This is a genomic window from Agrobacterium tumefaciens (assembly GCA_025560025.1).
Classification (GTDB): domain Bacteria; phylum Pseudomonadota; class Alphaproteobacteria; order Rhizobiales; family Rhizobiaceae; genus Agrobacterium.
On sequence record CP048485.1, the window covers coordinates 856,884 to 911,697 of the forward strand.

The following is a 54,814-nucleotide window of genomic DNA, read 5'->3' on the forward strand; positions in this document are numbered from 1 at the left end:
TGGACGACGCATCCGGCCGGTGATGTAGCCGCCAAGCATGTAAGAACCGACCATGGAAATAATAACAAACAGGCCGGTTATGATCAGCCAGATCGAACTGACCTCGCCGCCATCATCCACCGAGATCGAACTCAGGCCCAATCCGCCGGCAAAGGTGGTGAGTACCGCCATGGCCCCAGATGCAATGACCGCCCCGGCGAAAATGGCAGGCCAGTCGACGTAGCTGCGATTGGTTTCAGTAACGATTGAATCGACCATTAGCGTAACCCCAGCAGTGAAAGAATGAACAAGACGATTACGACAAGCCCGACGAGATAGATGATAGAGTTCATAGGGTATCCCCTCCGAAAGGACGATAAATCCTCCGCGTAGCGGTTGATTATGTGCTGGTGACAGGTGCGAGCTAATTGCCCTGCACATCAAACTCGTCGCGCCTCAAAAAGTTTCACGATCGGTGATTTTCGCGACAAGGATGTTGAGGCATCATCGGGGAACCGATAACCCCGAAAAGAAAAAACCCCGCCGAAGCGGGGTCTCTGGTTACCAACCCTGACGACCGTACCAGTCGTCAATATCCTTCTTAGTCCGGTCTTTTTCGTAACCGTAACGCTCCTGGATTTTGCCTTCGAGCTGCTCTCGCTTGCCGTTGATGACGTCAAGGTCGTCGTCTGTGAGTTTGCCCCACTGCTCTTTGACCTTACCTTTCATCTGCTTCCAGTTGCCTTCGACACGATTCCAGTCCATTTGGGCCTCCCTTTGGTTATCGTTCCAATGGTAAATAACCCCACGTCAACAAGGTTCCGAAATGGTCGTAAAATCGCTTTTGATCGGCCTCATCTTTCTGAATTTGGTAGCCTTAGTGCTTGGCATCGCAAACATTGCCGGGTTGATGTCGCATTAACCTGAGCGTTAGTCGCCGGAGGGCGTCTCAGCGCTGGAGTAGACTAGCATGGGCTTTGATCTAGGCGACTCGTCGTAAATCTGTTTTGCTTCTGATCGAACCATATCCAGCAGGTAGGTGAGGAACATTACTCTGTCGCTCGGCTGGCAAAAATTGACGAGAGAGATCAACTCGTCCGTTTGTTCAGCAATATATCGCGCAATAGCTTGTTCGGTTAACTGCTCATGCATAGGACACCTGCGCAATCGGCTCTCTATGCGCCCGATCAACAAAAGCAATCAGGGTTTTCCCGGTTATAGGATTCAAGGCACCAGCGGCCAGTTCTAAAACGCTGCCATTGATGCCTGCGCCACGGTGATGAGACGCCAGAGCGGCGGAAGAGGGGGAGGCGTGGATTGGGACAACAAGGGACCCGTCATACACCATCGGCGCAGCAAGCGGCGTTACCTCCCAGAGATTGGACACGAGTAGGTTCACCAGCTTCGGATGCGTCTCGACTATGAGAGCTTCAATGCCGGCACTCAGGCAGAATTCGGCAACCCCGGTTAGTAGCATGTGAGAGGCTTCGACACCGCGGAGCGTCGCACCCGGTTCAGCAACGCATCGCGTCCATTCATAAACACTCTTCTCGCGTGGATAGTCGCGGCCACCCATGATTTCTGGATAGACGTCGGAGAGCAGATGCGCTGCGTTTGTGGCAAGAAGTCGAGAGTAGCCTAAGATGACACCTTCATCATCTAGGACGAGGTGAATGGCCTCGTCAGTATCGAAGATATCCATTTCCCGGCCGTCCGGCTTACGAAGCGCTTCCCACCCGAAACGCTCTACAAAATGCCGGTGCCTGAATTGCCAAACTCGCTCGGCAAAACCGGAAGCTTGGAGCGATGAACCCTTGAAATATCGAAGCATTAAAACCCCCACAGATTTGCAGGGGTAGGGATAATGCAGCGCGCTTTTGGGTAAATAGGCCGTTCTGCCTATTGTCAGCGAATGATACCTATGCGGATGGCTTCGGCTATGAGCTGCGCTCGATTGACGCAATTCATCTTCCGTTGGGCATTGTGAAGCTCATGCTGGACGGTTTTCTCAGAGCGCCCGAGAATTTGCCCAATCTCCCAATTGGTCTTGCCTTCCGCACACCAGCGAATTACGTCGCGTTCGTGCTGGGTGATATAGGGCGCGTCTTTCCTACCAGCGCCGCTTTGTTGCTCAAGAAGCGCCCTGAGGCGATTGTGGGCATAAATGGCAACGATGTGCAGAATACCTTTCGCCTCGGTCGAGAGGTCAATTTTCTCGGCACCGAATGTGACGATGGCCTGAAGCGCACCCGGCATGTGTAGTGGCACGCTATAGCCATCGATCATCCGAAATTCGGACGCCTCGTTCATTAGTTTTCTGGCTTCACGACGGATAGGCTTGCCGGCCAACTCCTCTGACCAGACAAAAGCACCGTCTGAAATTTTGCTTTGATAAATAACGGGATCGATGTGGACATAGTTTTCGGCCACATAGCGCTCAAACCAACCTTCCGGCCAGGCACTCAGTAGAACGTATCGATCGATCTTTTCCCCAGGTAGCGGGATTCCGGAAATAGCAAAACAATCGAGGCCAAAGCCCTTGGAGACCTTCGACAGGTCATGGATGATTGCATCCGTTGTATTCGCAGTGGTCATCGCGGTGATAAAATCAAACATGACGTTAGCGGCATGCTGTCTGCTCTGTGGATCCATAATGCACTCGCTGCAAAACAGTCTTACGGAATGAACAATGATGTACGACAAAGCAATTATAAAAATATTGCTTCAAAGAACCCGATCCGAATTCTGTAAAGGTACAAACGCTCAAGCTGCGCTGGAGATAGTGCGATTGATGGCCGAAAATAACGAGTTGGCGGGCAATTCAGTTACGACGATGTCTCCGAAGCAATGAATGTTTAAACCTATTAGCAAACGGGCACTCCTTTTTACGGCTTCCGAAAATTCGGGGTTATCGCTTACCATCCCTTACCTGGGTTTGCGTCACGGTGGCGCACCCCCCCGTCATTCGGAGTTTTCGCCAAATCCGGCGCCAATCACTTTCCATCGCTGCGATGCAAAGCCGGTTTGATTTCCTTTGATTAAATTCAAAGCCTGGGCGTTACCGGTTTAAGGTTTTACTGTATCGCCCACCCCAAAAGCCACCGACAGCGCAGACCTCATGAAGACTGTCAAACAAACCAGAACATACCAAGCGATTAGCAAAAGTATGATCGACGCAGGCCGTGACGCTGCGCTATAGTTCTTTGTCAAGAGCACCTTGTGGATTTTCACTGGAAGGTACACTATGTACGGGAACATAGGGCGTAGTGGCATGAGTCGCTGCGCTTATCGTGTCGGTAGCTTCGATCCCGACAAGCGAGGTCAGATGGCGTCAATTTATAAAGACCCGATACCAACGAGAGCATCGAAAGCCAGCGTCGCAGCTTTTGCGGAAAGCGTAGCTGCAGAATTGTCCTTCAATGCGGGTGAGCCAATCGAAGATGTTGTGTCGTCTCTTGGTGGCGCTATTTCTTATAGAAACCCTGTAGGTGAAGCTATACCTGAATCAATTCGTGTAGAGCCGTCCTGTAAATTCAAAATATTTTTATCGAGCTTGACATCTGTAAGTCGCGACCGTTTCACTTTGGCTCATGAACTTGGCCATTTTTTCCTTCATTTCCCCCTCGTTAGCCAAGCCTTTCCGGGATTTGGTATGAGAGCAACAAGATGGGTAGATGAGAGCAATCCCGACCTACAGCGCTGTGAGTGGGAGGCAAACTGGTTTGCTGCCTCATTCGTCATGCCAGAAGCTCCCTTCCGTGAAGTTTTCCCCCAAGGCATCGCCTCGGCATCTTCGTTTTTTGGCGTTAGCGAAAAAGCTGTAGTCGTGCGTGCAAAAAGTCTGGACTTACCTGTCTGATTATGGCGACCTGTCCTGACTACCGCGTTCGCCTTTTCTTATCCGTCGACTTGGTTGGCTCAACCGCCTTCAAGGGAAATTCCGAACCTGACGCGGATGTGCTCTACCCAGAGTGGGTGGAGAGCTTTAGGCAATTCTATAATGCGTTCCCGGCCCGCGTTGACGCAATATACAACGAATCAAAGCTGGCCGCGGCTGACGGTGAGAAGTTCCTCAACGGGGGTCCGAAGGTATGGAAAACAATAGGGGACGAAATTCTCTTTTGCGCGAGAGTAAATAGTATAAGGCATCTCGCTTGTTGTATCACTTCATTTCTGGGAGCGCTCGATGCCTACGGCAAGTTGCTGGAAAACTCCGGCGTACCACTCGATGTGAAAGGATCGGGCTGGTTAGCAACTTTCCCTGCGCATAACATATCGATATCTGTGCAGAGCAACACCGAAAGCGCCGGATCTAGCGTGAGCCACGACGCAACAGAAGAGTTCGAACAGCAGGTTGATGCTTCTCCATTGCTTTTCGATTTTTTGGGCAAGGATATTGACGCTGGCTTTAGGATTGCAAAGAACGCGTCTACCGATAGATTTACATCCTCCCTTGAACTCAGTTTTCTTCTGGCGCAGGCCAGCCTACAAGATATGTTCTCAGGCAGGTTCACATACCACGGCAAGGAAACATTTAAAGGTGTTATTCGAAATCAGCCTTATCCCGTGATATCAATTGATACCGAGCGCGATTTTGCGAAGCGCAACCTAAGATACAGGGAACGTCTTCTCACGAAAGAAGTCGACGCGCCCCCCCAAGCTTTGCAGGACTTTCTCTCAGCATTTATGAACTACGAAGGTATCGAAATCCCGGTGCTACCTGTCGAGACCGGGTCCCATCCCCCACCCAAACCGGCCTCTTATGAAAGGTTCAAAAGCGCTTGGAGTTTAAGTTTCAAGGAGACAGAGGAGCGGGATGAAAGCATCGAGGCATCTGAAGCTGTCGCAAATCAATCTGGGTTGGCCCGTTTAGATGATGTGATAACGGATTTCGCCAAGCAAGTCAGAAGCGAAAGTTTCAAGTCATCACTCAATCACGTACGGGATAATTTCCAGCAATATTCGGAAGCTATAGCGGAATTTAACAAACACTTTGGAGCTTCCGGGAGCGCAAAAAAAAACGAAAACGACCAGAAATAGCGACCAGATTCTCCGATTAGCGTAGAACTTGCTGGCCTATTTCTCTCTGCGCTAGTTCATCCGTAGACGCAGGCAACTCATAACCTAAATCGATCGATCTTATCAACCCCATCACAGACTTTGATGCGCTCTGTTTTCGCTCTGTATTATCAGGCGGAGCTGCCTTTTTACGGCTTCCGAAAATTCGATCTCTTTTAGGGAGTGACAAAATTCCTTCATCTGCCGTGCGGCCAGCGTGGAAGCAGCCCGTTCCCCTATTTCGGCCTATTTTACGCTCTAATCAGTATTTCCCACCGTTTTTAGTCGCTCATGGGGTGAGTGAAAAAAAGCGGGAACGTGGGTTTCAGGCTTGTTTCCCTCCCCGTTGTTGCCCGCAAATTCAGGGCGTCCATGCTCCTGCCAGAGCATCCCGAAAGATTCGGGACACCTATTCGCCTTTGTCGAAGAGCTTCCGGAACGGTGCTGTGACTAGGTGCGCGGGAAGTTCCGCGATATATGTGCCGATGCACATCAACATGTCCCAAATAAGCATTCGCTTAATTTTTTTAGATTCTGCCTCGTCGCCATCTTTCAGCGCTTCATAATACTCCTCTCGGGCGTCTGCGACCATTTGGCCGAAGGTGCGCTGATAGGCGGATTTCGGCAAAAACATCTGGAGCACCCTAATCAGGTGATGTCCAGGCGGGCGCTCGATTACGGAGGTTTTCCGAGCACGAACCTCGCCGCCGGCCTGCTCGACGATGGAAAGCAAGGATTTATCCGCTTTTTCCGCTTGCTCGTATAGGTGAATGATATGCAGGGGCGTGACGGGTGTTTCCGAAGAGTTCAAGTGCGCCTCTACTCTCTCCGTTATCAATTTGCGCAAATCAGCCTGAAGCTTCGAATCTTTTCGAAGGCTCTTCAGCTCAAAAAGCCTTATCTGATTGTCATGCCTATATGAGAAATCGCAATACCACTTCTTGTCGTCATCGCTGCTCATACCGCCAAACCCTCACTCAAGGCATTGAACTGCCTGCGAATTTCGTTAGCGCGGTCAAACACACGCTGGCCTTTGCCAGTGATCCAATAACGCCTGCGCGGCAGACCGGGCACGGATGCCTCTTTCTCGGCTTCTGACTTGACCCATTCTTTGTCTTCCATCCTGCCAAGGTAGACGTAAATCGTTCCTCGTTTCAATTTTTCCGACTCCTTCACCATCTCCAGTCCATAGAGGCGGCGACCGCTCGTCAGGAGCCGCAGAATCTCCATTTCCAAGTCCGTGGCACCAAACATAATCAATCCAATCAAACGTAAACCATAGACACCAACGAGTCTTACAATAGGTAAGAATTTTGAGTCTTACAAGATTTAATAGTTAGAATTGTCGAGGTGTATGATCTAGCATCAGAGGGCTGTCTGCCGTTCGGGCTATCTGCGTGAAAATGGCGTGTACGGCGCTCTCATCGCAATAGAAGTACGCCTGGCAATCGTTCAAGCGGGCGTGAACCCATTGTGTGAGGGTCAGCACATCATCCAGCGTTGAAAGCTGGTAGGCAAAGATTGTCGCCTCCATTCGTTCCACAACGGTCTTTGCATCCTGGCACCGTGCCTCTTGCGTGAGATATTCAGGCGACGGGTCTACCCGAAGGCCGGAAGGGTCGAGGTCAAACAGCCTGCCCCATTCCGCGCTATCTGCCTCATAGGCAAACGTGTGAAGCTCGATGAGGTGAGAGAGCGTCACATGGTCCGCTGTATCGGCAAGGGCGGTGACGGTCGGCGTGGCGGCTGCGATGACTGCGGCCTTCATGAAGGTTCTGCGGTTCACTTGGATTTACCTTTCGGACGATAGGCAAGCGCGCAGTGCGCGGCGCAATAAGGTTTGCCGTCGATTGATGGGGAACCGCAAAACATATGCGGATCATGACGTTCGGGAGAGGTGAGCGGAAAGCGGCAATCGCTATTCTTCAGCAGATGCAGCGGCCTTCCTTCGGCAAGGGCTTCCGTCATACCTTTGGCTCGCTCGGCTTGTAGAGTCCGACGATAGCGCCAACGAACTTGCTTTCCAGATGGTCGAAGCTGAAAGGGCCTTCAGCCCATCCGCCGCACCACTGAGGCACCATGCCCTTGCGGTTGGCTTCTGCGGCATCGGCAAGCCAGTCTTCGAGCGGCGGCAGGGTGCGATAGACGTTCAACGTGATGTGCTGTTGCGGACGATGCGCTGGCAAAGATGATATCTGTTCAGCCATCACGCATACCTCCCATCGCCGGGCGCCACGCGGGTGGCATCAAGAGCCTTGGCGAGCTTGCGCTGGTCCTTCACATGCTCACGAAGAAGCTTGCGTCCGATGTGGTGGCCGTCGCCGTCAAACTTCGTTCCAGCGGAGACCGGGCCGAACTCGTCGTGCGTGGGATTTGGGTTGCAGTTGTGCAGGGATTCGTGTTCGGACCATCCGAGAAAGGGCTCAGCGTCTGCCGTGTCCTCTTCGAGGTCGTATTCGAGCCTACCGCGTTTGTACTGCGCCACTCCGAAAGATGGCTCAAGGTCGCCGGTTTCTTCAAGATTCTCGTCGCCGTCGACTTGATCGAGCAGGTGGATCAGTTCCTCAATCTTGGCTTCGAGGCGGGCGCGGGTGATTTCGATGGGGGGAGGCTGTTTCATACTGCGCCCCCTTTCTTCGGATTAATTGGGTCGTTGTCGCGGGCGCGGTTGACGATCAGGATGAAGTGATGCTCATGGGAAACATCAATCTTCCACTTTCCGCCATGAATGCGGGCCATTGCATCCGCGAGATATTCGGCGGCTGCCTGGACATCCATTTCCGCCGCATTGGCGGCAAGGGTGGCCTTGACGAGAGAGGGGTGAAGGGCTGGCGTGGTTTTCATGCCTTTGCCCTCAGATCAAACACACCGACCTTGGCAAGCATGACCGTGTGGCCGGCCGACGAAGAAGGCAGAACAACAGCCTGAAACGCGCCGTTCTGATACCGGCTCAAAGCGTCCGAAAGCTCCCACGACAGGCGCTCGACATGGTCAAACGGCAATTCGTCGGGCTTCTGGCCCATAGGATAGGCCGCGAACCCGTTGAACACGGGCGGCACCGGCGGCATGACGCAAGCGGACCATTTCCCGCCGTTGCAGTCGGCAAGCGTGGCCGAAAGCTCATCCATCAATCGGCGTGCCTTGACCCAAGGTGTTTCGCTCTTCTGCGCTTCAAAGAATGACAACGCTGCGGAAATCATTCGTTCTCCCGCATCGCAATGGTAGAAGCCGCCGGCCTCATGTACGGTCTTGAGGGCTTCCACAGCTTCTTCGAACGTGGCGGCGGGCTGGTCCCATGCATCAAGCCGCCGCATCATGGGCACATAGGTTTTTTCTCCGTATGAAGAATAGGCTGCGTCATCGTCGGCAGGCGCATTTGCAGTGAAATCGGCAAAGGCTTCCCGGTAGGCCTGAATGGTTTCAAGTAGTGTTTCGGTTTTCGGCATAGCTTCGCCAGCGGCCGGATTCATCTTCGGCATGGTGGTGTCTCCTCTTTGTCGGTCTGGCTGGTTCAGTGCGCCGTGATGGCGGCGATTTCGGATTTGATGGCAGCCCGGCGAGCGGCGGCGCGGTAGCGGAATGAAAGCGTGTCTGTATCGGCCAGAGCGGCACGGAGAGCGTGGAGGCGTTCACCGGAAGGGGTTCCGGCCAGCGTAGCAACTTTGGCAGCTACCGCGGCTTTGGTCCGGTTCTGCTTTGCAACGCGCCACGCAGTCTTGAGGCAGGCGGAGAACGAGGCGTCCACAATGCCGCGCTCAATCTGCCGTGCCGAGTACTGGCGGCGGATGTAACGATAGCGCTCCCATGCATCCGACATGATTGCAGCCATGTCGAATTTGGGCATGCCTTCGGCGGTGGCCGGAACGGTGGTGTTCGGCATTGCTTTGTCCCTTTGAATTAATTATGTTGTACTTTAGGTATAATAAACGTATTGCAGGGTGTCAACCGTCAGGATACGTTTATTGTACGAAAAGTGACATTCAGGAGTTCCGCATGATAACCGCCGCCCAGATCAAGGCAGCACGCGCCCTAGTTGGGCTCACACAAGACGACATCGCGAAGGCCACGGAGCTTTCCGTTCAGACGATCAAAAGAATGGAAAGTGTTGGCACCGAGCGCAGCACTGCCGGCAACGTAGATGCCGTGAAGAAAGCATTGCAGACGGCTGGAGTGATGTTCTTAGAAGACGGTGAAGCAACGAGCGGCGGTCCCGGCGTCCGCCTCGCAAAGAAGGATACTTGATGCCTCCAGTCTTTGACCCGCGAGACAAAAGCCGAACTTCTGCCGGCAAGACCTACAACCTGGTCAAGAAGAATACGCAGCCGCCCGCCGATCAAGGCGGTTGGATGGCGCTAACCCGTGAACTGCTGGAGTGCGCTGCTTATCGCTCGCTTTCTGTGAATGGTCGCAAGGCGCTGGACCGGCTCATTATCGAGCACATCTCACATGGCCGCTCCGAGAACGGTAAGCTCGTAGTTACACACGACCAGTTTTACGCTTATGGGGTGACCTTCAGCAGCATAGCCGATGCTCTGGACGAACTCGCGTACAAAGGTCTTGTAAAAATGTCGAAAGGCAGGGCGGGCAATGGGACAGCCCACCCTACAATTTACACTCTTACCTTTGACGGCACCCACGACGGCGCGGCAGCAACAAACGAGTGGAGGCGCTTCACAATGGCGGAAGCCCGCTTGTGGTCTGAGGTGGTGAGAAAGCAACTGGCCGATGCTCGTTCAAAACCGGGCAGGAAGAAAAAAAGCCCGCTACGGGATTCCGTAGTCCCCCCGCTACGGGTTCCCGTAGTCCGTCGCCAAAACGGGGAGTGACAGGTGGAAAATTGTCTTTTGTTTTCAATGCACCAACCGACTACGGGTTTCCGTAGTGCTATATATACTCTGGTGAGGGAGTGCAGCGCATGAGCAACGACGCCGACGAGCTACTGCTGTTCGCATGGAAGCAGCCAGAATGCAGGCTGATACCCTTTCCAATGGTCAACCGGGTAGGGCGCATTCGCGACACTGCAACCAAGATGCTCGACAAACCCACGGAAAAGAGCGCGGAGCATTACCGCCGTCAGGTGGACGAGGCACTGACCGGGCAGCTTTCAAAAATAGCGCTATCGAGTGAAGTTATCGAAACGGAGCGTGCGGCATTCTGGAATGCGGTTGAGGCAGAAATGACGCGGCAGGCTTACGGTAGGCGCTACGAGCCGGATGGAGCGGCTTGAGTTAAAGTACTCCGAACCAGTTCCGCAATCGAATGGGCGCTCAAGGTCACATCAACTCGCCCGTAACAGCTGCGTCCCTGTGACCCCCACCGACTAAACGCAATGGGGGCCAGAGGTAATTTGAATCAGGCAGCCTTCGCCTTGGAAGACGCCTTGTTAATCGAAGTAACTGCCAAGTTGGTGAGCTTGTTGTTCGTCGCCTTTTCTTGGTCGAGAATTTCACTGAGAAGCGTGTGTGCTTCCTCATGACCCAAATCCTTCGCCCATTCGCGCAGTGACCCGTAGCGGGCGATTTCATAATGCTCAACTGCTTGGCAGGCAGCCAAAAGCCCTGCATCAAGTGCTGTGCCTTCAGCCTCTTTCATCAGTCCGTCAGCTTCTTTGATCAGGCCTTCGATGGCGTCGCACTTTTCACCCGACGCCTTTTTGCCGATTGATTTAAAGACCTGATCGAGCTTCTTTATCTGCTCCCTCGTTTCCGCAAGATGGCTCTCGGCGGCCTGCTTCAGTTCAGGGCTGGTGGCCGCTTTGGCTACCTTTGGCAGAGCCTTCGTTATCGCCGTTTCGGCGTAATAGATGTCCTGCAGGGTATGTTCGAAAATATCAGCTAGTGATTTCATGGTCTCTCTCCCTATTGTTTGCACCAGACAAACGAGAGACACCGGCAAACGTTCCCGGGCAGCGAAAGTTAGCCGTCAGCCGCTCGGAGAATGCCAAGGAATGTGTGCTTGCAAACCGCAGCTTCAATGATCAACACTGAAATCTGTCGCCAGATTTAAGCATGGTATCACTAGCCGCATGGAGCACCCTAATTCGACTGGATACTGTCCGCAGATTGCGTCATAAGCCAGGTTGCAACTTTGGGGGACGCTATGTTTTTTTCACACCTTTCTCGGATTTTTGCAGCGCTGGCCTTTATCGCGGGCGTGTACAAAATGGGGCTGGGGATATCGATCGCACAAGAGTGGCTTCTTCCATACGAGGAAGCCTTGGCGCGTTACGCACCTAGGGCGAAAAGCTCAGGCGAACTTATAGACCGTGGCTTCTATACCGTCGTCGTAGCGGTCGTCTTGGGGACGCTGGCTGAGGTCAGCTTTCGCTTGCGGCAGATGCAGCGAGACCGGTGACATGAACAGAGTTCTTTTCTCAATCGCCGCGATTGCTACGCTTACGCTGTCTCCCGTTATATCAACATCTGGGCAAGGTGTGGCGTGCGCGTCCCTGGTGGTTATCGACGGTGATACGATCAAGTGCGACGGGCAGAACATGCGTCTGCTCGGGGGAGGGGTCCCATTCAAGTCTGGCGTGGATGCCCCTGAGATGGGGAGCCGCGCCAAATGCGAGTTTGAGCGGGATCTAGCCTTGAAGGCAAAGGCGCGCTTGAAAGAACTGCTGCTGGCTGGCGTCCCCCGCATTGAGGACAGCGGCGCGAGGGACCGGACGCAAAGCCGCCGGCCGCTCGTCAAAATCTATCTCCCCGATGGCCAAGAAGTTGGGCGGGTGCTTATGTCAGAAAGGCTAGCGAAGCCGTGGCATCCGAAGAGACGAATTGATTGGTGCCATACGTCAGGCGTATGAAGACCGGATGGAGAAAAAACTATATGCCCGCATTCGCCTATACGAACTTCTTGAAGGAGGCGAACTAGTCTCACTTCTCGATTATCCACTTGACCATTTTGGTACCTGCCCCAACGTGGGTGACACTCTTATTCTTGAGTTTGCAGATCATTCGTTTCTGTCAGTCGTACGACGGTATTACATAGAAATGCGAGGATGGGCCGTCGTTGTCAGGAAACTCGAACGGTCTGCCCAAATAGATTCGTTGCTCCGCGCTTGGCAGGAAGATGATGCTTTCGACGCTGCATTAGACGCCGAAGAGGAAGAAGAAAAGCGGCAGATTTCGCGCCGCGAGGAAGAAAAACGAGAATTTATCTACGGTAAGCCGCCGAAAGAGTTTGCATTGGATCATTGGGAAGAGCCGACCATGGAACGTTTAGTTAAGCGGGGTGTTGGCAAACATGTTCTTTTCAGCAGTCTCATAGGCTGCGGACGAAGCACCCGCGATAAGCTTAAGCGACGCGGCTTCATCAACGTTCAGTCAGATGGAAGTGGAAAGAAAAACAATCTGATTTCTCTCACATCAGAGGGCGCCAAAGCTTGGAGAAATCTAATGAATCACCGGAAGAAGGTTGAGGCGGCGAGAAAGGGCTTTTGACACGGCCAGTAGATTCGTTTTTGGCAACAAGCATGGCTTAAGCAATTTGGGACAACGAGATTAAATTGTCCTCATATATCCAATGATTTAGTCTCCGCTTAAGCCATGACTGGTTGAGACTGCATTGACTCCCTTGATGTTGAGAACATAATAAGAACTCGCTTGGCACGGCGGCGTGTGCCTTTCGGAAAATCAGGGACGATTTGAACTCTTGAACCGGAGAATGAGAACGTGCGCCCAGAAAAACGAGAACCGGAAGCCGATCCTGTGGATCATATCATTGCATGGCATGACGGAGACAGCCGCGCCGCGATCGAAACCTTGATGGAAGACATCCAGCATTTGCGGATGCAGCTTGCTTTAGCAACCGCCGCAATGGGCACGGGATTTACGAGGGGGTGGAAACCGGAGGCAGATCGGACGTGACATGCACCATCGTCGCGGGATCGATCTTACCGGCGGCAACAACGACAATCAGCCGCCAAAGCCCACGGGCATCTTCGTCCCCCAGCGCGACCACTCCGCCACCTTGGCCGATCTGCCACAATGGTATGTTCTCGGTGCTCAGTGTTGGCGGTGCAAGCGGGTCGGCATGCTGGATAGGTGGGCAATCCAGCGCAGGCATGGAAAGTTCAGGCCGATCATTTCCATGGAACCGCTGCTGCGTTGTCTCGGCTGCCAGAACCGCGAGAAAAACAGTTTTGTTCTCTCAAGGGCGAAAAGAGATTGGCCATGATTATGCCAAGACCTTTACCCACGCCGCCGGATGTTGCCTCTAGCTCCGCTAATAAAAATTCTGGTTGAGTAGACTCGACTCCAATCTCTCTGCGTGTTTGTTTTGCTGCTTGGGATTGGGGAATCCAATGAAGTATCGAAATTTTGCGATCGGCATTTTGCCTTTGGTTCTATCTGCATGTGGGTCGGTAACTTTGCCGGCAGCAGTGAAACTCGATAGCGGCGAAGTGCTCATAGGTACAACAACTGCTGCTGTGAGCGGCGGAACATTCCAAGTTGCCAATCCAACGGCGTCAACGAGTTGTACAGGAAACTACGACGCCCTCGACACGAGGCCGATCATTTCAGCCCCGTTCACTTGCACAGACGGAAGGTATGGCACAGTTACCGTCTACAGGTCTCCTAATGGCATGGACGGTACCGGATTGGTAAATCTAGCTGACGGAGACATGGGGCGGGTCGCATTTGGGAAATCAGCTGCTCGCGTTTTAGGCGAACCATCAGTGACGCCTGTTAACGTCAGTACGGCGGCGGGTGCCTCCATTCCGAGGGTAAATGACACTGGTAATTGTCCCGCGCCTGGCAGCATCGCGGCAGACGGTAAACGCTGCGGTGCGCGCGCCTCAGGCGGCGGATACATCACGCCCAGCAAACCCCGGCGCCCTTCCGGCTTCCGGCAATACCATACCGGCTCTCGTGGCGGTTGCTACTATCTGACCGCCAGCGGAAACAAGAGCTACGTTGACCGTAGCATGTGCAGATGAACTTGGGCTGTTGAAAGAGTTAGGCTGTGAAGATTGCATTCGAAACCGACGGAATTTTCTTACTAGATCTAGTTAGGGCGCTGCAGGAAATTGGCCACGAGAAAGGCCGGGAATATAGAGTGATTGGGAAAGTCGGTAATTCTCATCATATTGAGTTCGAAGACGAATGCACGGGTGGTTTGGCGCCTGCGTCTTTTGCTGTCTTCATATCCTTCATGATGCAAGGAGCTTGGCATTCCAAGGTTCGGCCAGTACCTTAAACGGGTGGAACGGGTCGGGGTGAAGAAGCAGTGGGTAACGGACCGTAAATGATGAAACTTGCGCGGTTCATCTGCGGGCTGTTCGCAATTGTGGCCATTGTGGTCTTCGTAGGCCTGCTGACTATCGATCATTGGTTTTCAATCGGTGAGCGGGCGCAGGGAGGATATCCCGCACAGACGCCAGCGGAACAAGCAGAGGCGGAGGCTGGAGCGAGCGCAGCGGCCGACGCAGCCAGCGATGCGGCTAACGAGGCTTTGAAGGCTGCTCAGGACAGAGCCTCCGTTAAAAGTAACAATGTGGGGAAACCGTGAGCACCGAAGGGGATGAAAGGCCGATTGAATCACACGCTCCAGCCCGCGAGCCTAGTTTGGGGATCCACGTTACGCTGGTCGTCGTTGTTTTGGTCACTTTCTCGACGTTTGCCTGGGAGGTTTACCATGGGGAACTGGGGCGCTTACACAGTTCAGGTTGGCTTCTCAAGGAGGACGATCCGGCTGATTTCTGGATAAGCACCGGAATTTGGACCGCGATATTTATCCCCGTTTGTTGGCAGGCATTTAAGAGTTCGCGTGCCATCTTGCGTATTGCGTACGTGAAATTTCGCGGTCCTCAAGACCCGCGACGGGACGAGGTGACGAAGCAGTGAGCCTGACAACAGATAAGTATGTAAAGTTTCTCACCCATTTCAAGGCCGACGGGGAGTGCCCAGTATGCCGCACTGATATGTGGTCTATCTCAACTGCAGAAGATGGAGACAAGGTCAGAAAAGTAACTATGCCTGACGTCGACTTAAACCACTATCAAGCATTCTACACGCTATCTTGCAGCAATTGTGGTTACACAAAAATGTTCAGTTCAAGCCAAGTGGAAGCGAGGGTCGAAGAAATTGAGTAACGTTCGTTTTTCGATCACTGCCGCGAACGATACATTCCCAGAAGAAGCCCGCTATCGAAGAATTGACAATGGAGACGGAGGGGGCAAAGGTGGGGGGATGGACACCGTTGACGCCAAAATCGCCGCATCCGAAGCGCGGACTGATACAAAATTCGCTCAGTTGATGGGTGAATTATCCACAATGCGTGCCGAAATAAATGGCCGTCTCGACGTTCTCGGGACCAGGGTCGGGCACGTTGAGACATCAACCGCCGGCATGAAAACAACCGTCATCGTAACTGCAATCGCAGCGCTTGGTTTGACAGTGGCAGTGATGGCTTACGGTTCTCAGTGGTTCGGACTGGGTATGGATGCTCAACAGGTGGCTGATCGCGCAGCTCAAACGTCTATGCAGAACCTTCAGCCTCAAGTAGACGCACTGAACGTCAAGATGGATACGCTTATTCGCGGCTTGAACGAACGGATGATGGGAAGCGGAGAAATGCCGGCGCCGTACAAGCCGCAACAACCCAACAATTGAGCCCCGCTCCGGCGGGTTTCTTTTTGATCTGCAGCTCGGGTAACTCGACAGTTTCTCCGGGTAATCGTCCACTCTGCTACATGGACGCAAGTTCTACTATCAGACGTCGAATCTCGCTCTCGCTTAGCTCAAACTCCGGGCCCTCTTCCATCGACATCAATGTGAGGATTATCCGGTCCATCTCTGGCGTGAGATCCAAGCCATACTGCTGATAAACTCCGTAAGCTAAGCGTGACAGCTTGGTCGTATCGAGGCCGCCAATGAGAGCCTTCTCCAGCAGCATGGCCAATTCGTTAGGCCCTAGCGCCACTTCCGTCATTTTCAGTTCTTCCCCTGTGAGGCTGGTGAAACCGCTCGACCCAGTCGCTCCAACATTCCCCGTATTAACGCCTATTTTAGGCTCTGACATAGCTATACCGACTGAAAAAAAGCGGTGCACGTCAAGTTTAGTCAGGTTCGAATCTGATCGGGAATAGCCTGAAGCTCGTTATTTTCCGTTTTTTTAACCGCATATACCGACTAAAAAACGGGAGTGCGGGTTCCAAGCATACCGCCATCTTAGTTTCAATGTAAACGTTTGTTAACAGGCGCGAATTTTCATCGCCGCCTGTGTGGCCACTATTTTAAAATCCGTATGCGTCTGAAATATCATCGCCTTCGCCCCAAGGACGGTCAATGAAGCGCATTGTAATATCCGCAAGGAGACAACAGAAAACGCGCTGATGGGCTTGCTGTGGGCGAAATGGATGGAAAAGGGCTCGATCCATCACACGAACAGGACGAACGCCGATAGGAATACGAGTGACAGGCTGCATGCGATGCCGGGAATGCTCATCATGTGCTTTCCTCCTCAAGGCTGCGATGTGACGGCTTTAACAGACTGAGCCTCAAGCCGGTTGCGCAAAACTACCGAGATTCCGGCAGTTTGTTCATAAGTCAGCATTTTTAGAGCTGGGTGGTCTTTGAACCTTCTCTGTTTCTTCGGTGTATTATCAGAGACGCCGGCCCGCTCGACACCGGCGAAAAATAAGGCATAATCCTGCGATGACAGAGCGGACGCGCACACGAAAAGCTATATCCATTGGCCTTGGCTTAGCATTATCTGGGTTTGGCCTGTTGGGCTTCATCTATATGTTCCTTTTCTCTGGCCCTGTGACGCTGTTGGTCTGGGCAGCGCCGATAACTTTGCTAGCCTCTGGTGTGGCCATTCTTTGGGATGATGTAAAACCCTCATGACCCAGCCACAAAAAGACTACGACAAGAGTCTTGACCTGCATGATTCCGAATGGGGCAAAGATGGTAAGAAAGCCCCCATGTTCGGACCGGGCGCTTTCTGGTTCTTTCGCGTAATTCTTCCGACGATTATTACGGGTATCGTCATAGCTTATGGCGTCAGTTGGTTTTTAGTCTCGGTAGTTGGGATGCCGACAGGCCGCTGACGCTTCCGATAAACGGCACGCTCTTGTTCGTGATGTTCTTCAGCGCCGGCGCCGATCCTGTGGCTGCTGCATTCCGCAATGCATTGAAGCCTTGAACCGCTGCACGGTCGGCCACGTTTGCTGCACCGAATCCAATAACACCCGGAGCAGCAGCGCCGATAGCGATTCCAGGAGGGCCAAAGACGCTGCCCAATAGCCCGCCAACGGCAGACCCGGCGCCAGCAGAAACAACGCCGCGCGGGGCAAACTTGCTGAGCCAGTTGACGACGCGCGGCGTCATCTCGCTCTTAGCAAGCTGCCGGATCAAAGCCACTTCCTCACCTGAAAAACCTTTTTCCTTGCCTTTGGCGATCTGCGTGTAAAGCTGAGACGCCTTGTCGCGAATGGCATTCTGCATACCGGACTGAGAATATTTCGCGCTTTTCACGTCAGCGAGGTCGAACAGTTCCTCAATCTTTTGAGCCTTGGCCCGCTTCGCCCAAACCGAGTTTGCCTCCTTGAACAGCTTGAAACCCTGCACGTTGCCGGTCACATCGTTTGCGGTCGCATTATCCGCAGCAGCATCGATGATGGTTTTCATTCGCATCAACGTGCGTTCGTCCTGCGGCTGGGCGTTCTTCATCGCAAGATTGACTTCCTGCCGAAGCTCATGGAACTGCGACAGGGATATTGGCTTGCCCCGCAACGCCTGAATGTCTTCGACAATGCCGAGTGTGTTGGGACGCAGCTTGTCGTTCGGGCGGCCAGCCGCGAACGTCATGTTGTTGATGAGCTTGTCCGTTGTTTGCGGTTTCAGAACGATTTGCGCCTGATCGGCCTGTTGGTACAGGTTTTGTGCCATGCTGGTCAGGACATCGACAGACGGTGCATTTACTATGGAAGCATTGCGGGCCGCTGCTCCAGCATAAATATCCGCAGCCTTAGATACCCCGGCACCGGTTACGCCGCCAACGAGCGCGCCAAATAGCGCTCCTTCTCCTCTGCCGCCCGGCCTTGCCTCTCCCGCTCCTGTCAACGCCCCATATCCAGCCCCTTCGAGCGCTGCGGCTCCTGTCCTGCCGATGACTGGCAAAGAACGACCGGCTAATGTCGCACCAGTGCTGGCAATCGTGCCGCCTGTCGCCAAACCGCCTGCAAGCTCGCCAACGGTGGATGCAACGGGGTTCTGGCTGCGCATCGCTGCCTTTTTGGCGTCTTCCTGCTTTTGGGCTTCGGAATAGCTGGTATTCCCCCCGAGCGAACGGGTCGCAGCTACCGCTTCATCGTCCCAGCCGAACAGCGGAGCACGCTGCGCACCGCTTGAAAATGCATCGATCGATTTTGCGATGGGACCGAGCGGGTTGTAAGCCCCGCTGTAAATGCCACTGGAATAATACTTGTCCCGCTCCACTTCCGCTGACCGTTCGGATGCGCCAGGCAGGCGGCCGGTTTTCGGGGCGGCTTGCTGATCCGGTGTTGCTGGCGCTCTCTGGCCGAGAGCCGCCGCAATCTCGTCCACGGTCTTTTCCTGATCGGCGCGGGACAGAGAGAGGAAAGAATCGTCTACCTCGACATCGCGACCGTTGATTTCAAGCATAGCCATTATTTCACCCGCCATTTCGTGCCACTGGTCGTGCGGCCGGTATCGACCGTCGCCGCGCCGCTGGACGGCACGTATTCGTTGCCAGATGCCTGAGCCTCAAGTTTGCGCACGCCTTCGCTAACGGCGTCGTTGAAGTCATCGAGCGCTATCTTGAAATCCTTCTCGTTCTGAGCCGTGTTAAGCCGGACATAGGCGTCTTCAGCCTTCTTGCCTTCGAAGTCGGTAATCTGACCGCCGCCTTGCAGCAACTGGCGAGCCTGAAGGAATGCGCCGCCCTGAAGCTGATTGATCTTGCCTTGCACGCGATTGGATTCCGGCGACCGATTTGGCATGTCGGACCGGAGCAAAAGGCCACCCGTATTCGGCACGGATCCGAGCATATTCGGCAAGTATGGATCGGTTTTCAAGTCGTTGACCTGTTTGGCCACCATAGCCGCCGTTTGACGAGCGGAACCAAGTTGGCCTGCTGCCTCGCCCCGGCTCTTGCCGGAGAGCTTTTCGCGCTCAGCATCAGCAAGGTTTTTCGGCGTCTCAGAAATTCGCGCGCCGGTCCGGTTGTTAATCGTAAGCGTTCCTGTGCCGGTGTCGATGTTGCTGGTTCCCGGCGTCGGCGTGAAGCCATCCGGCAACTTTGTCTGCTGGAAGGTGCCGTTTTTCGATAGCTGACCGAGAACAGTGCGTCCCTGTGCATCGGTACCGTACACCGGAGCAAGACCGTATTCGGCATCGTCGGCACCACCGACGCCACCCGGCGGCTCAATCCACTGGCGGGTATTGGCATCGTACAGACGTTTTCCAACGGCCATCAGATTGCTTTTCGGCTTCTTAGCTTCCATATCTGCGGCATAGTGCAGCTTGAAAGCATCTCCGCCGCTGAGCATTCCGCTTTCCACGGCTTGCGCCAGTTCTGGATTTGCAGTCTTCAGGAATTCCACGGTGCGGTTCAGCTTTCGCGCATCGGAAAATCCCTTTGCGCCGAGCGCCGCCTGTTCAGTGCCGGTTTTGCCGGACAGCAGCCCAAGGCCAGACTGAAGCAGAGCGTCACCATTATTGTTCAGCCATGATCCGAAGCCCTGATTTTTGAAGGGTGGGACAGGTGCCATGTTCAAGCACTCCTCATGTTTGCGTTACCGAAGTCACCGCTGCTGAACACGCCGGGGAACTCTTGGCCGGAGGCTCGGAGTTTTTCGGCTGCTGCTCGCAACACGAACTCGTTCACGGAAAGCCCCTCGCGCTGCGTTGCGTCGAAAAGGGCTGTTCTGAAACCGGCGGTCACCCGGTTATCTCGCAGCATCAGATTTACAATCTCGGCTTTGGGCTGCCGCTGGCGCTTGGCTTCTTTCATCAGAGCCTCCTTGAAACTCAAATCACGAGAATCATAGGCTATTCTCTACCCCTTGGGGATTTGACATGTGTGGACATTTGGCGGTTTTCTCGGGTTCAAAGGGGAACGCCGATGCGGTCGATATAGCGGCGAACGTCTGGGTGTGACCTGTTGCCGCTCCGAAGCAACTCAAGCGTTGCGTGGTCGCCCTCCATTACCATCTCAAGCGCGACGGCGGAAATCTGCAACGGAGCGCCCGGGGCAGACTGACGCCCAATGCCGTGCTGCCGGTTCCATCGGCGGATAGTTCGGGGGCAGACCGCCGCCCGGTGTGCCGCCTCGTTAATCCTGATTATCTCATCTGGTCGCATCGGAACCGGCGTTCGTGCAGATTCGATCAATGAAAGGCCCTCTTCATCGTGCGATCCACTACCCGGACGCCCAGTCGCTGAGCCCAAGCCTTCGCATGTCGTCGAGCTTCTTCTGCGCATTGGCCCATCCATAATCCTTGCCGCTCTCCGTCATCAAATGACAGCTCTACGAGGCAGAATGTCGGTGCGTTAAAAAACGGAATTATGCCTTGCGGGTCGCTATCGTTATCGCGAAACACGCCGGTTATCTGAGTTTGCACGATTTCGATTTGTTCGAATACGTCACCCACCAACACAAAATTTTCGTTCATGGTGCAGCCCTCCAACCGCGGACGGTACGCACGATCAAGAAATCATTCTCGGAAGCTTTCGACTTGCGAGGGTGTCGTAGGTGAAAAAGAGAGTTTGAGGCTTTCACCCCTTCAAGAGCAAAAACACCTTGCTGCGAATGAGCGGTCGATTTTTTTGTTTTCGCGTAAAAAGTCTTTTTCTTTGTTTTTGTCTTTTTCTCTGTCTTGTTTCCATCTCCCTCTACATCTCTATCTCCATCTCTGTATATCGAAAGGCTTTGGATAGGCTTTGCAAAGGGTATCATCGGAAGCCTCCATTAAGGTATCTGGTTGATGCCAGCCGGTCGGGCATGCCGAGCACGTTCGAGGCTGCTTTGTCAGTCTCCTGCTTGTCCGCAAAGTCACGAGATACTTCAAACTCGAGCTGGGTGGACGCCCGCAAAGCGTCACTTTCAATAGCTGCTATGACACGCTCTATCCCCAGTGCATGCTTTCGGTTGGTAGGCGGATTCGTGTCAAACCAACCACACACGAACACCTCAAAAGTTTCGGGGTCGCCTATAACCAAACCCGAGTTCTTCAGGGCGGCTAAAGCGCTGCGATATTGCTCTCCTTGCCATCCCAAATCATCTACGGCATATCCTTCAGGTAAACGGAAGCAACCTGTGATGTTCTGGTGTTCGCACGTCATGAGATAGAGCATCAACAGCCTCGCCTCATCGGTCGGGAGCGCCTTGAAAGCTTTGTTGCGCCAAATTTTGGGGGAAACCTTTGTGAAATCGCGCATCAGCCGTACACCTTCCGATTAACTCGGAAGTTCTGCGCCAGCTTGCACGCCTCGCATGCTTGAAGGGCAGAAAGACCAAATTCAGCTTTCAGGGTTGGAACCGCCTGGGGCGGCGGCTCCTTTTGTTCGGCAAGCCATTGGGCTGCACGTATAACCTTTGGGTTATTTTTCGGCTCCCTCATGCGGCGGCCCTCCCATCTGTCTCGGAGGCTTCAGCCGGGATTATCTCGACTTCGGTATGCAGCAGGTAGCGCGCGTGCGACCCGGGGAAGGGGCCGTCGTGAGCTTCGTTCACTGTCTCGATAACAAGGCCGAAATCCTTACGCAGCCGATGAATATATGCGGACCAACGCGGGCCGGGATGATCGATCGGAGTGCAGCCGTGCTTGCCGGCGTCAACAAGGTTCTTAAGCGCCCAGCCAAATCGGCCAATGAGCTTGAACGGCTGCCCGTCAGGGAGAACACGGGCGGTTGTGATGATACGTTTCGTCATGCTGCCAGACCTCCAAGGCCGTGAAGCTGGCAAATGGTCTTCGCATGCCAGAAGGACACGCGGCACCGACGCATGACGGACTTGACCGCCAGCAATTCAGATTGATTTTCGGGGGTGGATTCTGTAGGGTTCCAAGCATCAAGCCCAGCCAGAGCATTGATATTGGAACCCGGTTTAGCGCCTGCCAGCGCGGCCGGGTTTTCCGTTTTCATCAGGACACCTCAAGCGGCGCGCTGCTGTTTCGCGGCTTCAATGGCGCCGAGAATTTCAGACTGAGGAAAGCGGCTTGTTCGGCCGAGCTTGACCGGCTTTTGAAGTGTGCCGTCGTTTACTCGGTTCCAAACCGAAGCCCGGGAGATGCCAAGAAGTGCACCCACTTCCTTGTCGGTCAAGAGCCGATCGGCAAAAGGGAGATTGCTATTTGTCGCATCCATGTGATTTACCTCGTTAGGCTGCGCGGTTAACGAGGATTAGACTATGGTAGACGAAATGCGCAGTCTAAACAAACACTTGCGCGCGATTGCGCGCGCTTGCCCGGCTTCTGCGCAGGCCTTGCGCGGCTTCTGCTCGACGGTTGCGCGGATTATTGATCGTATTTCCCAGCGTTCTTTAACTCATATACTCTACGGGATACGCCTGAAGATATGCCCTCAAGAGCGCAAGCTTTCTGGTGAAGATTTCGCGTTATATGGCCGTTCCGTTCAGCTTTGATCTGATCATAAATCGCGGAGGCCTTGTCCTCTATCGCTTTGACAGCATCGCTGTTGGTAGGCTTCGGCGGCGGCGGCAAAAGCGCCTCAAGATCGGCTTCTTTGACGAAAATATGTTCATACCCATTGCCAGCAAAACCAGAGCCATAAGGCGCGGCCGGGTTCATCCGGCACATGGTGAGACGGTTTTCTATGTCGGGTACATTCCACCACTCTTTAGGCCGTAGCGATGAGAATGCGCCCCCATGCGTCGGCAGCGTCACATATCCAAGCTTGCCGTCTCGCAGCGCATCCTTCACAAGACCGACAACACGCGCCCATCGGTCTTTAGCTTTGATCCGTTTTCGGTTCTCTTCGGGTATCAAGCTTCTCCCATATAGTACGGCCTCGTCGCTTAGTACTCGGCGCGTTCCAACACGGTCATCAGGTGAAATGGGGCTTGATCTAGCAGTCTGAAGAGGGAGCAGTAATTCAAACGTTTCGACTTTCCACGAAAGCTTAGAGGGGTCCGTAGAGGCGATTAAAGCGGATAGCTCGCGCAGGTAATCTTCGTAAGCCCGCTGGTAAGCGCCACCAGCGAGCCCGCGCGCAATCAAGTCCTGCGGCGTCTCTATCGGAGGCGCGGTAAAAAGTTCGTTTCCCGCCCATTCGTCTGCATAGGTCGCCTTGCCGATGCGCCGTATGGCGCGGGCTAAGAATACAAACCCATATGCATCATCCGGCCACAAATTCGGTTTTGACCAGAACTGATAACGTTCATTCATTCGCTGCACTCCGCGAAAGCACCAGATACCGCAGGGAAACCAAAGGTGCAGTGGCTTGTCGGATGGCCGTCCTATACCTACGGATTCGAAATCCTCTATCCTTCAGCAACCAGCCGCAGGACTTGCCCGCCCTTACCCGTCACATGCTTTGCCCAGCGCTCAAGAAGCTTGCGGCGCTGCTCTAGGAAATCAGTGCGCCGATAAGCTCGCTCAACTTTACCGCCCACGGTATGCGCAAGCGTTGTTTCCGCGATGTCATGTGGTGTGTCGGTGGTTTCAGCGATCCAATCCCTTAATGACGAGCGGAAGCCGTGGGGGCGATAAGGCATCTTAGCCCGCTCCATCAGCCTGGACATCGTGGCATCAGAAATGACGCCTTTTTTGACGCTGGGGAAAAGAAACCCATCACGAGCCAAAGGTGTGGCGGCTTTCACGACTTCAAGCGCTTCAGGGGGCAGGGGAACGCGAAAGTCGGGCGTCTTGCCTTTCCGGCCCTTCATTGTCTCCCCTGGTATCGTCCACACGTCGTCATCGACCTGGGAAAGATGGAGAAAGCGCAACGGGCGAGAGCGAACGCCTGTCAGGATAAGAAGGCGGAGGGCTAGATGGGTTATCGAGCCATCAGAGAGACGCTCGTAGAAAGCTGGCACATCTTGCCAAGGCATTGCTGGGATATTTGTCGCGTCGTGGCGCTGTTGGCCGAGTAATGCACGCGCTTTTGCCGTCGCTTGCAAATCCACGTCTAGACCAAGAGCTGCTGCATGTCTCATGCAGATATCCAGGCGATTGAGTGCCTTTTGAGCCGTGGCCGCTTTGGTATGCCAGATGGGTGAGAGTGTATCGCGAATTTGCGTCTGTTCGATCTCGGCAACGGGCGTCTTCCCAAGCCTCGGCAGAACATGAATCTCTAGAGGACTGAACCAGCGCCCCGCTTTACCATCATCTTTCAGTTCCGCCTTCCTGCTTTCAAATGCATCCTCGGCAACGTCCTTTAGAAGATGAAGACGTTTGGCGGCTTCTCGCCTCCGTTTCTCGCGTTGGGTAATTGGATCCAAGCCAGAGCGGATAACAGCACGCCAGCGTTCCGCGCCTTCACGCGCCTCTTTCAATGAGACTTCCGCAATAGCGCCTAGACCCATTTCCCGGCGCCGTCCGTGGATAGTGAAACGCAACACCCATTGGCCGCCGCCATCTTCGCGCTTGAAAAGCCAAAGGCCGCCACCGTCTGCGTGCTTTCCGGCCGAAGAGTTCTTTACCGAAAGCGCCGAAAGCCTGTTGAGAGTGCGCACCACCAATCCACCTTTCAATCCACCCAAAGCACCTAGACTTGCGTAGACTTCATTATACGTGGTTGATTGGCGATAGGCAGCAGGAAACTTTGCATATCAAGGTATATTAGAAGGCGCTAGGCGGCGCTGGAAACTGTTAGACTTCAATTCAATGCCCGCCGTCCGCACCATTTTCATTCCAGATTACAAGATTTCTCTCTGGTTTTTCTGCGACCTGCGGGCTTTCCGCATGGGTTTTACGCCGGATTCGCTCATTTTTTGGCATAGACCGCACTGAATCAGGCGGGTTAGCCTAAAAAATGAACGTGGTTAAGCAGACGGCATTTTTCCGTAAAAATCACCCAAAAGAGCCTATTGACCTTGCCACGATGGGAAGCCCTATCTTTTTTTAATACAAGAAAAGAGGGGTCATAAGCATGTCACAAATCCAGCTCCGGGCGAGCCATACGATAGCCATCGATGGGATGACATGCGCCTCTTGTGTTGGCCGTGTGGAAAAGGCGATTGCCAAGGTGCCGGGTGTCCTCAAGGCTTCGGTCAATCTGGCAACGGAACGCGCCGATATTTCTTTTTCCGGTCCGCCTGATGTACTGGCCGTTATCGATGCCGTCCGGAATGCGGGATATGGCGTCGAAGAGAAAACCGTCGAGCTCGATATTGAGGGCATGACCTGCGCCTCCTGTGTCGGGCGTGTCGAAAAAGCGCTGAAGGCCGTCTCCGGTGTTTCCGGTGCGAGCGTAAATCTGGCGACGGAGCGCGCCACTGTCCGCGTTGCCGGCAATGCCGTCTCGGCCGCCACCCTGGCGGAAGCGATCAAGCAAGCGGGTTATAAGGCGAGCGAGACTGCCGCCGATAAAGCCAAGGGTGATGAGCCCGACCGACGTGAAGCTGAACTACGCGGTCTGAAAATCAGCCTTGCTATCGCGGTCGCCCTGACGCTGCCGGTCTTCGTTCTGGAAATGGGCTCGCATATGGTGCCCGCCATCCATGACTTCGTGATGGAAACCGTCGGCATGCGGGAAAGCTGGTATCTGCAATTCGCGCTGACCACGCTTGTTCTCTTCGGGCCGGGCTTACGCTTCTTCAAAAAGGGCATACCAGCGCTTCTGCGGCTGGCGCCGGACATGAATTCGCTTGTCGTGCTGGGCACCGCCGCCGCCTGGGGATTTTCGGTGGTCGCCACCTTTGTGCCCGAGATCCTGCCGAGAGGCACGGCCAATGTCTATTATGAGGCGGCGGCGGTTATCGTCACGCTGATCCTGCTCGGCCGTTTTCTGGAAGCGCGCGCCAAGGGCCGCACCAGCGAGGCGATAAAGCGGCTCGTTGGCCTGCAAGCCAAGTCGGCCCGCGTGTTGCGCAATGGTGAAACGATTGACGTGCCGCTGCAGGATGTTGTGGCCGGCGATGTGATCGTGGTTCGCCCCGGCGAGAAGGTGCCCGTTGACGGTCTGGTGCTTGATGGTTCCTCCTATGTGGATGAATCGATGATCACGGGCGAACCTGTGCCGGTGACCAAGGTGGCAGGCTCCGAAGTCGTCGGCGGCACGATCAACCGGAACGGTTCCTTCACCTTCCGCGCTACCAAGGTGGGTGCCGATACGCTGATTGCGCAGATCATCCGCATGGTTGAGGAGGCGCAGGCCGACAAGCTGCCCATTCAGGCTTTGGTGGACAAGGTGACCAACTGGTTCGTGCCGGCGGTGATGCTGGCAGCACTCGCCACCTTTATCGTCTGGTTCGTTCTTGGGCCGGAGCCGGCGCTTACCTTTGCGCTCGTCAACGCCGTCGCGGTTCTCATCATTGCCTGCCCGTGCGCCATGGGCCTTGCCACGCCGACATCGATCATGGTCGGAACCGGCCGTGCCGCCGAGATGGGTGTCCTGTTCCGCCGCGGCGATGCGCTCCAGACCCTGCGTGACGCCGACGTCATCGCCGTCGACAAGACCGGCACGCTGACGCTCGGCAAGCCGACGCTGGTTCATTTCACCACGACGGAAGGCTTCGATCCGGATGAAGTGCTGCGCCTTGTCGCCTCGCTTGAGAACCGTTCCGAACATCCGATTGCCGAAGCGATTGTCGAGGCGGCGAAACATGGTGGCCTGACGCTTGCCGACGCGGAGGGCTTTGAGGCCACCCCTGGTTTCGGCGTAGCGGCAATGGTTGACGGTCGCAGGGTCGAGGCCGGAGCTGACCGGTTCATGGTGAAGCTCGGTTACGATGTCACGATGTTCGCGGATGAAGCCGACCGGCTTGGCCGGGAAGGGCAGTCGCCGCTCTATGCCGCCGTGGATGGCAGACTGGCAGTGATTATTGCCGTTGCCGATCCGGTCAAGCCGACGACGCCGGAGGCGATAGCGGCTCTGCACGCACTTGGTCTCAAGGTCACGATGATCACCGGCGACAACCGCCGCACCGCCGAAGCCATTGCCCGCCGTCTCGGTATCGATGAGGTGGTGGCGGAAGTCTTGCCCGACGGCAAGGTGGACGCTGTGAAGAGGCTGGCCGCTGGCGGGCGGAAAGTTGCCTTTGTCGGCGATGGCATCAACGATGCGCCGGCCCTTGCGGCAGCCGATGTCGGGCTTGCCATCGGCACGGGTACGGATGTCGCCATTGAAAGCGCCGATGTGGTGCTGATGTCGGGTGATCTGCGCGGCGTTGCCAATGCCATCGCGCTCTCCAAGGCGACGATCCGCAATATCGGCCAGAATCTGTTCTGGGCCTTCGCCTACAATGCCGCGCTCGTTCCCGTGGCGGCCGGAATATTGTATCCTGTCAACGGCGTTCTGCTGTCGCCTGTCCTTGCTGCCGGAGCCATGGCGCTTTCCAGCGTCTTCGTCTTGACGAATGCGCTACGCCTCAAAAGCTTCCGCCCGCCGCTTGTGGACAGGTCATCCGACACGCAACTCGCAGCGGCCGAATAGGAGGCTGATGTCATGACGCCTGGAAACACAGTCTATCTGCCGCGTATCGGACGCAGCATTCTGGCGGCGCAGGGTGAAACCGTGCTTCAGGCCGCCCTTGCCGCCGGGATTTCTTATCCGCATGGCTGTCGCATGGGCCGGTGCGGGGCCTGCAAATCGCACCTCGTTTCGGGTGAGATCGACCTTCTCAAGCACACACCCTTTTCATTGACCGAAGAGGAAAAGGCCGAGGGCCTGACGCTCGCCTGCCGCGCCGTGCCGCTGAGCGACGTGACCATCGGCTGGCTCGACGGTGAGGATGAGTTCGCCGATATTCCGACCGGCCGTTTCGAAGGCATTATTGCGGAAGCGATTGACGCGACGCATGATATCAAGCTCATTCGGATCAGGCTCAACGACCGCGAACTGTTCACCTTCAAGGCAGGGCAATATGTGCGCCTGCTTTATCAGGACTGTTCGCCGCGTGACTATTCCATCGCCAGCCGCATCGATGAGGAACTGATAGAATTCCACGTCCGGCATGTCCCCGGCGGTGTCACGAGCGGCCATATTTTCGCGAATGCCAGGGCTGGCGACCCTGTCACGCTCGTCGGTCCCTTCGGGTCTTCATACCTGCGGGAAAAACATTGCGGACCGATCCTCGGCATTGCCGGCGGTTCGGGGCTGGCGCCGGTGAAGGCGGTGGTGGAGGCAGCGCTTGCCGCAGGCCGGGCCACGGGTCGCGAACGCCCGATCCACGTCTATTTCGGCGCCCGTGCGCAGCGTGACCTCTATATGGTCGACCGTTTCGAGGAACTTGCCGCAACGCACCGTAATCTGAGCTTCGTTCCGGTTCTCTCGAATGAAGAACATGCACAAATCCGGTGCGGTTATGTCGGCTCAGCCGTGGCGGATGACTTTGACGATCTCGATGGCTGGAAGGCCTATCTCGCAGGCCCGCCGGCGATGATCGAGGCGACGGTGCCGCAGCTTCTGGCAAGGGGCATTCGCACCGCCGACATTCATGCAGATGTGTTTTTCACTCCCGAAAGATAGGAGCAGGATCGATGAATATTGGCACAGCCGCCACCGCATCCGGTGTTTCTGCAAAGATGATCCGCCATTACGAAACGATCGGCCTGATCAAATCGGCAAACCGCACGGAATCCGGTTATCGGGTCTATACCGCCAACGATCTGGAAACGCTGCGCTTCATCAGGCGCGGGCGCGATCTCGGTTTTTCAATCGAAAAGATCCGGCAGCTCATGACCCTGTGGCGCGATCCGGGCGGCGCATCCTGCGATGTCAAGCGCATCGTCATGGAACATGTTGTCGACCTGGAAGCCAAGATGCATTCGCTTCGGGACATGGCCGACACGCTTCGAAATCTCGCGACCTATTGCCCTGATAATGGTGAGCCGGATTGCCCGATCATCCAGGACCTGGCGCAATCAGAAGATCCCGATTTTGCAGCGGTGGCGGCGGTGCCCAAGCGGTCCGGCATGCTGAAGGGCACGTCCGGTCCACTGACGGAATTACATCGCCTCGCGAAATAAACAGCCGTTCCCTGCCGGGCACCGGCAGCCGATTGCAGTGCAAACACCAATTGTGGTGAAGGAGACCAGGCCATGTGGATACAGATATTACAGCGCTTTCTTATTCTGTGCCTGATGCTGGCGATCGTTTCCGTCATCGCGTTTCTTTTGCCCTATATGGCGGGCGGCGATCCGGCCCGCACCATTCTCATGTCGCGCATGCGCGATACGGCGCTCGATCCGCACGCGGTCGAGGCGCTGAGGGTAAGCCTCGGACTGGACCGTCCGCTTTATGTGCAATATTTCGCATGGCTGTCTGGCGCGCTGCGGGGCGATCTCGGCTTTTCCTTCACCAGCAGCCAGCCGGTAGCCGCCGAGCTTTTGCGGTCGCTCTGGGTATCGGTGACACTGGCGCTGACTGCCCTTGCGATTGCCGTCGCCGTCGCCCTGCCGCTCGGCACGCTGGCAGCGATGCGACCTGGCGGACGGCTGGACAATTTCGCGACGCTGATGATCCAGACCTTTGTTGCAACGCCGGAATACTGGTTCGCGCCGATGTCGGCGCTGGTTTTCGCGCTTTATCTCGGCTGGTTGCCATCTGCGGGATGGGATAGCTGGCGCTCGCTGGTGCTTCCCGCCCTGACGCTGACCCTGCGTCCGCTGGCCTATTTCACGCAGGTGACGCGCGCCGCCATGGCCGAGGTTCTTCGTGCGCCTTACATCACGGCGGCCCGCAGCCGCGGCCTCGGCATGCATAGCACGGTCCTGCGGCACGGTGTCCGCAATGGCTCGCTTCCGGTCGTCACCTTCTTTGCATTGTGGCTTGCCGGCCTGCTTGGCGGATCGGTGGTTGTGGAAGTTATATTCGCCATCCCCGGCATGGGCCGGCTGCTCTACGACGCCGTGGTCAATCGGGATATTCCTATGCTGCAGGGCGGTTTCATCTGCATCGTTGCCCTGTCCATCCTGATCAATACCCTGGCCGACGGCTTTTATGTCCTGATCAATCCAGCAATGCGAGGTCACCATGACCATTAGTCACTTTCCGAGCGCGACAGCTGCCGCCATGCCGATGACCACGCCCAAGCGCCCCGCGACACTGTCCCGGTTCACGGACTTCATCCGCCGGCGGCACTGGACCTTCTATGCGGGATCGGCGATTTTTCTCGTCATCATCCTCCTGCTGGTGATCGCGCCGTGGATTTCGCCCTACAATCCCGCGCAGCAGAATCTGCGCCTGCGGTTGAATGCCCCCAGCGCCGCCTATTGGCTGGGAACCGACCATCTGGGGCGCGACGTCCTGAGCCGGCTGCTGATCGGCGGTCGTTTCACGGTCACGATCGCCGCCATCACGGTCATTCTGTCGGTCGTCATCGGAACCTTCATCGGCATTATCAGCGGCCGCAGCCGTGGCGTCCTTGACGAGATATTGATGCGGGTGGTGGATCTGCTCATCGCGATACCGGATGTCGTGATCGCCATTTTCCTCGTCGCCATTTTCGGTCCGGGATATGGAACGCTGATCGCGTCTTTGACCATTGTCGGCTGGACACCCTTTGCGCGGCTGGCACGCGGGCTGACGCTTTCCATCAATTCACGCGAATATATCCGCGCCGCCGAAGTCCTGGGCTGCACGCGGCGTTTCATCATCTTCCGGCATGTCATCCCCAACACCATCTGGCCCATCGCAGCCGTTGCCTTCCTGCGCTTCGGCCACAAGCTGATCACGGTGGGTGGATTGTCGTTTCTCGGCCTCGGCGTGCAACCGCCGGCCGCCGACTGGGCGCTGATGCTGGCGGATGCGCAGGCTTATGCGGAGCGGATGCCCGTTCTCGTCATCGCACCGGGTCTGGCGATTTTCCTGTCGGCGCTCAGCGTCACGTGGATCGGCCATGGCCTCAACCTGGAGACCAAGAAAACGAACGGTCACTGAGGTTCATGAAACAAACGATGATCGAGAGCCGGAAGGAGAGTAATATCGTCTAAAGCCGCATGAAAATACGCAAATGCCTCCGATTCAAAAATAATAAGGGGAACTCTTATGAATATCGAAGGACAAACGCATGCCAATACGGCCATATCTCCGGAGCGGACGCAGCTTCTGGAAATCGAGGACCTGCACGTTTCGGTGCCGGCGCAAAATGGCCGCAAGTTTGTTATTTCGGGCCTGACGCTTTCCGTCAATGCTGGCGAAGTCGTCGCTCTCGTCGGCGAATCCGGATCGGGCAAGAGCATGACGGCGCTGTCGCTGATGCGGCTCTTGCCGCAGGGCGCGGAAATCAATTCCGGCCGTATTTCCTTTGCCGGTCGCGATATTCTGGCCTTGTCATCCTCCGAGCTTGATGCGCTGCGCGGCGCCGATATCGGCATGCTGTTCCAGCAACCCCAGGCCATGCTCGATCCGACCAGCCGGGTGAGGACACAGGTTGCCGAGCCGCTCTGGATCCACCGCAAGATGAGTCGGCACGCGGCGCTCAGCCGGGTTGTCGGCCTCTTGTCGGATGTCGGAATTCCCGATCCGTCGGCGCGGGCGCAATGTTTCGCCCATGAGCTTTCGGGCGGCATGGCGCAACGTGTCATGATCGCGGCGGCACTCTCTGGTAATCCGCAACTGCTGATCGCCGACGAACCGACAACGGCGCTCGATGTCACCGTGCAGGCACAGATATTGCGGTTGCTTGACGATGAGCGCCGCAAGCGCCGGCTTGCGACGCTGCTCATCACCCACGACCTGTCGGTCGTCGCCGCATTCGCGGACCGGATAGCGGTGATGTATGCCGGTCGTATTGTCGAGGAGGGGCCGACCCAGGCAATCCTCAAGTCACCGCAACACCCCTACACCAAGGCGCTGATCAGCTGTTCGCTTCTGACGACAGACAGCGATGGCCAGCTGCTGACGATCCCGGGCTCCAGTTCGCAGGCCCATGACATGTCCTGCGGCTGCCGGTTTCATCCGCGTTGCGCGCTGGCCAAGTCGGCTGGCATGGGCAGCCGGTGCATGGCATCGGAACCCGATCTGAATAGCTTGCCCGAGGGGCGCAAAGCACGGTGCTGGGCGGTTGACGATGACCATGCCAGCCATACCAGTCACGCGGTCTGCTGAGGGAGGGTAGCGATGTTATCGACAGAGAAGACACAGACCCCGCCATCGGCGGAGAGCAAGAACCACCCCTATGTGGTGGCGAAGAACCTCTGCAAATATTACCCGATATCCGGGCTTGGTCACCGGGTGGTGAAATCCGTCGACGATGTTTCCCTGACCATCGGCGAAGGCGAAGTTCTGGGTCTCGTCGGCGAATCCGGCTGCGGTAAAAGCACCGTCGCCGGGCTGATAACGCGGCTGACCCACGCGACCAAAGGCGAGGTCAGCATTGGCGACCACGATATTCTGCATATGCAGGGCGAGACGCTCCGGCGCATGCGCCGGGTCGTGCAGCTGGTGTTTCAGGACCCTTATTCCGCGCTCGATCCGCGCATGCGCATCGGACAGAGCATGGAAGCGCCGCTTGCCCAGCATGGCATCGGCACACGCGATGAACGTGTGGCCCGTGTTTTCAAGATGCTGGAAGAAGTCGGCCTCGATGCCTCCTTTTATGACCGTTATCCAAGCCAGTGTTCCGGTGGGCAATTGCAACGCGTGGTCATAGGGCGCGCGCTTCTTCTCAATCCGAGCTTCCTTGTGTGCGATGAACCGACATCGGCGCTCGATGCCTCGATGCGCACGCAGATACTCAACCTGCTGATGGACATGAAGCGCCGTCACGGTTTGACGGTCCTGATGATTTCCCATGATCTTCGTGTTGTGCGTTATCTCTGCGACCGCATCGCGGTGATGTATCTCGGGCGCATCGTTGAAATCGCTGACCGCGAGGAGCTTTTCCGGGCACCGAAGCATCCTTATACGAAGGCGCTGATCGCCTCTTCGATGCTGGATGAGACCGGACTATATGCGCCGGAAATGCTTCTGGACGGAGATTTGCCAAGCCCGCTCAATCCTCCCGGCGGCTGCAAATTTCACACCCGCTGCAAATATGCGACGCAGATTTGCGGTGAAAAGGAACCGGTTCTGGAAAAGGTCGCCGGGGAGCATTCCGCACGCTGTCACCATTGGCGCGAGTGGGGCTGAGGGACAACGCAATAACAGTCTTCTGACCCGATAAAAACAGATGAATAGTGCGTTTGCGATTTAATATCGGAATTATATTCCGAGTATAAAAACATAAAATGAATAATATTCAGGTGGATGTTGAGTAAGCATCTAACGGATATGCTTTGTCATTCAAAAAGTAATAAATGAAAATTGGAAATTTTGTGAATGTGAATGAATTGTGAGCGTTGTCATCAAAAATAAAAGGGGAATATTCTATGGTCAAGCACGCACTTTTGGCGACATGCGCCATTGTGGTTTCGTTTGGAGCTGACGCGGCAAAGGCCGCCACGATTACCTATGACGATAATTTTGGTGTGAAAACCGGCTGGCAGATGGCTTCTGACGACGCCTATCTCGGCTCACGCGCGGGTTGCTTCGAGAGCCTGGTACGCGTCGGCTATGATATGAAGCTGGAGCCAAGCCTTGCCGAGTCCTGGAAGCAGACGGATCCCAAAGTGTGGGAATTCAAGCTGCGCAAGGGCGTCAAGTTCCAGAACGGCGAGCCGCTCGATGCCAAGGCCGCGGTCAATGCGCTGAGCAATCTTCTGAAGGCGCCGGTTCCGGCCCGCGCCTTTTCGCCGAAGCTGATCGCTGCCGTCGAGGCAGGCGGCGACGATGTCGTGAAGATAACCACCATCGAGCCCTCGGTGTTGGTGCCGGCACAGATGGCGAGCCCCGCCACCTCGATCCTTGCTCCGTCCGCCTATAAGGACGGCAAGGTCGATCCGGTGGGAACCTGCACCGGACCTTTCAAGATCACGGAGGTTGACCCCAGCCAGCATATGGTTCTGGAGGCCAACCACGATTATTGGGGCGGCATGCCGAAGCTTGCGGGCGGACGCGTGAATTTCGTGCCCGATGCCGATACCCGCGCTACCCAGGCCCGCACCGGTGAAGCGCAGATTTCGCGCCTCGTCCCGCCATGGACGGTCAAGACCATCGAATCCACCGATGGCGTCAAGGTTGCGCCGATCCCATCGCCCCGCATCACGGAACTGTTGCTGAACAATTCGAAACCGCCTTTCAACAATATCAAAGTCCGGCAGGCGATCCAGGCTGCCATCGATACGGGCGGTATCGCCGACAGTATCTATGAAGGTGTGGTCAAGGGCGCGGCCATGCCCTTCGCAGCGGGTGAGCCTTGGGCTGAAAAGGAATCCAAGTCCACCTATGACGTGGAAAAAGCAAAGTCTCTGCTGAAGGAAGCGGGTGTCGCACCCGGCAGTCTGAAAGTGACGCTTCTCGCCTATACGGCGAAGACGGAACTCAAGGATGTCGCGGCGATTATCCAGGCCCAGTTGCAGGAAGTCGGCATCAAGGTCGATGTGCGCGTTGCCGACTATAGCGCGATCGAACCGGATATGCTGGCCGGCAATTTCGACATGGCGTTGCTGTCGCGTGGTTACGCCACTGACGTCGCCGAACCGGCCGGTTTCCTCAACGCCGATTATACCTGCGGCGGCAGCTACAACATCTCGCATTATTGCAATGCGGATACGGACAAGCTGATCAAATCCGCCTATGCTGCGGCCGAGCCTGCCAAGCGGTACGCCATCTACGGCGAAGCGGCAAAAAAGATCTATGACGAGGCCGTCTCGGTCTTCCTCATCCATGAAACCGTGTTTGACGCCTATTCGGCCAAGCTTGAAAACTACAAGCCGCATCCGCTCAACTACTTTATCATGACGAAGGATCTGACGACGAAGTAAACCGGCGTGATGTTGCTGATGAACAGACGCCCGGCTCGCAAGAGCCGGGTCTTTTTTATGAGAAGGCCCTCGAACTTCTCCTCCGTCATTCCTGCCTTGACACGGAATCCAGCCGACGTGCGTCTGCGCGACGGGAAAATTCCTTTCAGCCCAAGGACTTGGGCTGGCTGGATTCCGGCTTAAGGCCGGAATGACGGAGGAGTGGAAGGTCACGAATACAACAAATGTTGTAGTTTTATCTACCGGCCGAAAACTGAAGTCAGACGCGTGCACAAGCCCGGTGTGTAACGGCATGTGGATGGTGTTCGCTTCATTAAAACCGGAAAACCTCCACCACCATCCCTGATCAAAAAAGGAGAGGGCATCTGCCGTTTGGGGAGGTAAGAGGGGCGAATGCTTATGTCATTCGCCGGGTATCAACTGAGGGCAGCGTGAAACGGGGCAGGCAAGGCGAAGCCGGCGGCAGCGGGGATAAAGCGCCGCCGGTATCTCATCCGATCAGGCGCGCGCTTCCGGCGTATAGCCAGCAGCGGTGATGATTTCGGCAATACGGGCCGCGTCGGAGACGCCGCCAACCACGACCGTGCGGCTTGCCGGATCGGCATGCACGGCGGCACCGGGAACGGTCTTTTCGATCGCGCCCTTGATCACACCGGCGCAGTGACCGCAGGTCATGTCTTCAACATGGAAAGAAAGGTCGGCATCAACAGGTGCGGCGGCGGTTTCGGGGTGATGCTGGTGGGCGGTGCACATAGGCGGTTCTCCTTGGTTTGGAAGTCGTGACAGGAGGAGCCTGGACTATTCCAACGTGGGAAGGTCAAGCGCTTTATTCATAAAGGCTGAAAGAGCGCGCTGCCATTTTAGCTGCGCCAGAAAATCGGCATCAGGAGCACGAGAACGGTGAGGATTTCCAGGCGTCCGAGCAGCATCATCACCGACAGCAGATAAAGCGCCGGATCGCTGATGGTGGAAAAATTGCCCGCCGGTCCGATGATCGGGCCAATGCCGGGGCCGACATTGGCAAGCGAGGTCGCAACGGCCGAGGTGGCTGTCAGGAAATCATAGCCCATCAGGCTCATGGCGAGGCTGCCGGCGATCCACAGCGCGATGAAACAGCTGACGAAGAGGAAGATCGTTCTGATCGTATCGGGATCGACCACCTGCTGGCCGTAACGCACCGAATAGACGGCGTTCGGATAGATCAGCTTTTTCAGCCCCGCCCGCACGACATTGAACATGATGAGAAAGCGGTAGGCCTTGATACCGCCCGCCGTCGAGCCGGAGCAGCCGCCCATGAATGTTGCGAAAAAGGCGACGACGACAACGAAGGGCCCCCAGAGCGTGTAGTCATCACTCGCAAAACCACCCGTGGAAAGAATGGAGGTCATGTTGAAGAAGGAATGGCTGAGCGCATCATCCAAGGGCACGCCGTTCCTGAAGTGGTGATAAACGCCGACCGCAATCGAGATCGCGCAGAGATAACCGAGGAAGACGGCGATCTGCGGATCGCGCAGCGTCTCCAGCCTGCGGCGCACGGCTAGCAGGATCATGACCGAAAAGGGCAGGCTGCCGAAGATCAGGAAGATGGTGGCGATCCAAAGCAGCGCCGTATTGTTGAAATAGGCGAAAGACGCGTCATGGGTGGAGAAACCACCGGTCGCGACCGTCGACATGGCATGGTTCAGCGCATCGAAATGCGACATGCCGGCAAAATCGTAAGCGATCGTGCAGGCGAGCGTCATGATGATGTAAATGGCCACGAAAGCCCGGGTGAAGCTCGCCAGCCGCGCAAAAGGCCGGTCGTTGCCGGTATCGGAGGATTCCATGCGGAAAAAGGTCATGCCGCCGACGCGCAGCAGCGGCAGGATGAAGAGGCCGAGCGCGACAATACCGATACCGCCAAGCCAGCACAGCAGCGAACGCCAGAGAAGGATGCCCTGCGGCGCGTTGTCGAGACCGGCGATGGCTGTCGATCCTGTCGTGGTAATGGCGGAAACGGATTCGAATATTGCCTGGCCGAGCGTCAGGTTGAGTTCGGACAGGTAAAGCGGAACCGCGCCGACGACGGAAAAGACCAGCCAGAGCAGGTTGACGAGCAAAAAGCCGAAACGTTTGTTGAAGGAGGCTATTGGCCCACGCGTCGCCAGCGCACAGGCAAGCGCAAAACCGCCGCACATGAAACCCGACAGCGCAAACACCATCCAGTCGTCATTGCCGTAATAGAGATCGGTGAGCGCCGGCAGAAACATGGCCGTCGCCATGTAAAGCCCGAAGATGGAAGCCACATAGATGACCGAGCGCAGAAGGTTACTGTTCAAGAAATGAAACCCGGAGTTCGTTGCCGCGCTGAAATGAGTCTTTGTCTCGGACGCCTTCCTATGGCATAGCGGGTGCCATTATGAATTTCAATGGATTGACTATCGTGGACAAGCAGCTTGTGGAAGCAGCGCGGCGGGAAGTGCGGGAAATATTCCCGGAAACGCCGTTGCAGTTGAATGAACATCTCAGCCGTCGGTATGGCGCGTCGATTTGGCTGAAGCGTGAAGATCTGTCCCCGGTTCGCTCCTACAAGATTAGAGGCGCATTCAATTTTCTCCGCAAGGCGGTGGCCAAGGCTGGCAAGAACAAGATTTTCGTCTGTGCGTCGGCGGGTAACCACGCGCAGGGTTTTGCTTTCGCCTGCCGCCATTTCGGCGTTCACGGCGTCGTTTTCATGCCGGTGACGACACCGCAGCAGAAAATCGAAAAGACCCGCATCTTCGGCGGTGAATTCATCAGCATCCGTCTGGTGGGTGATATATTCGACCAGTGTTACGCCGCTGCCCGCAAATATGTTGAGGACAATGACGGCTACATGGTGCCGCCCTTCGACCATGAGGACATCATCGAGGGCCAGGCGACGGTCGCTGCCGAAATCATGGATCAGCTTCCGGAAGGCACGAAGCCCGATATCGTCGTCATGCCCGTTGGCGGCGGCGGTCTCTCTGCGGGTCTTTCAGGTTTTCTCGCCGGCACGGTCCGCAAGGAGAACTTCGTGTTCTGCGAGCCGGAAGGTGCGCCGAGCCTGAAGAAGAGCATCGAGCGCGGTGAACCGGTGACGCTGAACAAGGTCGACAATTTCGTTGACGGCGCCGCCGTTGCCCGCATCGGCGACCTGAACTTCAAGGCGCTGAAGGACTTTCCGGCCGAGCAGGTCTTGCTCATCCCGGAAAACGCCATCTGTGTCACGATCATCGAGATGCTGAATCTCGAAGGTGTGGTGCTGGAGCCGGCGGGCGCGCTGGCGATCGCCGCTCTGGAAAAGCTCGGCCGTGAAAGGCTGGAAGGCAAGACGGTCATCGCCGTCGTCTCCGGCGGCAATTTCGATTTCGAGCGTCTGCCGGATGTGAAGGAACGCGCCATGCGTTACACCGGCGTGAAGAAATACTTCATTCTGCGCCTGCCGCAGCGTCCCGGCGCCTTGCGCGATTTCCTCAACCTTCTCGGTCCGGACGACGATATCGCCCGTTTCGAATATCTGAAGAAATCGGCCCGCAATTTCGGTTCGATCCTGATCGGTATCGAAACCAGCGCGAAGGAGAATTTCGCCGGCCTGCTGGAGCGCTTCGAGGCGGCTGGTCTCGGCTACGAAGACATCACTGAAAACGACATCCTGTCGAACCTGATCATCTGATTGGGGAGTTAAAGACAGGGAAGGGCGGATCATCTCCGCCCTTCGAACGTGACATAGATTGAGGGAGTGAAAGCCATGGCATCGTTTTTTTCCAAAATCCTCTCGGCCTTCGGCTCCGGCCAGCCGTCTTCCGACGAGCCGCAGAAGACGGCCCAGGCGGAGCCGCATGCGCATGGCGAATATCTGATCTATGCGACACCGCTCAAAGAAGGCGGACAGTTCCGGCTGGCCGGCCGTATCGAGAAAAAGGTCGGTGATGAAGTGCTGGTGCACGAATTCGTGCGCGCCGATGTCTTCACCAGCCTGGACGATGCGGTGGAGTTTACGGTCCGCAAGGCAAGATTGATCATCGACCAGAACGGCGCATCGCTTTTCCCAGGAAAATGATGACGGTTTCTTGCGACTTGCATTAAGATTCCGTTGGTTGCTTCGGCCTATCGTCCCCGAGGAGCATGGAGTCGCGCCAATGAACGCGCGACGTGGATAGATAGGGCATGTGCCGATGCAATGGGCAAATCTGGCACTCTTCGCGACGGAGGCCATCGTCTATTTCGCGGTAATGACGGCATTCCTTCATTACCGGCATATTCTCGGCATCGGTGTTTTTCTCACCGCGCTGGGAGTGATGCATTTTCTGGAGACCTATCTGGCGGCCGTCTTTTACGTCGAGCTGCCCTTCGGCGTGGCATCTCCCGGCTCCTCGATCCTTTTTGCCGGCAAGCTGATGATGATCCTGATGCTTTATATGCGGGAGGATGCGGCGGTCGTCCGCCAGCCGATCTACGGCCTGCTTCTCGGCAACATACTGACCGTCATCATGGCGCAGATCGTCCATTTTCATCAGACGGTGGCGATCGTGCCCGGACAATCGGTCAGCGCCGGTTTTCTGGATGAGATGGGTGTGCTGATGGTCTGGGGAACCAGCCTTCTTTATATCGACGCCATCGCCATCATTCTTTTCTACGAAAAGCTCGGGCGTTATTTGCAGCGCCATATCGTGCTGCGTTTCGCAATCTGCGGCGTCGTGATTCTAAGCCTGGATCAGGCCGGTTTTTACGCGGCGTTGCGATATATGCTGAACGCGCCGATCGATGTCTTTTACGATGGCTGGAAGGCGAAAATGGCGGCGGTCGCCATTTATTCTCTGCTCTTCGCCATCTATCTCAAGCTGACGGCAGCAAAAGGCCGCTTCCTGACGCGCCGCAGCGTTGCCGATGTTTTCAACGACCTCACCTTCAGGGAACGCTACGAGGAGCTTTTGTCCCGCTCCGGCCGCGACATGCTGACCGGCGTATCGGACCGCGCCCGCATGGAGCTCGATGCGCCTTCGGTTGTCGTGGAATGCCTGGAGAAAAAGCGCCCTGTCAGCGTGCTGATCGTCGATATCGATCACTTCAAGACCGTCAACGATACGTTCGGGCATTTGCAGGGCGATGAAATATTGCGGGAATTTGCCGCTGTGCTGAAACGCATCGTGCAGCCGCATGGCCATTTGTACCGCTTCGGCGGTGAGGAGTTCGTGGCGCTTTTGCCGGCGGTGCCGCATGAGGCCGCGCTTACCTTTTCGGCCAATCTCAGAATGGCGATCCTCGCGGACCTGCAACGGCCGGACGGTACACCATTGACCGTCAGCATCGGTGTCGCCACGGCTTTCGAGGACGGACAGCTTTTTCGCGCGCTTCTATCGGAGGCGGATGCGCGGCTCTACGCGGCAAAAAATAACGGCCGGGACCAGGTCCACGGCCGTCACGGATTGTGGGTCGGCTGATAGCGGCAATCACGCCGCCATCAGACAGGCTCAGGCGGCCTGCGCCAGTTCGGCAACCTTGGCGCCGGCGGCTGCAACGGCCTTCTCGACGGCTTCCGGGCCGAATGCCAGACCTTCGACATAGATCACTTCCACATCGGTCATGCCCATGAAACCGAGAACGGTCTTGAGGTAGGGCACGGCATGGTTCAGCGGAGCGGCGGGGCCTTCCGAATAAACGCCGGCTGCTGCGAGCACGATGTAGACCTTCTTGCCCTTGGCAAGACCTTCCGGACCGGTTTCGGTGTAGCGGAAGGTCTGGCCGGCGCGGGCGACATTGTCGATCCACGACTTCAGGCCGGAATAGATGTTGAAGTTGATGAGGCCGGTGCCGATAACGACCGTGTCGGCAGCCAGAAGCTCGGCAACCAGCTTGTCGGAATAGTCGGCGGCAACAGCTTCTTCAGCCGTGCGCTGGTCAGCCGGCTTGCGGATGGCGGCGGTCTTGACGGTGTCGAGATGCGGAATGGGGTCGGCGGCGAGATCGCGGTGGATCAGGGTGTTGGACGCCGACTTGGCCTTCAGCTTGCTGGCGAGTTCGCCGGAAAACTTGTTGGAGACCGATTCCTCGCCACGCGGGCTGGAGGTGATGAGCAGAATGTTGGACATGGTCTTTCCTTGCAATATGCGATGAATTGACGGGCGCCTTGGGAGGGCGGGAGAGCACGACGCCCTTCCATTGCCCCCTATATGAGGAATTGCTGCCATCAAGAAAACTGTGATAATGTGGAAGCCATCTATCGATGAAATGGATGGAACATGGACGCGAACCCGACGCTCGACCAATTGCAGGTGTTTTTGACGGTTGCCGAGACCGGCAGTTTTTCCGCCGCGTCGCGGACGCTCAATCGCGCCCAGTCGGTGGTCAGCTATACCATCGCCAATCTTGAGGCGCAGCTGGAAGTCACCCTGTTCGAGCGCAATGGCGTTCGCCAGCCGCGGCTGACCGATGAAGGCCGCGCCATGCTTGAGGATGCAAGGCGCATCGTCGCCGGCCTGCAGGAAATGCGCGCGCGCGCCAAGGGGCTGAAGCAGGGGCTTGAGGCGGAACTTTCCGTCGCCATCAGTACCATGGTGCCGGCGGAGGCCATGGTGGCCGTGCTGCGGGATTTTCGCAAGGAATTCCCCACTGTCACCCTCAGCCTCAATGTCGGCGAGCTGGGCATGGTCATGGACATGGTGCTTTCCCGCAAGGCCGGCATCGGCATCGGCGGCGCGCTGCTGCGCCAGGATGACGAACTGGTCGTCGAAAAGGTCGGCCATTCCTTCATGCTGCCGGTCGTGGCTTCGGATCACCCGCTGGCGCAGATCGAACGGCCGCTGGTCCTTGGCGATGTCCGCGAGGAGGTGCAACTCGTCGTCACCGACGCGTCGGGGCTGACCAAGGGACGTGATTTCAACGTTCTGTCCTACAAGACCTGGAGGGTGAGCGACATCGCCACGAAATATCAGCTCATCAAGGGTGGTCTCGGCTGGGGCGGTCTGCCCGCATCGATCGTCCGCAACGATCTGACCAATGGCAGCCTGAAGGCGCTGGACCTCGAGGCCTATGAGCAGGGCGAGTACCCGCTCTTTGCGCTCCGCCGTGTCGATTCACCCGCCGGCCCGGCCGGCCAGTGGCTGGCCACGGCATTCCAGCAGCGTCTGTCGGCCTGCCCGAACCAGAAGGATTTCAACAGGATAGTTGCCGGAAGCAAGCAGAGGAATATTTCTGTCGCCGCTGAGTGAAATTATTTGAAACCGCGACAAATGCTTTTTGGCTGAGAAGGTGCCGCGTGTTTCTTCTCCCCGAGGGGGAGAAGTCCGCGGCAGCGGGATGAGGGGGCAACGTTCGTAATAAACCGAGAGCTTGCCCCCTCATCCGACCCTTTGGGCCACCTTCTCCCCAACGGGGAGAAGAAAAAAGGCAGCAATCTCGGCACCAAGCCCCAGGCAACACCAATTGACGCAAGCGACCGGCCTGCCTATACCTGACCCACGGTCAGCAGTTCACCGAGGCATCGCCGTACCGCAAGGGAAGCTAAACCTGCATTTGGAAAGATTGACAGCACTTAACCCGTGCCTTGTCGGAAGCCGGCGATCAGCGACACCGTTTCGGAATGGCACTTGAGGGTAAGTCATGCCACGTTCGATCCTTTCCATTGATATTGCCGACGTCTCGACCTTTGCCAGATCGCTCCGCGAACAGATCGGCCGGCTGGACCGCCAGCCAAGCCATGTGGAGATGCTCAATCTTCTGAGCCGCGCTGCCGGGTTCCGCAATTTCCAGCATCTGCGTGCGTCACGCACGCCATCCGCCGAAAGCGGGCCTCCGTTACCGCAGACACGAGCGGAGACAATGCCCGCCGCCAATGAGGGCAGGGTGCTGAAGACCGCGCGGATTTTCGATGGCGACGGCCGGTTGATGCAATGGCCCGCCCGCCGATCCCAGCAGGAATTATGCCTCTGGTATTTCTGGGCGAAAATCCCGGCCGGCCGCAGTTTCTCCGAACGCGAATTCAGCGGCTTTCTGGATGGTCTGCATCTCTTTCGGGATGCTGCGATGCTTCGGCGTGACATGGTCGGCCTGCGGCTCATCCGCCGCAACCGCGACGGCAGCGACTATCGGCGCATCGAGCAGAAGCCACCGGCGGAACTGCCGCTGCTGCTACGCGCTGTGGTTGGCCGTGATTGAGGAATAGTCAGCGATGTGGCTGACAGGCTTTCATCAAGCCCGAGGACGACGTCGAGTTGATGGAGGCGTGGTGAGCAAGTTTGCCCTCCCGGCGTGAATGCGCCGGGAGGGCTGCAATCCCTAGAGAACCAGACGGAATTTCGCGAAACCTTCCGCGCCTTCACCGGCATCCTCGATCTTCGCGCCCTTGATATCGGCCGCATAGTGGCGGCCTTTCGGGCCGGTTTCGAAGATTGCCGAGGTATTGGCAACCGGCGCGAAGGACCAGTTGGCATCCGCAGACGGGTTGATGGTGCCCTGATCGATGATATAGCGCACGATCACGTCGCGGTTGGTGTCGGGGGCCACGAAGATCACCTTGTCGGCGGCAATATCCGGGAATTTGCCGCCGCCGCTCGCCCGGTAATTATTGGTCGCCACCACGAATTTCTGCTCGGGATCGATCGGCTTGCCTTCAAATTGCAGGTTGACGATGCGATTGCTGTCCGGGTTGACGGCCTTGCCGTCCTTGTCGAATTTCGCCGGTTTGGAAATGTCGATCTGATAGGTGACACCGTCGATGACATCGAAATTATAGGACGGGAAATCCGCATTGAGCAGCGGCGCATCCTTGGCGCCAGCCTCGACAGTGTTGAACATGCCCGCCGACATTTCCAGCCAGTTCTTGACCTGCGCGCCGTTGATCAGCACCGCCTGCACGGTGTTGGGGTAAAGATAGAGGTCGGCGACATTCTTGATGGCAATGTCACCGGCGGGGACATCGGTATAATAATCCGCGCCGCCGCGACCGCCGGACTTGAAGGGGGCTGCTGCCGAAAGCACGGGCAGGTCCTTATATTGCCCTTCCTTCAGCATGTCCTTGATGTACCAGGTCTGGGCATTGGAGACGATCTGCACGGAAGGATCGTCGGCCACCAGTGCGAAATAGGAATAGAGCGGGGCGGACGTCTTGCCCACCGGGCGGCGCACATAAGCGAGGGCGGCTTCGTGATCGGCCTTGGCGGCGGCGATGACCTCCGGCTTGTCGGTAAAATCGGCAACGACCTTGCGGTTTTCATCGCGGTGATAGATCGGCCGGGCTTCGGAGGTGAAATCGACGATCTTCCAGCTCTTGCCATCCTTTTCGAGCAGCAGGTCGATCAGGCCCATATGCGAACCCCAGAAACCCGCCATCACGGCAGGCTTGCCCTGCAAGGTGCCCTTGACAGCATCGACGCCCTCGATACCGTCCCAGGTTTTCGGACCGGGGAAGACCAGATGCTGGTGGCCGGTGAAGATCGCGTCGATGCCTTCGACGCCCGCCAGATAGAGAGAGGCATTTTCCATGCGCTCGGTCTGGCCCTTGCCGTCGATGCCGGAATGGGACAGCGCGATGACGATATCCGCACCTTCTTCCTTCATGACCGGCACCCAGGCTTTCGCCGCCTCGACGATATCGCGCGTCTGCGCCTTGCCCTCGAGGTTCTTGGAATCCCACATCATGATCTGCGGCGGCACGAAGCCGATGATGCCGACCTTGACCGGGCTGGTGACCCCCGCACCGTCGCGGATCTGCTTCTCCAGAATGACGTAGGGCTTGAAGAACAGCTCGTCGTTCTTCGGATCGGAAGCAAGCTGGCCCTTGGTGAGGTTGGCGCAGACGTAAGGGAAACCCGCTCCCGCCAGCGTGTTCGACATATAATCGAGGCCGTAGTTGAATTCATGGTTGCCAAGCGTGCCGCAGTCGTAGCCCAGCACGTTCATGGCGTTGATGACGGGATGCTTGTCGCCGGCCTTCATGCCGCGCTCATAGGCGATATAGTCGCCGAGCGGATTGCCCTGCAGGAAGTCGCCATTATCCACCAGCATCGAATTTCCGGCTTCGGCACGAATGGTGCCGATGATCGAGGCGGTGCGCGCCAGCCCCATCGTGTCGTTCGGCTTGTCGGCGTAATAGTCATAGGGAAAGACGTGAACATGGATGTCAGTCGTTTCCATGATGCGCAGATGCGCCTGATTGGCGGCCGCGCGCGCGGCAAACGGGTGCAGCATCACCAGCGCTGAGGAAGCGGCAATGCCGCTGAGAAGCGAACGGCGGCTGATGGGGTGGAGAGCGAGAAGCGACGACATGGGAACTCCTTCGGATGAAGCTGGCTCTGTCATGGAAGACGACAAGGTAGAAGCAATCGCCGAGGAGTCCATCATCAAAATGACAGGCCGGTGACGGAGAAGCCTGTTTTCAACCGTTTGATAAATTTTTTGTCACGACAGCGCCGCATGCGCCATCGCAAGGGAATGCGCTGCGTTCGCTTGGCGCATTCCGATTTCGAAAACCAGTGGCTTAACGCGCGAGCGTCGGCTTCACTTCTTCATGGAAGAAGCGGAAATAGGAGGAGAGCTGCGCCAGCGTATTGGTGGAAAGCTTCAGCTGCAGGCCGAGGCGGTTTTGATGCTGCCATTGCACCTCGCCCTCGATGAAGCCCAGATCCTCGCTTTGCACCTTGACCCGGCTACCCTTGGCGGCTGCGAAAGGTCCATCCAGTTCGAGCGCCATGCCGGTGGCCGACAGGTCCAGCACGCGGCCTCGGGTCGACTGGCTGAAGTAATGCACGGTCGCAAAGATCCTGGTCTTGCTCCGGGGCGCGGCGCGGGTCACTATGTTGAGGTTGTTTGCCATTTTGCTGCTCAAATCAATTTGTTTCCGATGCCCCAACCATGACGCATAAAACTTGAAGCCCGTTTAGTTCATCAGTTAAAATTGCAGGTAATCTTGCGATTATGCTGTATCGATACGGCACTGGTAACAATTGTTCCGGGCAGAGCGCACATGTACATAAGCGATATCCTCTCGGCTGAGGAGATGTTCGGCGCGTGCGACAATATCGCCTGTCGCCGTCACGGCGCCGGTGCCGTAGACGATCCGGTCGTCGCTGCCATATCCGCGAACGATATAATCGGGGCTATCGAGCATCGGGGGAACGGCATCCGTCTGCGGATATCGCTCGCAGGCCTCAGCGTGAAGAAAGATCGGACCCGTTTCGGCATAGGGTTGGAGCGAGGGAAAGGGCCGGTAGGCGAGGATCAGCATGCCTTCACCCTGATTGATCTGGGAGAGGCAATGACGGCACGGCATGCCGCCCGGGGAAACGGCCTTTTCCGGCGGGTTGCCATAGGCGTCGGCAGCGCCCGCGCGGAAAGCCTCGGCATCCTTAGCCGGCATTGCTGTAAAAACGAGATTGGTCATGGTGGGGTCCTCCGGTTCGGATCGGCGTTGCTTCTTTGCAGCTATGATCTCGAAACAGGACACTATCCACCCGATTCTTGAGGGGTGATGCAACCAGCCCATTGCGTGTTTCGTTAGCATCGGGAATCAGTGACGCTCCTCGATCCCGGAAGGTCTGATTTTATGTTCCGTCGTTTTCTGGCCGCCGTTCCGCTGGCTTTTGTTTCGTTGACGGCCCCGATTGAGGCGAACGCGCAGGTCGCCTCCGGTCTCGATGGCCTGTCCGACGAGCAGCTGCAGCAGGCGGTCAATTTCGTTATCGGCAACGCAATCTTCTCGCTCTACCACGAGGGTGCGCGCATGCTGATCTCGGATTTCGGAACGCCTGATACCGGCAGCGTCCAGGCTCCTGCCGATCAGCTGGCGGGCACGCTCATCCTCCAGGCCAATGAGGAATGGCTCGATACCGCGCTCGTCAACGCCACCGACAGCTGGTATCTGGCGCGCGAGGCGGAGACCTTGCCCGATCACGAAGCGCCGGTCTTTTCCGCGCTGGTGCCTGACAGAAGCCGCGACCGCAACATGGCCTGCCTGATGGTCGGCCGTGACAAGGACGGTTATGGCGATCTTGCCGCGATGATGGGGCTGGACAATGCCGAATTCGGCAAATGCGCCGCCACCTATCCGGGCGTCGCTTCGGCCTGGGAGAATTTTCTGGCGCCCCACCGCAGCCAGACACCGTCCAGATTTTCCGTCAGCTATGTGCCGCCGCGTGACCCTGAACTTGAACCCTATGCCATCATGGTCAAGGAATCGAAGGTTCTCGATCTTATCAGCCGCAGTTTCGGCGGTTATGGCCTCAAGGGCGACGTCAAGCTGACGGCAAAGTCCTGTGGCCGTCCCGATGTCTACTGGTCGGCGGAAAAGCGCGAGATCACCTATTGCTACGAGCTTGGTAAATTCCAGGCGGAGCTGATCGCCGATCATCTCCTGAACACTGTTACGGAAGACAAGGGCGCTGCTGGCGGACAAATTCCGACGGCTGTCAATCTGGAAAGAGAAATCTGAGGCAGATTGCCGGCGCTGGCGATCCAGCCTCCTGAATGATGGAGGAAAGTGCCATGCCGAAGGTCGTCGTTCGCAATTTCGCTATCTCGCTTGACGGATATGGTGCCGGGCCGGACCAGAGCCTGCAGAACCCGCTGGGCGTGAACGGCGAGGAGCTGCATCAATGGGCGTTCAAGACCCGCACTTTTCACCGCATGTTCGGCAAGGAAGGTGGTTCGACCGGCACGGATGAGAAATTCTCCGAGAAAAGTTTTGAAAATATCGGCGCCTGGATTTTGGGGCGCAACATGTTCGGCCCTATCCGCGGCGCCTGGCCGGATGATAACTGGAAGGGCTGGTGGGGCGATGAGCCGCCCTATCACGTTCCGGTTTTCGTGTTGACGCACCATGAGCGCCCATCCTTCACCATGAAAGGCGGCACGGTTTTCCATTTCGTCACCAAGGGCATCGAGGCCGCTCTGGACATGGCGCTCACCGCCGCTGACGGCAAGGATGTCCGCATCGGCGGCGGCGTTTCCACCATCCGGCAATATATGGCCGGGGGCATGATCGACGAATTGCATCTGGCGCTTGCGCCGGTTTTCCTTGGAAAGGGCGAACATCTTTTCGAAGGGCTGGATTTACCTGCGCTCGGTTATCGCTGCACGGAGACGATATCGGGCGAGGGGGCCACACATCTCGTCATCGACAAGGCATGAATGCAGCGTCTCTCCACTCTCATTCCTGTGACAGGCACAGGAATGAGGAGGCGTTTGTATAGGCCGAAACCTCAATTACGCAGCGAGATTTCCAGAAGCTCGGTATCAGAAAGCGGCTCCACCCAGGCCTCATAGGTGCCGACAGGCGAAAAACCCATCATCTGGTAAAGCTGCAGCGCCCGCGGATGGTCAAGCGTGTTGGTTGTCACGGTCACGCGTTTGGGATTGTCCTGCCAGGCGGCGTAAAGCGCCTGCAACAGGAACCACTTGCCGACACCCGCGCCGATCGCCTCTTCGAGAAGCCCGAAATAGGAAAGCTCGGTCACCTCGTCGTTCGCCTTGTTCAGCTCGAAGAAACCGGCAGGCGCGCCGTTCATGTAAAGAACCGTAACGCTGTTCTTCGGGTCCTTGAGGACGGCGGAGAGTTCCGCATCGCTCATGCGCATGCGTTTTTGCCAGTGCCAGCGTTTTCCCACCCGCCAGTAAATATAACGATAGAAGTGCAGGGGAATATCGGTAACCCGCATCAGCGCCGTCTGGATGTTGACGGGAATCGGCAGGCTGACCTTCGGCGGAGCGGTCATTTCAAGCTGTGTGACATGCGCCTTCAAAGGGCCATGCGATACCAGGGGGACAGGCTCGGCGGGGCCGGTGACGACAGGCGTATCTTCCAGTCCGCCCCATTCTGACCAGGAGCCGTCATAGAGCGAATTGTCCCGATGGCCGAGTGATTCCAGCGCCAAGGTAAGGACGGCGGCGGTGACGCCCGAGCCGCAGCTGGTGACGACCGGCTTGCTGAGGTCGATGCCCGCATCGGCGACCATCTTGCGGATGGCGGTGAGGTCCTTGAAATGGCCGTTCTCGGAAAAGGCAGTGGCCGGCAGGCTGCGTGCGCCGGGCATATGCCCGGAACGCATGCCGGCACGCGGCTCGGCCTCGTCGCCGGTGAAGCGGCCGGCACCACGGGCATCGGCGATCTGCTTTTCACCGCTGTCGACGATGCCGCGCATGGTCGACAGGGAAGTCACGCGCTTCTCGTTGAAGTCAGGCGTGAAGGTGGCGGGCGCAATCTCCGGCGTGCCGGTTTCAAGCGGCCGGCCTTCGCGCTTCCAGCCGTCGAGGCCGCCATCCAGCACATAGGCCTTGCGCACGCCCATCACCCGCAGCATCCACCACACGCGCGGCGCGGAAAAGAAGCCGGGGCCGTCATAGACCACGATCGTATCCGTATCGCTGAGGCCAAGCGCACCGGCCTGTTCCGCGAAGAATTCCGGCGAGGGCAGGGAATGCGGCAGGCCGGTGGTATGATCGGCGATCTTGTCCTGATCGAAGAATACCGCACCGGGCAGATGGCCGGCTGCGAATTCTTCCGCGCCGTTGCGCTTGTGCGCCGGCAGATACCAGGAGGCATCAACGACACGAAACCCGGCCGTGCCGAGCTGCTTTTCCACCCAGTCCGCCGAAACGACGAAACGGCTCTTATCCGTGCTCACGATGTTTCTCCCAATCTCAGGCAACAGCTTCAGGCGCGCCGAAACGAATGCGGAACCGCCTGTTCTCCTTGCCCTTCTTTTCTATCTTGGCAATGTGAATATCGCCCACTTCCTGCGTTTCGGAAACATGGGTGCCGCCGCAGGGCTGGCTGTCGATGCTGGAATTTTCGCCGATGCAGACGAGGCTGACCCGACCAAGGCCCATCGGTGGGCGCACATTCTTGGATTTGACGATGCCCGGATTGGCCTGCAGCTCCTCGTCGGTGATCCATTGCAGGAAAACGGGATGGTTGGCTTTCACCAGCTCCATCAGCTTTGCCGTCACCTCGTCCTTGTCGATGGTTTCCGACATGTCGAAATCGACACGCGATTCGTCCTCGCCGACGGCGGCTCCGGTGATCGGCCAGTGGCAGACCACGGAGAGCAGATGGCAGGCGGTGTGCATGCGCATCAGTTTGTAGCGACGCGGCCAGTCCACATGCAGGGTCAGTTTTTCGCCGATCTCGGGGGAAGGCTGGCCTTCGAGCGGCACATGGACGATCACGCTCTTGTCGGCGCCGTTTCTGGTGATGCCGAGTTCGATGCGCGAACCATCGGCCCGCTCGAGAAAACCGCTATCGCCCGGCTGGCCGCCGGAGGTGGCGTAAAAGCAGGTCTGGTCTAGCTCTATGCCGCCATCCTCATGCACCGCCGTGACGATTGCTTCTGCGGTGGAAAGATAAAAATCGTCACGGAACAGGGCATTCACAGGCATTTCGGCATGTCCTCAAACGGTTTCGTACGGAACCGCAATCTCGCTTTTCGTCGCCAGCCACTGCGGAATGGGAAGCCCCTTGGAGCGCAGGAAATCCGGGTTGAACAGCTTCGACTGATAACGATTGCCGTAGTCGCACAGTATCGTCACGATTGTATGCCCCGGACCGAGCTCGCGGGCAAGGCGGATTGCGCCGGCAATGTTGATGCCGGAGGAGCCGCCAAGGCAAAGGCCCTCTTTCGTGACCAAGTCGAACAGCACCGGCAGCGCTTCCGCATCTGAAATGCGATAGGAAAAGTCAGGCGTAAAACCTTCCAGATTGGCGGTGATGCGCCCCTGTCCGATGCCTTCGGTGATGGAAGATCCTTCCGATTTCAGCACGCCGTGCTTGTAAAATTCATAGAGGGCCGCACCCTCGGGATCGGCAAGGCCGATCTTGATGTCAGGGTTGAAATCGCGAAGGCCATCGGCGACGCCCGCAAGCGTCCCACCGGAACCGACCGAGCATATGAAGCCATCGACCTTGCCATCTGTCTGGTCCCAGATCTCAGGCGCCGTCGTTTCGATGTGGGCCTGCCGGTTGGCGATATTGTCGAACTGGTTGGCCCAGATCGCGCCGTTTTCATCGGTCGCGGCGAGCTGTTTTGCCAGCCGGCCGGAAACCTTCACGTAATTGTTCGGATTGGAATAGGGGGCTGCCGGAACCTCGACCAGCTTGGCGCCGAGAAGCTTCAGAGCGTCCTTCTTTTCCTGGCTCTGCGTCTCGGGAATGACGATGACCGTCTTGTAGCCCAGCGCATTGGCGACCAGCGACAGACCAATGCCGGTATTGCCCGCAGTACCCTCCACAATGGTGCCGCCCGGTCGCAACTGACCGCGCCGCTCGGCGTCGCGGATGATATAGAGCGCCGCGCGATCCTTCACCGATTGACCGGGATTGAGGAATTCCGCCTTGCCGAGGATTTCACACCCCGTCGCTTCCGAGGCGGCTTTCAGACGGATGAGCGGCGTGTTGCCGATAGCACTGAGCGCAGAGGGATGAATGGTCATGATTGAGCCTTCTTGTCTGAGCGGAAATTAGGTGCCGTTATGTCCCGTTACAACCGCCTCAAGGCAAGAAATTATCTTCCCGGCTTTGGCTTAGCCACGCAAAATTTTGCCGATACCCAATTTTATGCGTTCTTCTTGACGTCGGCATAGGCCGCAAGCGCTCTTTCTCGCGCCTTTCCATGGTCAATGATCGGCAACGGATAGGTTTTGCCAAGCTCGATGCCCGCCTTTTTCAACACCTCCTTCGGTGCTTCGAACGGCTTGTGGATGAATTTCCGCTCGAGCTTTTCGAGTTCGGGCACGAAGCGGCGCACATAATCGCCATCGCCATCGAATTTTTCGCCCTGCAGGATGGGGTTGAAGATGCGGAAAAACGGCGAGGCGTCCGCGCCCGAACCCGCCACCCATTGCCAGTTGGCGGCATTGGAAGCCGGGTCGGCATCCACAAGCGTGTCGCGAAACCATTTTTCACCCTTCCGCCAGTCGATCAGCAGATGTTTGATGAGGAAGGAGGCCACGATCATGCGCACCCGATTGTGCATGGTGCCGTGTTTCCACAATTGCCGCATGCCGGCATCGACGATGGGGTATCCCGTCATGCCGCGCGTCCAGGCCTCGAAGGCTTCTTCATCATCCCGCCAGCCGAAGGCGTCGAAACTGTCGTTCCAGTTTTTTTCGTCCAGTTCGGGAAAGTGAAACAGCAGGTGGTAGCAGAATTCCCGCCAGACGAGCTCCTTGCGGAAGCGGCTGATATCGTTGGAGGCGATATGGCGTGAGAGGCCTTTCGTCGCGTGCCAGACGGCGGCGGGCGATATTTCGCCGAGAGCCAGATGTGGTGCAAGCAGCGAGGTGGCATCCTTTGCCGGAAAATCACGGCCTTCTTCATAACCCTTCAAGGCGCCATCAATGAAATCGTCGAGTCTCTCCCGCGCACTAATTTCGCCCGGGGTCCATATTTCGCTGAAATCCTTGGCCCAGTCCGGTTTGGATGGCAGGAGCTTCCAATCGTTGAGTTTCTCTGATTGAGGCCAAGTGTCCGGTGCTTTCAGCCTCTTCGGCGCATCCGCCGGCGCATGTGGCTCCTCACCGCCCTCCAGCGCCCGCCAGAAGGGGGTATAGACCCGGTAGGGCCCGCCGGATTTTGTCTGTAGCCGGGATGGTTCATGCAGCAGATGGCCAGCAAAGCTGTGAACCGTCAGGCCGTCGTCCCTCAGCGTCTGTTTCAGTGCCTTGTCCGTCGCCATGCCCGCCGGATCGTAGCGGCGGTTCCAGAACACTGTGTCGGCACCTGTTTCGGTTATCACATGGCGTAACGTCTCTTCGGCGTCGCCGCTTGCGAGCAGCAGACGGCTACCGGTTTTTTCCAGCGCGGTGGCAAGAGAGGCCAGCGAGTGGTGAAGCCACCATTCCTGTGCACCGCCCAGCGGCCCGGAGGATTTCTCCCTTATATAAAGCGGTATCACGGGGCCGCCGTGTTCGAGCGCCGCAAGCAGGGCGAGATTGTCCGCAAGGCGCAGGTCCTTGCGGAACCAGACGATGACGGGAGAGGATTCTGTCGGCATGAAAAGACCCGGTTCACTTCCGCTTGAACGAGTGTTGAAACGCTTTGTTCCGCAAATCAGCTAGAATGGGAAGATGGGGCACATGGTTTCTCGAGGGTTATTTTTTCGACCTTGAAACCGCAGGTGAAGGGAACCAACTGGAGGAGCCGGCGTTTGTCGCGGGTTAATAGAGCATGGAAGTGCAATCAATGTTGCTGAATGACGTTAAGTGGGAAAAGCCCGTTACCATCTCCCTTGAAAACGGTGCTCCCCGGATTTTCAACGGCGTTTACGAAGCCTTCGATTTTTTACAGCACGAATGGCCGGAACGCGGTGGCAAAGCGCATGAACAGGCCCTGCGCCTGTGCCGTTCCTCGCTGATGGGCGATGTGGCAGGAGAAATCGCCCGCACCGCCTTCGTTGCCGCAAGCCGCCAGGCGCAATGCCTGATGGAGGACAAAGCGGAGGAACAGAATAAGATCGCATCCTGATCCGCATTTTCAGGACCGAAACCAGAGAGGCCACCCGCCAGAACCGGGTGGCCTTCGTCATTCAGGGGCAGGAAACGGGTTGTTTCGAACGCAGGATATGGCATCGTGCAGGCGAAATGACGGATCAAGACGGCAATGAGCAACCACTACGGCTATATTGTTTTTCCAACGGCACTCGGCCATTGCGGCCTCGCTTGGGCAGGGCGTGGCATAGCCCGTCTGCAATTGCCCGGCGCTGATGCTGGCGAAACCGAAAAGCTGCTGCTGAAACGCCTGCCATCCTCCACGATCGCTGTTCCCGAGACACGGACGCGTGAGGTGATCGCGATGATCACCCGCTATTTCAGCGGCGAAGCAATCGATTTTGCCACCGTCGAACTCGATCTTGCCGGGCAGGATCGTTTCTTTCTCGATGTTTACGCCGTTGCGCGGCAGATCGGCTGGGGCCGCACGACGACCTATGGCGGCATTGTGAAAACGCTTGGCCTTGGCATGGAAAAGGCCCGTGATGTCGGACAGGCGATGGCGAAAAATCCGGTGCCGCTCATCATTCCCTGCCACCGCGTTCTGGCTGCGGGTGGCAAGCTTGGCGGCTTTTCCGCACCGGGCGGCACCAACACCAAATTGCGCATGCTCGATCTCGAAAATGCCGGCCGCAGCAACGCGGATGATGCGCAGGGCAGCCTGTTTTAAAGCAATGACAGATCAGTGCGCATGAATAGGCGTCTGATTTCTGCCCATTTCTCGTCAAATTGTCGCTAAATTGTCACAATACACGGACGCCCTCTAACATAAGGGCGAGACGTTTGAGAGTATCCGCGTTAATTCTATCCGCTGCATTGTCTTTTACAGTCGTGGCGTCAGCTTCGGCTGGCATGCTGAACCAGGCTGAAAAATACACCGGACTGCATGAATCTAAAAACAACAAGAGTCTGAAGAATATTCTCGGGGCAAATCCCCGCAGTACACCTTGGTGCGGCCTTTTCCTGCATGCCGTCGCCAGCAAGGCGGGTCGGCAATCGCCCAAATCCTATGGATTTGCGAAATCCTGGACGTCGTTCGGTTACGCCGTTCCGGTGAACCAGGCCAAGCCGGGCGATGTGGTCGTCATCCGCAACGGACGCGGTTATCATGCCGGTATATTGAAGGGCATGAGCGGCAAGACCGCACAAATCCTCGGCGGCAATCAGTCTGGCCGGGTGCAGGTATCGAATTTCAATCGCAAGGCCATCGTGTCCGTCCGTCGCTGAAGATCGACCAGGAAACATTGCATCGCCATAAAGGCGGGCCATGGCCCGCCCTTTTTGTTTTAAGGCGCCTATGGCTGTTCCCTGACGCCGGGCGCTGCCTCGCGCTGGTCGTCGTCC

65 protein-coding genes and 1 pseudogene (2 of these 66 only partly in view) are annotated in these 54,814 nt (G+C 56.8%); 29 read left to right on the forward strand and 37 right to left on the reverse strand.

What is annotated here, in order from left to right:
• From FY152_04185 to FY152_04200, 4 genes are all read right to left on the reverse strand, one after another.
• On the reverse strand, positions 1–258 hold the 5' portion of the coding sequence (locus FY152_04185; protein ID UXS31333.1) for a hypothetical protein. Its footprint begins 825 nt before the window's first position; 258 of the gene's 1,083 nt are visible here — the first part of the coding sequence; the start codon lies at positions 256–258; its stop codon lies beyond the left edge, outside the window.
• A 282-nt stretch (positions 259–540) separates the two neighbouring features.
• Positions 541–744, reverse strand: coding sequence for a CsbD family protein (locus FY152_04190; protein ID UXS31334.1), 204 nt, complete (start codon positions 742–744; stop codon positions 541–543).
• A gap of 379 nt (positions 745–1,123) precedes the next feature.
• Positions 1,124–1,810, reverse strand: a complete 687-nt coding sequence (locus FY152_04195; GenBank protein ID UXS31335.1) for a GNAT family N-acetyltransferase — start codon at positions 1,808–1,810, stop codon at positions 1,124–1,126.
• Positions 1,811–1,884: 74 nt separating this feature from the next.
• Positions 1,885–2,631: a hypothetical protein gene (locus tag FY152_04200; protein ID UXS31336.1), complete on the reverse strand. Its 747-nt coding sequence runs from the start codon at positions 2,629–2,631 to the stop codon at positions 1,885–1,887.
• 619 nt (positions 2,632–3,250) lie between these two features.
• On the opposite strand from FY152_04200, the gene FY152_04205 reads away from it, so the two are divergent.
• Positions 3,251–3,838 (forward strand): ImmA/IrrE family metallo-endopeptidase, encoded by a 588-nt coding sequence (locus tag FY152_04205; protein UXS31337.1) that lies wholly within the window; start codon positions 3,251–3,253, stop codon positions 3,836–3,838.
• A gap of 2 nt (positions 3,839–3,840) precedes the next feature.
• Positions 3,841–5,019: a hypothetical protein gene (locus FY152_04210; protein UXS31338.1), complete on the forward strand. Its 1,179-nt coding sequence runs from the start codon at positions 3,841–3,843 to the stop codon at positions 5,017–5,019.
• 427 nt (positions 5,020–5,446) lie between these two features.
• Here the strand turns inward: FY152_04210 and FY152_04215 are convergent, their stop codons facing one another.
• The 9 genes and pseudogenes from FY152_04215 to FY152_04255 all read right to left on the reverse strand — a co-directional run bounded on the left by FY152_04215 (position 5,447) and on the right by FY152_04255 (position 8,917).
• Entirely contained in the window at positions 5,447–5,998 is a 552-nt protein-coding gene (locus FY152_04215) for a hypothetical protein (GenBank protein UXS31339.1), read from the reverse strand.
• Positions 5,995–6,291, reverse strand: a complete 297-nt coding sequence (locus FY152_04220; GenBank protein ID UXS31340.1) for a PadR family transcriptional regulator — start codon at positions 6,289–6,291, stop codon at positions 5,995–5,997. Before FY152_04220 ends, FY152_04215 begins: the two co-directional genes overlap by 4 nt.
• An 82-nt stretch (positions 6,292–6,373) precedes the next feature.
• Positions 6,374–6,823, reverse strand: coding sequence for a hypothetical protein (locus FY152_04225; GenBank protein UXS31341.1), 450 nt, complete (start codon positions 6,821–6,823; stop codon positions 6,374–6,376).
• Positions 6,820–7,005: a hypothetical protein gene (locus FY152_04230; GenBank protein UXS31342.1), complete on the reverse strand. Its 186-nt coding sequence runs from the start codon at positions 7,003–7,005 to the stop codon at positions 6,820–6,822. The genes FY152_04225 and FY152_04230 overlap by 4 nt, the downstream gene beginning before the upstream one ends.
• Positions 7,002–7,244 carry a hypothetical protein gene (locus tag FY152_04235; protein ID UXS31343.1) on the reverse strand — a complete coding sequence of 81 codons (243 nt, stop codon included), beginning with the start codon at positions 7,242–7,244 and terminating at the stop codon, positions 7,002–7,004. The genes FY152_04230 and FY152_04235 overlap by 4 nt, the downstream gene beginning before the upstream one ends.
• A gap of 212 nt (positions 7,245–7,456) precedes the next feature.
• Positions 7,457–7,657 (reverse strand): annotated as a pseudogene (locus FY152_04240) (hypothetical protein).
• Positions 7,654–7,881, reverse strand: coding sequence for a hypothetical protein (locus tag FY152_04245; protein ID UXS31344.1), 228 nt, complete (start codon positions 7,879–7,881; stop codon positions 7,654–7,656). Before FY152_04245 ends, FY152_04240 begins: the two are co-directional and overlap by 4 nt.
• The gene (locus FY152_04250) at positions 7,878–8,516 is read right to left on the reverse strand and encodes a hypothetical protein (GenBank protein ID UXS31345.1); all 639 of its coding nucleotides are present in this window, start codon (positions 8,514–8,516) and stop codon (positions 7,878–7,880) included. The genes FY152_04245 and FY152_04250 overlap by 4 nt, the downstream gene beginning before the upstream one ends.
• A 32-nt stretch (positions 8,517–8,548) precedes the next feature.
• Positions 8,549–8,917 (reverse strand): hypothetical protein, encoded by a 369-nt coding sequence (locus FY152_04255; protein UXS31346.1) that lies wholly within the window; start codon positions 8,915–8,917, stop codon positions 8,549–8,551.
• A 113-nt stretch (positions 8,918–9,030) separates the two neighbouring features.
• On the opposite strand from FY152_04255, the gene FY152_04260 reads away from it, so the two are divergent.
• From FY152_04260 to FY152_04270, 3 genes are all read left to right on the forward strand, one after another.
• A complete protein-coding gene (locus FY152_04260) occupies positions 9,031–9,279 on the forward strand; it encodes a helix-turn-helix transcriptional regulator (GenBank protein UXS31347.1) in 249 nt (82 codons plus the stop codon).
• Positions 9,279–9,863, forward strand: coding sequence for a hypothetical protein (locus FY152_04265; GenBank protein ID UXS31348.1), 585 nt, complete (start codon positions 9,279–9,281; stop codon positions 9,861–9,863). The genes FY152_04260 and FY152_04265 overlap by 1 nt, the downstream gene beginning before the upstream one ends.
• Positions 9,864–9,952: 89 nt before the next feature.
• Positions 9,953–10,264, forward strand: coding sequence for a hypothetical protein (locus FY152_04270; protein UXS31349.1), 312 nt, complete (start codon positions 9,953–9,955; stop codon positions 10,262–10,264).
• A 125-nt stretch (positions 10,265–10,389) separates the two neighbouring features.
• Here the strand turns inward: FY152_04270 and FY152_04275 are convergent, their stop codons facing one another.
• A complete protein-coding gene (locus FY152_04275) occupies positions 10,390–10,884 on the reverse strand; it encodes a ferritin-like domain-containing protein (GenBank protein UXS31350.1) in 495 nt (164 codons plus the stop codon).
• Between the two features lie 252 nt (positions 10,885–11,136).
• Between FY152_04275 and FY152_04280 the strand changes: the two genes are divergently transcribed.
• The 6 genes from FY152_04280 to FY152_04305 all read left to right on the forward strand — a co-directional run bounded on the left by FY152_04280 (position 11,137) and on the right by FY152_04305 (position 15,653).
• On the forward strand, positions 11,137–11,391 hold the full coding sequence (locus FY152_04280) for a hypothetical protein (protein ID UXS31351.1): 255 nt from the start codon (positions 11,137–11,139) through the stop codon (positions 11,389–11,391).
• Between the two features lie 422 nt (positions 11,392–11,813).
• A complete protein-coding gene (locus tag FY152_04285; GenBank protein UXS31352.1) occupies positions 11,814–12,479 on the forward strand; it encodes a hypothetical protein in 666 nt (221 codons plus the stop codon).
• 231 nt (positions 12,480–12,710) lie between these two features.
• The gene (locus FY152_04290; GenBank protein UXS31353.1) at positions 12,711–12,905 is read left to right on the forward strand and encodes a dehydrogenase; all 195 of its coding nucleotides are present in this window, start codon (positions 12,711–12,713) and stop codon (positions 12,903–12,905) included.
• 1 nt (position 12,906) lies between these two features.
• A complete protein-coding gene (locus tag FY152_04295; protein ID UXS31354.1) occupies positions 12,907–13,215 on the forward strand; it encodes a hypothetical protein in 309 nt (102 codons plus the stop codon).
• 1,071 nt (positions 13,216–14,286) lie between these two features.
• Positions 14,287–14,550 carry a hypothetical protein gene (locus FY152_04300; GenBank protein UXS31355.1) on the forward strand — a complete coding sequence of 88 codons (264 nt, stop codon included), beginning with the start codon at positions 14,287–14,289 and terminating at the stop codon, positions 14,548–14,550.
• Between the two features lie 575 nt (positions 14,551–15,125).
• The gene (locus FY152_04305) at positions 15,126–15,653 is read left to right on the forward strand and encodes a hypothetical protein (GenBank protein ID UXS31356.1); all 528 of its coding nucleotides are present in this window, start codon (positions 15,126–15,128) and stop codon (positions 15,651–15,653) included.
• 76 nt (positions 15,654–15,729) lie between these two features.
• On the opposite strand, the gene FY152_04310 is transcribed toward FY152_04305, so the two are convergent.
• The 12 genes from FY152_04310 to FY152_04365 form a co-directional block, all read right to left on the reverse strand.
• On the reverse strand, positions 15,730–15,972 hold the full coding sequence (locus FY152_04310) for a hypothetical protein (protein UXS31357.1): 243 nt from the start codon (positions 15,970–15,972) through the stop codon (positions 15,730–15,732).
• Positions 15,973–17,045: 1,073 nt separating this feature from the next.
• Positions 17,046–18,674: a hypothetical protein gene (locus tag FY152_04315; protein ID UXS31358.1), complete on the reverse strand. Its 1,629-nt coding sequence runs from the start codon at positions 18,672–18,674 to the stop codon at positions 17,046–17,048.
• A complete protein-coding gene (locus tag FY152_04320; protein UXS31359.1) occupies positions 18,674–19,777 on the reverse strand; it encodes a hypothetical protein in 1,104 nt (367 codons plus the stop codon). Before FY152_04320 ends, FY152_04315 begins: the two co-directional genes overlap by 1 nt.
• A gap of 2 nt (positions 19,778–19,779) precedes the next feature.
• The gene (locus tag FY152_04325) at positions 19,780–20,022 is read right to left on the reverse strand and encodes a hypothetical protein (protein UXS33202.1); all 243 of its coding nucleotides are present in this window, start codon (positions 20,020–20,022) and stop codon (positions 19,780–19,782) included.
• Positions 20,023–20,395: 373 nt separating this feature from the next.
• Positions 20,396–20,680 carry a hypothetical protein gene (locus FY152_04330; protein ID UXS31360.1) on the reverse strand — a complete coding sequence of 95 codons (285 nt, stop codon included), beginning with the start codon at positions 20,678–20,680 and terminating at the stop codon, positions 20,396–20,398.
• A complete protein-coding gene (locus FY152_04335) occupies positions 20,677–20,964 on the reverse strand; it encodes a hypothetical protein (GenBank protein UXS31361.1) in 288 nt (95 codons plus the stop codon). The genes FY152_04330 and FY152_04335 overlap by 4 nt, the downstream gene beginning before the upstream one ends.
• Positions 20,961–21,446: a hypothetical protein gene (locus tag FY152_04340; GenBank protein UXS31362.1), complete on the reverse strand. Its 486-nt coding sequence runs from the start codon at positions 21,444–21,446 to the stop codon at positions 20,961–20,963. Before FY152_04340 ends, FY152_04335 begins: the two co-directional genes overlap by 4 nt.
• Positions 21,447–21,624: 178 nt before the next feature.
• Positions 21,625–21,939 carry a hypothetical protein gene (locus tag FY152_04345; GenBank protein UXS31363.1) on the reverse strand — a complete coding sequence of 105 codons (315 nt, stop codon included), beginning with the start codon at positions 21,937–21,939 and terminating at the stop codon, positions 21,625–21,627.
• Entirely contained in the window at positions 21,936–22,151 is a 216-nt protein-coding gene (locus tag FY152_04350; GenBank protein ID UXS31364.1) for a hypothetical protein, read from the reverse strand. Before FY152_04350 ends, FY152_04345 begins: the two co-directional genes overlap by 4 nt.
• A 9-nt stretch (positions 22,152–22,160) precedes the next feature.
• A complete protein-coding gene (locus FY152_04355; GenBank protein ID UXS31365.1) occupies positions 22,161–22,373 on the reverse strand; it encodes a DNA-binding protein in 213 nt (70 codons plus the stop codon).
• A 149-nt stretch (positions 22,374–22,522) separates the two neighbouring features.
• Entirely contained in the window at positions 22,523–23,413 is an 891-nt protein-coding gene (locus FY152_04360; GenBank protein UXS31366.1) for a hypothetical protein, read from the reverse strand.
• A gap of 95 nt (positions 23,414–23,508) precedes the next feature.
• Positions 23,509–24,702, reverse strand: coding sequence for an integrase arm-type DNA-binding domain-containing protein (locus FY152_04365; protein UXS33203.1), 1,194 nt, complete (start codon positions 24,700–24,702; stop codon positions 23,509–23,511).
• Positions 24,703–25,118: 416 nt separating this feature from the next.
• On the opposite strand from FY152_04365, the gene FY152_04370 reads away from it, so the two are divergent.
• From FY152_04370 to FY152_04405, 8 genes are all read left to right on the forward strand, one after another.
• Positions 25,119–27,623, forward strand: a complete 2,505-nt coding sequence (locus FY152_04370; GenBank protein UXS31367.1) for a copper-translocating P-type ATPase — start codon at positions 25,119–25,121, stop codon at positions 27,621–27,623.
• A 12-nt stretch (positions 27,624–27,635) separates the two neighbouring features.
• Positions 27,636–28,658, forward strand: coding sequence for a 2Fe-2S iron-sulfur cluster binding domain-containing protein (locus tag FY152_04375; GenBank protein UXS31368.1), 1,023 nt, complete (start codon positions 27,636–27,638; stop codon positions 28,656–28,658).
• Positions 28,659–28,669: 11 nt separating this feature from the next.
• The gene (gene cueR / locus FY152_04380; protein UXS31369.1) at positions 28,670–29,158 is read left to right on the forward strand and encodes a Cu(I)-responsive transcriptional regulator; all 489 of its coding nucleotides are present in this window, start codon (positions 28,670–28,672) and stop codon (positions 29,156–29,158) included.
• 72 nt (positions 29,159–29,230) lie between these two features.
• Positions 29,231–30,175, forward strand: coding sequence for an ABC transporter permease (locus FY152_04385; GenBank protein UXS31370.1), 945 nt, complete (start codon positions 29,231–29,233; stop codon positions 30,173–30,175).
• Positions 30,165–31,070, forward strand: a complete 906-nt coding sequence (locus FY152_04390) for an ABC transporter permease (GenBank protein ID UXS31371.1) — start codon at positions 30,165–30,167, stop codon at positions 31,068–31,070. The genes FY152_04385 and FY152_04390 overlap by 11 nt, the downstream gene beginning before the upstream one ends.
• Positions 31,071–31,178: 108 nt before the next feature.
• Positions 31,179–32,240 carry an ABC transporter ATP-binding protein gene (locus FY152_04395; protein UXS31372.1) on the forward strand — a complete coding sequence of 354 codons (1,062 nt, stop codon included), beginning with the start codon at positions 31,179–31,181 and terminating at the stop codon, positions 32,238–32,240.
• 12 nt (positions 32,241–32,252) lie between these two features.
• Entirely contained in the window at positions 32,253–33,263 is a 1,011-nt protein-coding gene (locus tag FY152_04400; protein UXS31373.1) for an ABC transporter ATP-binding protein, read from the forward strand.
• Positions 33,264–33,502: 239 nt separating this feature from the next.
• Positions 33,503–34,996, forward strand: coding sequence for an ABC transporter substrate-binding protein (locus tag FY152_04405; GenBank protein UXS31374.1), 1,494 nt, complete (start codon positions 33,503–33,505; stop codon positions 34,994–34,996).
• A gap of 498 nt (positions 34,997–35,494) precedes the next feature.
• Here FY152_04405 and FY152_04410 read toward each other — a convergent pair whose 3' ends face one another.
• Positions 35,495–35,749, reverse strand: coding sequence for a heavy-metal-associated domain-containing protein (locus FY152_04410; protein ID UXS31375.1), 255 nt, complete (start codon positions 35,747–35,749; stop codon positions 35,495–35,497).
• A 107-nt stretch (positions 35,750–35,856) separates the two neighbouring features.
• Positions 35,857–37,314 (reverse strand): TrkH family potassium uptake protein, encoded by a 1,458-nt coding sequence (locus FY152_04415; GenBank protein ID UXS31376.1) that lies wholly within the window; start codon positions 37,312–37,314, stop codon positions 35,857–35,859.
• Between the two features lie 80 nt (positions 37,315–37,394).
• Here FY152_04415 and ilvA point away from each other — a divergent pair, with 80 nt between their 5' ends.
• The 3 genes from ilvA (at position 37,395) to FY152_04430 (ending at position 40,437) form a co-directional block, all read left to right on the forward strand.
• A complete protein-coding gene (gene ilvA / locus FY152_04420; GenBank protein UXS31377.1) occupies positions 37,395–38,669 on the forward strand; it encodes a threonine ammonia-lyase in 1,275 nt (424 codons plus the stop codon).
• A gap of 75 nt (positions 38,670–38,744) precedes the next feature.
• Entirely contained in the window at positions 38,745–39,056 is a 312-nt protein-coding gene (locus FY152_04425) for a transcriptional activator HlyU (protein ID UXS31378.1), read from the forward strand.
• A gap of 115 nt (positions 39,057–39,171) precedes the next feature.
• On the forward strand, positions 39,172–40,437 hold the full coding sequence (locus FY152_04430; protein UXS31379.1) for a GGDEF domain-containing protein: 1,266 nt from the start codon (positions 39,172–39,174) through the stop codon (positions 40,435–40,437).
• A 30-nt stretch (positions 40,438–40,467) separates the two neighbouring features.
• Here the strand turns inward: FY152_04430 and FY152_04435 are convergent, their stop codons facing one another.
• Positions 40,468–41,085, reverse strand: coding sequence for an FMN-dependent NADH-azoreductase (locus FY152_04435; protein ID UXS31380.1), 618 nt, complete (start codon positions 41,083–41,085; stop codon positions 40,468–40,470).
• Between the two features lie 150 nt (positions 41,086–41,235).
• Here FY152_04435 and FY152_04440 point away from each other — a divergent pair, with 150 nt between their 5' ends.
• Both FY152_04440 and FY152_04445 read left to right on the forward strand, forming a co-directional pair.
• Positions 41,236–42,204, forward strand: coding sequence for a LysR family transcriptional regulator (locus tag FY152_04440; protein ID UXS31381.1), 969 nt, complete (start codon positions 41,236–41,238; stop codon positions 42,202–42,204).
• A 391-nt stretch (positions 42,205–42,595) separates the two neighbouring features.
• Complete coding sequence (locus tag FY152_04445; protein UXS31382.1) at positions 42,596–43,150, forward strand: DUF2087 domain-containing protein; 555 nt, start codon at positions 42,596–42,598, stop codon at positions 43,148–43,150.
• Between the two features lie 120 nt (positions 43,151–43,270).
• Here the strand turns inward: FY152_04445 and FY152_04450 are convergent, their stop codons facing one another.
• The 3 genes from FY152_04450 to FY152_04460 all read right to left on the reverse strand — a co-directional run bounded on the left by FY152_04450 (position 43,271) and on the right by FY152_04460 (position 46,373).
• On the reverse strand, positions 43,271–45,259 hold the full coding sequence (locus FY152_04450) for a bifunctional 2',3'-cyclic-nucleotide 2'-phosphodiesterase/3'-nucleotidase (GenBank protein ID UXS31383.1): 1,989 nt from the start codon (positions 45,257–45,259) through the stop codon (positions 43,271–43,273).
• 211 nt (positions 45,260–45,470) lie between these two features.
• Positions 45,471–45,806: a PilZ domain-containing protein gene (locus tag FY152_04455; GenBank protein ID UXS31384.1), complete on the reverse strand. Its 336-nt coding sequence runs from the start codon at positions 45,804–45,806 to the stop codon at positions 45,471–45,473.
• A 99-nt stretch (positions 45,807–45,905) separates the two neighbouring features.
• Positions 45,906–46,373 carry a DUF1203 domain-containing protein gene (locus tag FY152_04460; protein ID UXS31385.1) on the reverse strand — a complete coding sequence of 156 codons (468 nt, stop codon included), beginning with the start codon at positions 46,371–46,373 and terminating at the stop codon, positions 45,906–45,908.
• A 162-nt stretch (positions 46,374–46,535) separates the two neighbouring features.
• Here FY152_04460 and FY152_04465 point away from each other — a divergent pair, with 162 nt between their 5' ends.
• A complete protein-coding gene (locus tag FY152_04465) occupies positions 46,536–47,420 on the forward strand; it encodes a hypothetical protein (protein UXS31386.1) in 885 nt (294 codons plus the stop codon).
• A 53-nt stretch (positions 47,421–47,473) separates the two neighbouring features.
• On the forward strand, positions 47,474–48,118 hold the full coding sequence (locus FY152_04470; protein UXS31387.1) for a dihydrofolate reductase: 645 nt from the start codon (positions 47,474–47,476) through the stop codon (positions 48,116–48,118).
• Between the two features lie 71 nt (positions 48,119–48,189).
• Here the strand turns inward: FY152_04470 and sseA are convergent, their stop codons facing one another.
• From sseA to FY152_04490, 4 genes are all read right to left on the reverse strand, one after another.
• Complete coding sequence (gene sseA / locus FY152_04475) at positions 48,190–49,611, reverse strand: 3-mercaptopyruvate sulfurtransferase (protein ID UXS31388.1); 1,422 nt, start codon at positions 49,609–49,611, stop codon at positions 48,190–48,192.
• Positions 49,612–49,627: 16 nt separating this feature from the next.
• Positions 49,628–50,365, reverse strand: coding sequence for an alanyl-tRNA editing protein (locus FY152_04480; protein ID UXS31389.1), 738 nt, complete (start codon positions 50,363–50,365; stop codon positions 49,628–49,630).
• 12 nt (positions 50,366–50,377) lie between these two features.
• On the reverse strand, positions 50,378–51,415 hold the full coding sequence (locus FY152_04485) for a cysteine synthase A (protein UXS31390.1): 1,038 nt from the start codon (positions 51,413–51,415) through the stop codon (positions 50,378–50,380).
• A gap of 122 nt (positions 51,416–51,537) precedes the next feature.
• Complete coding sequence (locus tag FY152_04490; GenBank protein UXS31391.1) at positions 51,538–52,977, reverse strand: deoxyribodipyrimidine photo-lyase; 1,440 nt, start codon at positions 52,975–52,977, stop codon at positions 51,538–51,540.
• A gap of 188 nt (positions 52,978–53,165) precedes the next feature.
• Between FY152_04490 and FY152_04495 the strand changes: the two genes are divergently transcribed.
• The 3 genes from FY152_04495 to FY152_04505 all read left to right on the forward strand — a co-directional run bounded on the left by FY152_04495 (position 53,166) and on the right by FY152_04505 (position 54,697).
• Positions 53,166–53,447: a DUF982 domain-containing protein gene (locus FY152_04495; protein UXS31392.1), complete on the forward strand. Its 282-nt coding sequence runs from the start codon at positions 53,166–53,168 to the stop codon at positions 53,445–53,447.
• A 135-nt stretch (positions 53,448–53,582) separates the two neighbouring features.
• Positions 53,583–54,140 carry a methylated-DNA--[protein]-cysteine S-methyltransferase gene (locus tag FY152_04500; protein UXS31393.1) on the forward strand — a complete coding sequence of 186 codons (558 nt, stop codon included), beginning with the start codon at positions 53,583–53,585 and terminating at the stop codon, positions 54,138–54,140.
• 182 nt (positions 54,141–54,322) lie between these two features.
• Positions 54,323–54,697 (forward strand): TIGR02594 family protein, encoded by a 375-nt coding sequence (locus tag FY152_04505; GenBank protein UXS31394.1) that lies wholly within the window; start codon positions 54,323–54,325, stop codon positions 54,695–54,697.
• 68 nt (positions 54,698–54,765) lie between these two features.
• On the opposite strand, the gene FY152_04510 is transcribed toward FY152_04505, so the two are convergent.
• Positions 54,766–54,814, reverse strand: partial view of a hypothetical protein gene (locus FY152_04510; GenBank protein UXS31395.1) — the 3' portion only. The gene runs 191 nt beyond the window's last position; 49 of the gene's 240 nt are visible here — the last part of the coding sequence; its start codon lies off the right edge, out of view — the gene reads right to left on this strand; the stop codon is at positions 54,766–54,768.

Coding starts and splice junctions, on each gene's coding strand:
- FY152_04190 (UXS31334.1), bottom strand. CDS start 744: ATGGACTGGAATCGTGTCGAAGGCAACTGGAAGCAGATGAAAGGTAAG.
- FY152_04195 (UXS31335.1), bottom strand. CDS start 1,810: ATGCTTCGATATTTCAAGGGTTCATCGCTCCAAGCTTCCGGTTTTGCC.
- FY152_04200 (UXS31336.1), bottom strand. CDS start 2,631: ATGGATCCACAGAGCAGACAGCATGCCGCTAACGTCATGTTTGATTTT.
- FY152_04205 (UXS31337.1), top strand. CDS start 3,251: ATGAGTCGCTGCGCTTATCGTGTCGGTAGCTTCGATCCCGACAAGCGA.
- FY152_04210 (UXS31338.1), top strand. CDS start 3,841: ATGGCGACCTGTCCTGACTACCGCGTTCGCCTTTTCTTATCCGTCGAC.
- FY152_04215 (UXS31339.1), bottom strand. CDS start 5,998: ATGAGCAGCGATGACGACAAGAAGTGGTATTGCGATTTCTCATATAGG.
- FY152_04220 (UXS31340.1), bottom strand. CDS start 6,291: ATGTTTGGTGCCACGGACTTGGAAATGGAGATTCTGCGGCTCCTGACG.
- FY152_04230 (UXS31342.1), bottom strand. CDS start 7,005: ATGACGGAAGCCCTTGCCGAAGGAAGGCCGCTGCATCTGCTGAAGAAT.
- FY152_04235 (UXS31343.1), bottom strand. CDS start 7,244: ATGGCTGAACAGATATCATCTTTGCCAGCGCATCGTCCGCAACAGCAC.
- FY152_04245 (UXS31344.1), bottom strand. CDS start 7,881: ATGAAAACCACGCCAGCCCTTCACCCCTCTCTCGTCAAGGCCACCCTT.
- FY152_04250 (UXS31345.1), bottom strand. CDS start 8,516: ATGCCGAAGATGAATCCGGCCGCTGGCGAAGCTATGCCGAAAACCGAA.
- FY152_04255 (UXS31346.1), bottom strand. CDS start 8,917: ATGCCGAACACCACCGTTCCGGCCACCGCCGAAGGCATGCCCAAATTC.
- FY152_04260 (UXS31347.1), top strand. CDS start 9,031: ATGATAACCGCCGCCCAGATCAAGGCAGCACGCGCCCTAGTTGGGCTC.
- FY152_04265 (UXS31348.1), top strand. CDS start 9,279: ATGCCTCCAGTCTTTGACCCGCGAGACAAAAGCCGAACTTCTGCCGGC.
- FY152_04270 (UXS31349.1), top strand. CDS start 9,953: ATGAGCAACGACGCCGACGAGCTACTGCTGTTCGCATGGAAGCAGCCA.
- FY152_04275 (UXS31350.1), bottom strand. CDS start 10,884: ATGAAATCACTAGCTGATATTTTCGAACATACCCTGCAGGACATCTAT.
- FY152_04280 (UXS31351.1), top strand. CDS start 11,137: ATGTTTTTTTCACACCTTTCTCGGATTTTTGCAGCGCTGGCCTTTATC.
- FY152_04295 (UXS31354.1), top strand. CDS start 12,907: ATGCACCATCGTCGCGGGATCGATCTTACCGGCGGCAACAACGACAAT.
- FY152_04300 (UXS31355.1), top strand. CDS start 14,287: ATGATGAAACTTGCGCGGTTCATCTGCGGGCTGTTCGCAATTGTGGCC.
- FY152_04310 (UXS31357.1), bottom strand. CDS start 15,972: ATGACGGAAGTGGCGCTAGGGCCTAACGAATTGGCCATGCTGCTGGAG.
- FY152_04315 (UXS31358.1), bottom strand. CDS start 18,674: ATGGCTATGCTTGAAATCAACGGTCGCGATGTCGAGGTAGACGATTCT.
- FY152_04320 (UXS31359.1), bottom strand. CDS start 19,777: ATGGCACCTGTCCCACCCTTCAAAAATCAGGGCTTCGGATCATGGCTG.
- FY152_04330 (UXS31360.1), bottom strand. CDS start 20,680: ATGAACGAAAATTTTGTGTTGGTGGGTGACGTATTCGAACAAATCGAA.
- FY152_04335 (UXS31361.1), bottom strand. CDS start 20,964: ATGATACCCTTTGCAAAGCCTATCCAAAGCCTTTCGATATACAGAGAT.
- FY152_04340 (UXS31362.1), bottom strand. CDS start 21,446: ATGCGCGATTTCACAAAGGTTTCCCCCAAAATTTGGCGCAACAAAGCT.
- FY152_04345 (UXS31363.1), bottom strand. CDS start 21,939: ATGACGAAACGTATCATCACAACCGCCCGTGTTCTCCCTGACGGGCAG.
- FY152_04350 (UXS31364.1), bottom strand. CDS start 22,151: ATGAAAACGGAAAACCCGGCCGCGCTGGCAGGCGCTAAACCGGGTTCC.
- FY152_04355 (UXS31365.1), bottom strand. CDS start 22,373: ATGGATGCGACAAATAGCAATCTCCCTTTTGCCGATCGGCTCTTGACC.
- FY152_04360 (UXS31366.1), bottom strand. CDS start 23,413: ATGAATGAACGTTATCAGTTCTGGTCAAAACCGAATTTGTGGCCGGAT.
- FY152_04370 (UXS31367.1), top strand. CDS start 25,119: ATGTCACAAATCCAGCTCCGGGCGAGCCATACGATAGCCATCGATGGG.
- FY152_04375 (UXS31368.1), top strand. CDS start 27,636: ATGACGCCTGGAAACACAGTCTATCTGCCGCGTATCGGACGCAGCATT.
- cueR (UXS31369.1), top strand. CDS start 28,670: ATGAATATTGGCACAGCCGCCACCGCATCCGGTGTTTCTGCAAAGATG.
- FY152_04385 (UXS31370.1), top strand. CDS start 29,231: ATGTGGATACAGATATTACAGCGCTTTCTTATTCTGTGCCTGATGCTG.
- FY152_04390 (UXS31371.1), top strand. CDS start 30,165: ATGACCATTAGTCACTTTCCGAGCGCGACAGCTGCCGCCATGCCGATG.
- FY152_04395 (UXS31372.1), top strand. CDS start 31,179: ATGAATATCGAAGGACAAACGCATGCCAATACGGCCATATCTCCGGAG.
- FY152_04400 (UXS31373.1), top strand. CDS start 32,253: ATGTTATCGACAGAGAAGACACAGACCCCGCCATCGGCGGAGAGCAAG.
- FY152_04405 (UXS31374.1), top strand. CDS start 33,503: ATGGTCAAGCACGCACTTTTGGCGACATGCGCCATTGTGGTTTCGTTT.
- FY152_04410 (UXS31375.1), bottom strand. CDS start 35,749: ATGTGCACCGCCCACCAGCATCACCCCGAAACCGCCGCCGCACCTGTT.
- ilvA (UXS31377.1), top strand. CDS start 37,395: ATGAATTTCAATGGATTGACTATCGTGGACAAGCAGCTTGTGGAAGCA.
- FY152_04425 (UXS31378.1), top strand. CDS start 38,745: ATGGCATCGTTTTTTTCCAAAATCCTCTCGGCCTTCGGCTCCGGCCAG.
- FY152_04430 (UXS31379.1), top strand. CDS start 39,172: ATGCAATGGGCAAATCTGGCACTCTTCGCGACGGAGGCCATCGTCTAT.
- FY152_04435 (UXS31380.1), bottom strand. CDS start 41,085: ATGTCCAACATTCTGCTCATCACCTCCAGCCCGCGTGGCGAGGAATCG.
- FY152_04440 (UXS31381.1), top strand. CDS start 41,236: ATGGACGCGAACCCGACGCTCGACCAATTGCAGGTGTTTTTGACGGTT.
- FY152_04445 (UXS31382.1), top strand. CDS start 42,596: ATGCCACGTTCGATCCTTTCCATTGATATTGCCGACGTCTCGACCTTT.
- FY152_04450 (UXS31383.1), bottom strand. CDS start 45,259: ATGTCGTCGCTTCTCGCTCTCCACCCCATCAGCCGCCGTTCGCTTCTC.
- FY152_04455 (UXS31384.1), bottom strand. CDS start 45,806: ATGGCAAACAACCTCAACATAGTGACCCGCGCCGCGCCCCGGAGCAAG.
- FY152_04460 (UXS31385.1), bottom strand. CDS start 46,373: ATGACCAATCTCGTTTTTACAGCAATGCCGGCTAAGGATGCCGAGGCT.
- FY152_04465 (UXS31386.1), top strand. CDS start 46,536: ATGTTCCGTCGTTTTCTGGCCGCCGTTCCGCTGGCTTTTGTTTCGTTG.
- FY152_04470 (UXS31387.1), top strand. CDS start 47,474: ATGCCGAAGGTCGTCGTTCGCAATTTCGCTATCTCGCTTGACGGATAT.
- FY152_04480 (UXS31389.1), bottom strand. CDS start 50,365: ATGCCTGTGAATGCCCTGTTCCGTGACGATTTTTATCTTTCCACCGCA.
- FY152_04485 (UXS31390.1), bottom strand. CDS start 51,415: ATGACCATTCATCCCTCTGCGCTCAGTGCTATCGGCAACACGCCGCTC.
- FY152_04490 (UXS31391.1), bottom strand. CDS start 52,977: ATGCCGACAGAATCCTCTCCCGTCATCGTCTGGTTCCGCAAGGACCTG.
- FY152_04495 (UXS31392.1), top strand. CDS start 53,166: ATGTTGCTGAATGACGTTAAGTGGGAAAAGCCCGTTACCATCTCCCTT.
- FY152_04500 (UXS31393.1), top strand. CDS start 53,583: ATGAGCAACCACTACGGCTATATTGTTTTTCCAACGGCACTCGGCCAT.
- FY152_04505 (UXS31394.1), top strand. CDS start 54,323: ATGCTGAACCAGGCTGAAAAATACACCGGACTGCATGAATCTAAAAAC.